This window comes from Halomonas getboli (assembly GCF_023094245.1).
GTDB classification, from domain to species: Bacteria; Pseudomonadota; Gammaproteobacteria; order Pseudomonadales; family Halomonadaceae; genus Halomonas; species Halomonas getboli.
In genome coordinates, this window is sequence record NZ_JALMEW010000004.1 from 285,687 (window position 1) to 340,518 (window position 54,832).

52 protein-coding genes (2 of these 52 only partly in view) are annotated in these 54,832 nt (G+C 70.6%); 18 read left to right on the forward strand and 34 right to left on the reverse strand.

The features are described 5' to 3' along the window. The 7 genes from MYL53_RS10665 to MYL53_RS10695 all read right to left on the reverse strand — a co-directional run. Window positions 1-172 carry the 5' end (the start) of a protein-L-isoaspartate(D-aspartate) O-methyltransferase gene (locus MYL53_RS10665; protein ID WP_247853797.1) on the reverse strand. It extends 521 nt beyond the left edge of the window, so the window shows 172 of its 693 coding nt (coding positions 1-172); the start codon lies at window positions 170-172; its stop codon lies beyond the left edge, outside the window. Continuing rightward, window positions 159-905, reverse strand: a complete 747-nt coding sequence (gene surE / locus MYL53_RS10670; RefSeq protein ID WP_247853798.1) for a 5'/3'-nucleotidase SurE — start codon at window positions 903-905, stop codon at window positions 159-161. The genes MYL53_RS10665 and surE overlap by 14 nt, the downstream gene beginning before the upstream one ends. Continuing rightward, window positions 880-2,040: a tRNA pseudouridine(13) synthase TruD gene (truD, locus tag MYL53_RS10675; RefSeq protein WP_247853800.1), complete on the reverse strand. Its 1,161-nt coding sequence runs from the start codon at window positions 2,038-2,040 to the stop codon at window positions 880-882. Before truD ends, surE begins: the two co-directional genes overlap by 26 nt. Then, complete coding sequence (gene ispF / locus MYL53_RS10680) at window positions 2,033-2,518, reverse strand: 2-C-methyl-D-erythritol 2,4-cyclodiphosphate synthase (RefSeq protein WP_282103507.1); 486 nt, start codon at window positions 2,516-2,518, stop codon at window positions 2,033-2,035. The genes truD and ispF overlap by 8 nt, the downstream gene beginning before the upstream one ends. Beyond that, complete coding sequence (ispD, locus tag MYL53_RS10685) at window positions 2,518-3,246, reverse strand: 2-C-methyl-D-erythritol 4-phosphate cytidylyltransferase (protein WP_247853803.1); 729 nt, start codon at window positions 3,244-3,246, stop codon at window positions 2,518-2,520. Before ispD ends, ispF begins: the two co-directional genes overlap by 1 nt. Then, window positions 3,243-3,539, reverse strand: coding sequence for a cell division protein FtsB (gene ftsB / locus MYL53_RS10690; protein ID WP_247853805.1), 297 nt, complete (start codon window positions 3,537-3,539; stop codon window positions 3,243-3,245). Before ftsB ends, ispD begins: the two co-directional genes overlap by 4 nt. Window positions 3,540-3,630: 91 nt before the next feature. Continuing rightward, a complete protein-coding gene (locus tag MYL53_RS10695; protein WP_247853807.1) occupies window positions 3,631-4,776 on the reverse strand; it encodes a GNAT family N-acetyltransferase in 1,146 nt (381 codons plus the stop codon). A gap of 225 nt (window positions 4,777-5,001) precedes the next feature. On the opposite strand from MYL53_RS10695, the gene edd reads away from it, so the two are divergent. The 5 genes from edd (at window position 5,002) to MYL53_RS10720 (ending at window position 11,190) form a co-directional block, all read left to right on the forward strand. Beyond that, window positions 5,002-6,888: a phosphogluconate dehydratase gene (gene edd, locus MYL53_RS10700; protein ID WP_247853809.1), complete on the forward strand. Its 1,887-nt coding sequence runs from the start codon at window positions 5,002-5,004 to the stop codon at window positions 6,886-6,888. 399 nt (window positions 6,889-7,287) lie between these two features. Then, on the forward strand, window positions 7,288-8,253 hold the full coding sequence (gene glk / locus MYL53_RS10705) for a glucokinase (RefSeq protein ID WP_247853811.1): 966 nt from the start codon (window positions 7,288-7,290) through the stop codon (window positions 8,251-8,253). Between the two features lie 63 nt (window positions 8,254-8,316). Then, window positions 8,317-9,330, forward strand: coding sequence for a D-hexose-6-phosphate mutarotase (locus MYL53_RS10710; RefSeq protein ID WP_247853813.1), 1,014 nt, complete (start codon window positions 8,317-8,319; stop codon window positions 9,328-9,330). Beyond that, window positions 9,327-10,202: an aldo/keto reductase gene (locus MYL53_RS10715; RefSeq protein ID WP_247853814.1), complete on the forward strand. Its 876-nt coding sequence runs from the start codon at window positions 9,327-9,329 to the stop codon at window positions 10,200-10,202. The genes MYL53_RS10710 and MYL53_RS10715 overlap by 4 nt, the downstream gene beginning before the upstream one ends. Before the next feature lie 31 nt (window positions 10,203-10,233). Further along, window positions 10,234-11,190, forward strand: coding sequence for a carbohydrate kinase family protein (locus MYL53_RS10720; protein ID WP_247853815.1), 957 nt, complete (start codon window positions 10,234-10,236; stop codon window positions 11,188-11,190). 81 nt (window positions 11,191-11,271) lie between these two features. Here the strand turns inward: MYL53_RS10720 and xylB are convergent, their stop codons facing one another. The 11 genes from xylB to cra all read right to left on the reverse strand — a co-directional run bounded on the left by xylB (window position 11,272) and on the right by cra (window position 23,229). Then, window positions 11,272-12,774 carry a xylulokinase gene (xylB, locus tag MYL53_RS10725; protein WP_247853816.1) on the reverse strand — a complete coding sequence of 501 codons (1,503 nt, stop codon included), beginning with the start codon at window positions 12,772-12,774 and terminating at the stop codon, window positions 11,272-11,274. A gap of 2 nt (window positions 12,775-12,776) precedes the next feature. Further along, window positions 12,777-14,258: a mannitol dehydrogenase family protein gene (locus tag MYL53_RS10730; protein WP_247853818.1), complete on the reverse strand. Its 1,482-nt coding sequence runs from the start codon at window positions 14,256-14,258 to the stop codon at window positions 12,777-12,779. Between the two features lie 53 nt (window positions 14,259-14,311). After that, window positions 14,312-14,944: a nucleoside triphosphate hydrolase gene (locus MYL53_RS10735; RefSeq protein WP_247853820.1), complete on the reverse strand. Its 633-nt coding sequence runs from the start codon at window positions 14,942-14,944 to the stop codon at window positions 14,312-14,314. 172 nt (window positions 14,945-15,116) lie between these two features. Further along, the gene (locus MYL53_RS10740) at window positions 15,117-15,893 is read right to left on the reverse strand and encodes an L-iditol 2-dehydrogenase (RefSeq protein ID WP_247853822.1); all 777 of its coding nucleotides are present in this window, start codon (window positions 15,891-15,893) and stop codon (window positions 15,117-15,119) included. A gap of 36 nt (window positions 15,894-15,929) precedes the next feature. Further along, complete coding sequence (locus MYL53_RS10745) at window positions 15,930-16,616, reverse strand: HAD family hydrolase (RefSeq protein ID WP_247853824.1); 687 nt, start codon at window positions 16,614-16,616, stop codon at window positions 15,930-15,932. 11 nt (window positions 16,617-16,627) lie between these two features. After that, window positions 16,628-17,773 carry an ABC transporter ATP-binding protein gene (locus MYL53_RS10750; protein WP_247853826.1) on the reverse strand — a complete coding sequence of 382 codons (1,146 nt, stop codon included), beginning with the start codon at window positions 17,771-17,773 and terminating at the stop codon, window positions 16,628-16,630. A 14-nt stretch (window positions 17,774-17,787) separates the two neighbouring features. Further along, window positions 17,788-18,669, reverse strand: a complete 882-nt coding sequence (locus tag MYL53_RS10755) for a carbohydrate ABC transporter permease (protein WP_425591749.1) — start codon at window positions 18,667-18,669, stop codon at window positions 17,788-17,790. 15 nt (window positions 18,670-18,684) lie between these two features. Further along, window positions 18,685-19,575: a carbohydrate ABC transporter permease gene (locus MYL53_RS10760; protein WP_247853827.1), complete on the reverse strand. Its 891-nt coding sequence runs from the start codon at window positions 19,573-19,575 to the stop codon at window positions 18,685-18,687. 71 nt (window positions 19,576-19,646) lie between these two features. Then, window positions 19,647-20,960, reverse strand: coding sequence for an ABC transporter substrate-binding protein (locus MYL53_RS10765; RefSeq protein WP_247853829.1), 1,314 nt, complete (start codon window positions 20,958-20,960; stop codon window positions 19,647-19,649). Between the two features lie 217 nt (window positions 20,961-21,177). Next, entirely contained in the window at window positions 21,178-22,140 is a 963-nt protein-coding gene (locus tag MYL53_RS10770) for a sugar-binding transcriptional regulator (protein ID WP_247853831.1), read from the reverse strand. A gap of 81 nt (window positions 22,141-22,221) precedes the next feature. After that, entirely contained in the window at window positions 22,222-23,229 is a 1,008-nt protein-coding gene (gene cra / locus MYL53_RS10775; RefSeq protein WP_247853833.1) for a catabolite repressor/activator, read from the reverse strand. A 216-nt stretch (window positions 23,230-23,445) separates the two neighbouring features. On the opposite strand from cra, the gene ptsP reads away from it, so the two are divergent. The 3 genes from ptsP to MYL53_RS10790 are packed head-to-tail and all read left to right on the forward strand — an operon-like array spanning window position 23,446 to window position 29,062. Next, entirely contained in the window at window positions 23,446-26,337 is a 2,892-nt protein-coding gene (gene ptsP, locus MYL53_RS10780; RefSeq protein WP_247853834.1) for a phosphoenolpyruvate--protein phosphotransferase, read from the forward strand. Then, complete coding sequence (gene pfkB, locus MYL53_RS10785) at window positions 26,337-27,311, forward strand: 1-phosphofructokinase (protein ID WP_247853836.1); 975 nt, start codon at window positions 26,337-26,339, stop codon at window positions 27,309-27,311. The genes ptsP and pfkB overlap by 1 nt, the downstream gene beginning before the upstream one ends. Next, on the forward strand, window positions 27,308-29,062 hold the full coding sequence (locus MYL53_RS10790; RefSeq protein ID WP_247853838.1) for a PTS fructose-like transporter subunit IIB: 1,755 nt from the start codon (window positions 27,308-27,310) through the stop codon (window positions 29,060-29,062). Before pfkB ends, MYL53_RS10790 begins: the two co-directional genes overlap by 4 nt. A gap of 106 nt (window positions 29,063-29,168) precedes the next feature. Here the strand turns inward: MYL53_RS10790 and MYL53_RS10795 are convergent, their stop codons facing one another. From MYL53_RS10795 to zwf, 4 genes are all read right to left on the reverse strand, one after another. Then, entirely contained in the window at window positions 29,169-29,612 is a 444-nt protein-coding gene (locus MYL53_RS10795; protein WP_247853840.1) for a hypothetical protein, read from the reverse strand. Window positions 29,613-29,900: 288 nt separating this feature from the next. Further along, the gene (locus tag MYL53_RS10800; RefSeq protein WP_247853842.1) at window positions 29,901-30,563 is read right to left on the reverse strand and encodes a bifunctional 4-hydroxy-2-oxoglutarate aldolase/2-dehydro-3-deoxy-phosphogluconate aldolase; all 663 of its coding nucleotides are present in this window, start codon (window positions 30,561-30,563) and stop codon (window positions 29,901-29,903) included. Between the two features lie 29 nt (window positions 30,564-30,592). Then, window positions 30,593-31,258, reverse strand: coding sequence for a 6-phosphogluconolactonase (pgl, locus tag MYL53_RS10805; RefSeq protein WP_247853844.1), 666 nt, complete (start codon window positions 31,256-31,258; stop codon window positions 30,593-30,595). A gap of 26 nt (window positions 31,259-31,284) precedes the next feature. Continuing rightward, window positions 31,285-32,793 carry a glucose-6-phosphate dehydrogenase gene (gene zwf, locus MYL53_RS10810; protein WP_247853846.1) on the reverse strand — a complete coding sequence of 503 codons (1,509 nt, stop codon included), beginning with the start codon at window positions 32,791-32,793 and terminating at the stop codon, window positions 31,285-31,287. 229 nt (window positions 32,794-33,022) lie between these two features. On the opposite strand from zwf, the gene MYL53_RS10815 reads away from it, so the two are divergent. Next, window positions 33,023-33,886: a MurR/RpiR family transcriptional regulator gene (locus tag MYL53_RS10815; protein WP_247853847.1), complete on the forward strand. Its 864-nt coding sequence runs from the start codon at window positions 33,023-33,025 to the stop codon at window positions 33,884-33,886. 161 nt (window positions 33,887-34,047) lie between these two features. On the opposite strand, the gene MYL53_RS10820 is transcribed toward MYL53_RS10815, so the two are convergent. The 5 genes from MYL53_RS10820 to MYL53_RS10840 all read right to left on the reverse strand — a co-directional run bounded on the left by MYL53_RS10820 (window position 34,048) and on the right by MYL53_RS10840 (window position 38,514). Then, window positions 34,048-34,923, reverse strand: coding sequence for an SMP-30/gluconolactonase/LRE family protein (locus tag MYL53_RS10820; protein WP_247853849.1), 876 nt, complete (start codon window positions 34,921-34,923; stop codon window positions 34,048-34,050). Further along, window positions 34,920-35,531 (reverse strand): 2-dehydro-3-deoxy-6-phosphogalactonate aldolase, encoded by a 612-nt coding sequence (locus tag MYL53_RS10825; RefSeq protein ID WP_247853850.1) that lies wholly within the window; start codon window positions 35,529-35,531, stop codon window positions 34,920-34,922. Before MYL53_RS10825 ends, MYL53_RS10820 begins: the two co-directional genes overlap by 4 nt. Before the next feature lie 16 nt (window positions 35,532-35,547). Beyond that, the gene (locus tag MYL53_RS10830; protein ID WP_247853852.1) at window positions 35,548-36,528 is read right to left on the reverse strand and encodes a 2-dehydro-3-deoxygalactonokinase; all 981 of its coding nucleotides are present in this window, start codon (window positions 36,526-36,528) and stop codon (window positions 35,548-35,550) included. Between the two features lie 11 nt (window positions 36,529-36,539). Then, complete coding sequence (gene dgoD / locus MYL53_RS10835; protein ID WP_247853853.1) at window positions 36,540-37,688, reverse strand: galactonate dehydratase; 1,149 nt, start codon at window positions 37,686-37,688, stop codon at window positions 36,540-36,542. Window positions 37,689-37,764: 76 nt separating this feature from the next. Next, window positions 37,765-38,514: a FadR/GntR family transcriptional regulator gene (locus MYL53_RS10840; protein ID WP_247853855.1), complete on the reverse strand. Its 750-nt coding sequence runs from the start codon at window positions 38,512-38,514 to the stop codon at window positions 37,765-37,767. A gap of 183 nt (window positions 38,515-38,697) precedes the next feature. Here MYL53_RS10840 and MYL53_RS10845 point away from each other — a divergent pair, with 183 nt between their 5' ends. Genes MYL53_RS10845 through MYL53_RS10855 form a run of 3 tightly spaced genes read left to right on the forward strand, consistent with a single transcriptional unit; the run spans window position 38,698 to window position 41,815 of the window. Further along, window positions 38,698-39,552 carry a putative selenate ABC transporter substrate-binding protein gene (locus MYL53_RS10845; RefSeq protein WP_247853857.1) on the forward strand — a complete coding sequence of 285 codons (855 nt, stop codon included), beginning with the start codon at window positions 38,698-38,700 and terminating at the stop codon, window positions 39,550-39,552. Next, window positions 39,552-40,307: an ATP-binding cassette domain-containing protein gene (locus tag MYL53_RS10850; protein WP_247853859.1), complete on the forward strand. Its 756-nt coding sequence runs from the start codon at window positions 39,552-39,554 to the stop codon at window positions 40,305-40,307. Before MYL53_RS10845 ends, MYL53_RS10850 begins: the two co-directional genes overlap by 1 nt. Next, window positions 40,304-41,815 carry a PhnE/PtxC family ABC transporter permease gene (locus MYL53_RS10855; RefSeq protein ID WP_247853860.1) on the forward strand — a complete coding sequence of 504 codons (1,512 nt, stop codon included), beginning with the start codon at window positions 40,304-40,306 and terminating at the stop codon, window positions 41,813-41,815. Before MYL53_RS10850 ends, MYL53_RS10855 begins: the two co-directional genes overlap by 4 nt. 97 nt (window positions 41,816-41,912) lie before the next feature. On the opposite strand, the gene MYL53_RS10860 is transcribed toward MYL53_RS10855, so the two are convergent. Beyond that, a complete protein-coding gene (locus tag MYL53_RS10860; protein ID WP_247853862.1) occupies window positions 41,913-42,275 on the reverse strand; it encodes a RidA family protein in 363 nt (120 codons plus the stop codon). Between the two features lie 286 nt (window positions 42,276-42,561). Here MYL53_RS10860 and MYL53_RS10865 point away from each other — a divergent pair, with 286 nt between their 5' ends. Genes MYL53_RS10865 through MYL53_RS10880 form a run of 4 tightly spaced genes read left to right on the forward strand, consistent with a single transcriptional unit; the run spans window position 42,562 to window position 45,028 of the window. Beyond that, entirely contained in the window at window positions 42,562-42,843 is a 282-nt protein-coding gene (locus MYL53_RS10865) for a BufA1 family periplasmic bufferin-type metallophore (RefSeq protein ID WP_247853864.1), read from the forward strand. Window positions 42,844-42,894: 51 nt separating this feature from the next. Further along, on the forward strand, window positions 42,895-43,767 hold the full coding sequence (bufB, locus tag MYL53_RS10870; protein WP_247853866.1) for an MNIO family bufferin maturase: 873 nt from the start codon (window positions 42,895-42,897) through the stop codon (window positions 43,765-43,767). Then, a complete protein-coding gene (locus MYL53_RS10875) occupies window positions 43,764-44,561 on the forward strand; it encodes an HvfC/BufC N-terminal domain-containing protein (RefSeq protein WP_247853867.1) in 798 nt (265 codons plus the stop codon). Before bufB ends, MYL53_RS10875 begins: the two co-directional genes overlap by 4 nt. Next, complete coding sequence (locus MYL53_RS10880) at window positions 44,558-45,028, forward strand: DoxX family protein (protein ID WP_247853868.1); 471 nt, start codon at window positions 44,558-44,560, stop codon at window positions 45,026-45,028. Before MYL53_RS10875 ends, MYL53_RS10880 begins: the two co-directional genes overlap by 4 nt. Here MYL53_RS10880 and MYL53_RS10885 read toward each other — a convergent pair. The 6 genes from MYL53_RS10885 to MYL53_RS10910 all read right to left on the reverse strand — a co-directional run bounded on the left by MYL53_RS10885 (window position 45,010) and on the right by MYL53_RS10910 (window position 52,095). Then, on the reverse strand, window positions 45,010-46,197 hold the full coding sequence (locus MYL53_RS10885) for an MFS transporter (RefSeq protein ID WP_247853870.1): 1,188 nt from the start codon (window positions 46,195-46,197) through the stop codon (window positions 45,010-45,012). The genes MYL53_RS10880 and MYL53_RS10885 overlap by 19 nt on opposite strands. Window positions 46,198-46,266: 69 nt before the next feature. After that, window positions 46,267-47,121: a universal stress protein gene (locus MYL53_RS10890; protein ID WP_247853872.1), complete on the reverse strand. Its 855-nt coding sequence runs from the start codon at window positions 47,119-47,121 to the stop codon at window positions 46,267-46,269. An 89-nt stretch (window positions 47,122-47,210) separates the two neighbouring features. Continuing rightward, entirely contained in the window at window positions 47,211-47,558 is a 348-nt protein-coding gene (locus MYL53_RS10895; RefSeq protein ID WP_247853874.1) for a putative quinol monooxygenase, read from the reverse strand. Window positions 47,559-47,630: 72 nt separating this feature from the next. Then, window positions 47,631-49,121 (reverse strand): SulP family inorganic anion transporter, encoded by a 1,491-nt coding sequence (locus MYL53_RS10900; RefSeq protein WP_247853876.1) that lies wholly within the window; start codon window positions 49,119-49,121, stop codon window positions 47,631-47,633. Window positions 49,122-49,735: 614 nt separating this feature from the next. Further along, a complete protein-coding gene (locus MYL53_RS10905) occupies window positions 49,736-50,506 on the reverse strand; it encodes a slipin family protein (RefSeq protein WP_247853877.1) in 771 nt (256 codons plus the stop codon). 77 nt (window positions 50,507-50,583) lie between these two features. Next, the gene (locus MYL53_RS10910) at window positions 50,584-52,095 is read right to left on the reverse strand and encodes an NfeD family protein (protein WP_425591752.1); all 1,512 of its coding nucleotides are present in this window, start codon (window positions 52,093-52,095) and stop codon (window positions 50,584-50,586) included. A 397-nt stretch (window positions 52,096-52,492) separates the two neighbouring features. Between MYL53_RS10910 and MYL53_RS10915 the strand changes: the two genes are divergently transcribed. Both MYL53_RS10915 and MYL53_RS10920 read left to right on the forward strand, forming a co-directional pair. Continuing rightward, a complete protein-coding gene (locus MYL53_RS10915) occupies window positions 52,493-53,749 on the forward strand; it encodes an ABC transporter substrate-binding protein (protein WP_247853880.1) in 1,257 nt (418 codons plus the stop codon). Window positions 53,750-53,791: 42 nt separating this feature from the next. Further along, on the forward strand, window positions 53,792-54,832 hold the 5' portion of the coding sequence (locus tag MYL53_RS10920) for an ABC transporter permease (protein WP_247853882.1). The gene runs 660 nt beyond the window's last position; only the first 1,041 of its 1,701 coding nucleotides appear in the window; its start codon is at window positions 53,792-53,794; its stop codon lies off the right edge, out of view.

Consider the following 54,832-nt stretch of genomic DNA (forward strand, 5'->3'; position numbering starts at 1 on the left):
CGTCGAGGAACAGGTGGCGCGGCTCCTCGGCCATGGTTTCCAGCACCCGCCGGTCGGCGATGCCCTGCCGGGCCAGGCGCTCGACCATGCGGTCGCGGGTGCGCTGGGAGGTCATGCCGACGCCCTTCAGCAGCTCCGGTCGCAGCCGGCGGCGGGAATCAGGTGAGTGCATCCAGCCATTCCTGAACGTCGTCGCGCGCCGCATGCCGGGTCAGATCGAGCTGCAGCGGCGTGATGGACACGAAGCCGGCCTCCACGGCGGCGAAATCGGTATCCTCGCCGTCGTCGGCGCTCTCGCCCACGGCGGCGATCCAGTAACGCTTGCGCCCGCGCGGGTCGAGCACCTCCAGCGGCTCGGCCGCCGGGCCGCGATAGCCCAGGCGCGTCACCCGGAGGCCGCGGATCTCCTCCCAGGGCAGATCCGGCACGTTGACGTTGAGCAGGCTGCGCGGCGGCAGCGAGAGCCGATCGGCGGCGCCGACCAGGCTCGCCGCCACCCGTCCGGCGGTCTCGAAGTAGCGATGGCCGACCAGCGACATGGCGATCGCCGACATGCCCAGGTTGCGGCCTTCCATGGCGGCGGCCACGGTGCCCGAATAGAGCACGTCGTCGCCCAGGTTGCCGCCGTGGTTGATGCCCGAGATCACCAGGTCCGGGCGCTCCTCCCAGACGCCGTTGACGCCCAGGTAGACGCAATCCGCCGGGGTCCCGTCGACGCTGTAGAAGCCGTTGTCCAGGGTCGACAGCGCCAGGGGACGGGTCAGGGTCAGGGAGTTGCTGGCACCGCTCTTGTCGCGGTCGGGGGCCACCACGCGCAGCCGCGCGTGGGGGGCCAGGGCGTCATGCAGGGCGCGCAGGCCCGGAGCATGCACCCCGTCATCATTGGACAGCAGCAGTCGACGCATCCGCGGCTCCTTGCTCGGGCCCCGGCCGGGGCGTATGGAAACTCAGGGTCGGGTGGGCGATCAGCTCGCGCAGCACGGCGGTGGCGAAGGCGCCGCGGGGCAGCGTGAAGGAGAACCAGGCCTCGCCCTCGCCGGGCGCCAGCCGCGGGGCGGCCAGTCGCAGGCGCAGCGGCCGGCGAGCGGTCTTGACCCCGGCGCGCACGAGGCCGTCGCACAGCGCGGGATGCGCCTCGGCCAGCGCCTGCTCGCGGGCACGGGCATCGTCCTGGGCCACCGAGTCGCCCTGCCCCCAGAGCACGCCGCTGGGGTGCAGGTCGAGCCGTTCGGCGCGCTCGATCAGCGAGTCGTCGACGGTCTCGGCCACGAACTGGCTCGACGAGCCGTCGAGGATCACCGCCTCGCCGGGCAGCGGCGTGGCCCAGCTGCCGTCGGCGATTCGCGCGGCCAGCAGCTCGTTGAACAGGTAGCTGCGCGCCGCGGAGAGCAGCATGCCCTCGCGGTCGTCACGCTTGCGCCAGCCCCGGGCCAGCACGCCGGCCGCGCGGTGGATATTGCGCCCGTCGGCGCCGAAGCGCTGCGGCCCGAAGTAGTTGGCGGCGCCGTGGTGGCACAGCCAGGCCCAGCGCTCGGCGAGGTGCGGGTCCTCCAGCGCCTCGCCGGTAACGCGCAGGCGGAAGCGGTTGGCGGCGTGCACGCCACGCTTGAGCTTGCGCGGATGCCGGGTGGCCTCGAGCAGCGTCAGCGGCAGATCGGCCAGCCGCGCCTCGAGGTCGTCGGGCGCGTCGCGGCCGGGCAGATGCACCGAGAACCACTGGCGGGTCACCGCGTGGCGGTCCTTCATGCCGGCGTAGCCGACGTCGCGTTGGGTGACCTCGCAGGCCCTGGCCAGGCGGCGGGCGACCATGGCAGTGGTCAGGTCACGCTTCTCGAGCCACAGCCACAGGTGCTCGCCCTGCCCTTCCGGCTCGAAGCCGAGCTGCTCCTCGACCTGAAAGTCCTCCGGCGTGGCCCGATAGCCGCCGGGGCGCGGCGCGCCGAAACGCGCGTCCAGCACCCGCGGCCAGCTCGGCGGCCAGACGATCGCCGCGGCCTGTTGTTTGTCCTGCCGTGCCTTGTCCTGCGGCGCCTCAGACATCGCCGCGCTCCCGCATCAGCAGCACCACCGCCTCGGCGGCGATGCCTTCGCCGCGGCCGGTGAAGCCCAGCCGCTCGGTGGTCGTCGCCTTGACGTTGACCGCCCCGCGCGCCACCGCCAGATCGGCGGCGATGGCCTCGGCCATGGCCTCGACGTGGGGCGAGAGCTTGGGCGCCTGGGCCATCACCGTGGCGTCCAGGTTGCCGACCCGATAGCCCGCCGCGTGCACCTGCGCGACCACCCGGCGCAGCAGCTCGCGGCTGTCGGCGCCGGCCCAGGCCGGATCGGTATCGGGGAAGTGGCGGCCGATGTCGCCCAGCGCGCAGGCGCCGAGCAGGGCATCGCAGATCGCATGCAGCAGCACGTCGCCGTCGGAGTGGGCGACGAAGCCGCGATCGAAGGGAATGGCGACGCCGCCGATCCGCAGGTGGTCGCCCTCGCCGAAGCGGTGGACGTCGAAGCCGTGGCCGATTCGCATCATGCGGTGTCGTTCCTGTCGGCGGAGGAATCAGGTGCTTCCTGGGCGGCGAGAATCGCCTCGGCCAGCGCCAGATCCTCCGGATGGGTGATCTTGAGATTGTCGCGGCGCCCGCTCACCAGCCGCGGCGAGAGGCCCAGCGCCTCCACCGCCGAGGCCTCGTCGGTGACGGCGACGCCGCGTGAGGCGGCCTCGGCGAGCGCCCGGCGCAGCAGCCCGTAGCCGAAACCCTGGGGCGTCAGCGCATGCCACAGGCCGTCCCGGGGCTCGGTGCCGCCGACCCGGCCGTCGCCGTCGTCGCGCTTCATGGTGTCGGCCACCGGCGCGGCCAGCAGCCCGCCCACGGCATCTGAGGCCACCGCCGCCGCCAGCCGCCGCAGGTCGTCGACTCGCACGCAGGGCCGGGCCACGTCGTGGACCAGCACCGGATCGCCCGCCTCGGCCTCGTCGGCGATGGCGGCCAGGGCGTGGGTCACCGAATCGACGCGTTCGGCGCCGCCGGGCATCCGGCGCCAGTCGGCGAAGGGCACCGCCGCCGGGTCGAAGTGGGCATCGTCGGGGTCCAGGCACAGGCACAGCCGCGCCTCGGGGAAGGCCTCGTGAAGCCGCGCCAGGGTCCGGGCCAGCACCGTGCGCCCGGCCAGCGGCAGGTACTGCTTGGGCAGCGCGGCGCCCATGCGCCGGCCGCGGCCCGCGGCGGGCACCACCAGCCACAGTCGCTCGCTCACGGCGCCTCCTCGGCCGGGTCGGCGTCGGGCACCCAGAAGAACTGCTCGTCGCGGCGCACCATGCCGATGTCGCTGCGCGCGCGCTCCTCGATGGCGTCGAGGCCGTTCTTGAGGTCGACCACCTCGGCGGCGAGCCGCTCGTTGCGCGCCCGCAGCGGCGCATTCTCGGCTTCCAGGCGGTCCACCCGCTGGCGCACCTCGGCCAGCTCGCGCAGTCCGCCCTCGCCGAGCCACAGGCGATACTGCAACAGCGCCTGGAGGGCGATGAGCACGATGGCCAGCCACTTGAGCATGAAGAGGGTCCGTCACCAGGGAATTCAGGGCGCTAGTATGCCATCTTCCCCGGGCCGCCTCATCCATCAAAACCCCGCCATCTGACGGGCGTCAGGCACCGTCCTCGAGGCGAAACGGCAGCGCCCGCTCGGCGGCCGCGACGTAGGCCGCCACGTGCTCGGCCTCCTCGGCGCAGAAGCGCGCCACCCCGGCGCGCAGGCGCGGATCGGCGATATGGTGCAGCGAGGTCAGCCGCCGCGGCGCAAAGCCGCGGGCCAGCTTGTGCTCGCCCTGGGTGCCGGGATCGAAGCGAGTCAGCCCCCGGGCCAGGCAGTGTTCCAGGCCCTGGTAGTAGCAGGCCTCGAAGTGCAGGCCGTCGGCCTCGATCTCGCTGCCCCAGTAGCGGCCGTAGAGCGTGCGCCGGCCCTGCAGGCACAGCGCCGCGGCCACCGGCCGTCCCTCGAGACGCGCCTGGACCAGCACCAGCGCCTCGGGCATCTCGCGGCGCAGCCGGGCGAAGAAGTCGCGGTTGAGATAGCCCTGCTGGCCGCGCTCGAGATAGGTGATCTGATAGCAGCGATAGAAGTGTGCCAGATCGGCCTCGCCGATCGCCTCGCCCTCCAGCCGGCGCAGGGTCAGCCCCTGCTCGGCGACCCGGCGCCGCTCGCGGCGAATGGCCTTGCGCCGCTTGGAGGTCAGGGCGGCGAGGAAGCCGTCGAAGTCGCCGTAGCCGCGGTCCTGCCACTGGAACTGCACCCCGGCCCGGGCGATCAGCTCGGGCCGGGCCTCGCGCCAGGCGGCGACCTCGCCCTCCTCGGCGAACAGCAGGTGCCAGCTCGACAGCGTCGAGTCCTCCCAGCGCTCGGCCAGCAGGCGACGCGCCTCGAGCGGGTCGACGTCAGCGGCCAGCGCCAGCCGTGGCCCCGGGGCCGGAGTGAAGGGAATGGCGCTGAGCCCCTTAGGATAATAGCGTCCGCCGGCCCGCTCCCAGGCGTCGGCCCAGGCCCAGTCGAAGACATACTCGCCGTAGGAATGCTGCTTGTGATAGTACGGCAGCAGCCCGACCAGCGCCTCGCCGCGCCACAGCGTCAGGTGGCGAGGCGTCCAGCCGCTGTCGGCGCTCGCCGCGCCGCTGGCCTCAAGCGCGTGCAGGAACTCGTGGCGCAGGAAGGGGTGATCGTCGCCCACCAGGGCGTTCCAGGCCGCCGCCGGCACGTCGGCCACGGCGGACTGCTCGACGAGACGCAGTCGCTTCATGATTTCTCCCGGCCGGGCCGGCTGACGACGGCCGGCGCAACACCTACCCTTGATGACATCGCGAGGGGACACACTCTTGTACAGAGACAGGGGCGCCTCGACGCCCCTTGCATGGTAAGTTAATTACAACTATAGCCGTATACCCCGGTTCGCCCCCGACTTCTGGGCGATACTTTTGTTAAACTTACGAAAACGTTTCCTTCCCTTTCCTTGCCGAGGTGCCCCATGGCTCAAGCTTCCACGCCACTCAACGCCACCGTCCAGCAGGTCACCCAGCGCATCCGCGAGCGCAGCGCCGAGCGCCGCGCGCTCTACGAGCAGCGCATGGCCGACCAGCATCGTCGCGGCGTCCACCGCGGCGAGCTCTCCTGCGGCAACCTGGCCCACGGCTTCGCCGCCTGCGGCAGCCAGGACAAGGATTCGCTGAAGCTGATGAACGCGGCGAACCTGGGCATCATCTCCGCCTACAACGACATGCTCTCGGCCCACCAGCCGTTCGAGACCTTCCCCGAGACGATCAAGGCCGCGGCTCGCGACATGGGCTCCACCGCCCAGTTCGCCGGCGGCGTGCCGGCCATGTGCGACGGCGTCACCCAGGGCCAGCCGGGCATGGAACTGTCGCTGTTCTCCCGCGACGTGATCGCCATGGCCACCGCCGTGGGGCTGTCCCACAACATGTTCGACGCCGCGCTCTACCTCGGCGTGTGCGACAAGATCGTGCCGGGGCTGTTCATCGCTGCGGCGCGCTTCGGCCACCTGCCGGCCATGTTCGTGCCCGCCGGGCCGATGCCGAGCGGCCTGCCCAACAAGGAGAAGGCCCGCGTGCGCCAGCTGTTCGCCGAGGGCAAGGCCAGCCGCGACGACCTGCTGCAGGCGGAGTCCGAGTCCTACCACAGCCCGGGCACCTGCACCTTCTACGGCACCGCCAACTCCAACCAGCTGATGATGGAGATGATGGGCCTGCACCTGCCGGGCACCTCCTTCGTCAACCCGGGCACCGAGATGCGCGAGGCGCTGACCCGCTTCGCCACCGAGCAGGCGATCCGCAACACCGAACCCGGCGGCACCTATCGCCCCTTCTACCAGCAGATCGACGAGCGCGCCATCGTCAACGCCGTGGTCGGCCTGCTGGCCTCGGGCGGCTCCACCAACCACACCATGCACCTGGTGGCCATGGCGGCGGCAGCGGGCATCACCCTGACCTGGGACGACTTCACCGACCTCTCCGCAGTGACCCCAAGCCTGATGAAGGTCTACCCGAACGGCCAGGCGGACATCAACCACTTCCAGGCCGCCGGCGGCATGAGCTACCTGTTCCGCGAGCTGATCGGCGCCGGCCTGATCCACAGCGACATTCCCACCGCCTTCGGCACCGACATGACCGCCTACACCCAGGAGCCGTTCCTGGAAGACGGCAAGCTGGTGTGGCGCGAGGGCCCCGAGACCAGCCTCGACACCGAGGTGCTGCGCGGCGTGAATGAGCCCTTCGCCCCCACCGGCGGTCTCACCGTGCTCGACGGCAACCTGGGCCGCGGCGTGATAAAGGTCTCCGCGGTGGAGCAGGAGCATCGCGTGGTCGAGGCCCCGGCGCGCATCTTCGAGGACCAGAACGAGCTCAAGGCGGCCTTCGATGCCGGCGAGCTGGACCGCGACGTGGTCGCCGTGGTGCGTTTCCAGGGCCCCAAGGCCAACGGCATGCCCGAGCTGCATAAGCTGACGCCCTTCCTCGGCGTGCTGCAGGACCGCGGCCACAAGGTGGCGCTGGTCACCGACGGCCGCATGTCCGGCGCCTCCGGCAAGGTCCCGGCGGCGATCCACATCAGCCCCGAGGCGCTGGACGGCGGACCGCTGTCGAAACTGCGCGATGGTGATATCGTGCGCCTCGACGCCAACGCCGGCACCCTCGAAGCCAAGGTGGACGCCGCGACCTGGGCCGACCGCGAGCAGCGGGTGGCCGAGCTGGACCACTACCACGTCGGCCTCGGCCGCGAGCTGTTCGGCGGCTTCCGCCACCTGGCCATGCGCGGCGAGGAAGGCGCCGGGGTGTTCGGCGGCTTCGAGGCCGACGACCTGGCCCGCCAGGCCGGCCAGATCCACGACGAAGACGCCTGAGGCACCACCGGCGCCATCGGTGCGCACCGTTGTGACGCAGCGAGAAGCGCCGGGGACAGGTCGTAGAGGGGTTTTTGCCATGGGTGAGGCGAGTTTCGCCGAACGGGCTGGCCATGGATGGCCAGCACCGGCCCTGCAAGCGGAGCAGGATGCGAGAGCGCCGCAGGGCAAAAATAGCGCCCAGGGATGGGTTCACAGCGCCCCTCGCAGACCTGTCGACGGAACCGCTTCGAGCGTTACATGATCGGCCCCATTATCGGGAGTGGGGAACCAGGCCCCGCTCCCGCGACTGTTTGCAAGAGACGAATTAACGATGACCCGACCCGCACTGATCGGTGTGGCTATCGAGAGCGTGGCACCCGGCCCGGCTGGCGTGACTGATTGAGAGACGAATTAACGATGACCCGACCCGCACTGATCGGCGATATCGGTGGCACCAACGCCCGCTTCGCCCTGGTGACCCCGGGGGCCTTCGCGCCCCACGACATCCTGAGCCTGCCCTGCGCCGACTATCCCGGCCTGGTCGAGGCCATCCGCGACTACCTGGAACGGGTCGGCGCCACGGGCGATGCCGCCCCGCGCGAGGCCTGCCTGGCCTTCGCCTGCCCGACCCACGGCGAGCGGATCAAGATGACCAACAACCCCTGGTCGTTCACCCGCGCCGAGGTGAAGGACGCCCTGGGGCTCGAGCTGTTCAAGCCGATCAACGACTTCACCGCCCAGGCCCTGGGCGTGCCCCACGTGGCCGATGACGAACTGGTCGAGATCCAGCCCGGAGTCACGATGCCCCACGCCGCCCGGCTGGTGATCGGTCCCGGCACCGGGCTCGGCGTGGCCGGCGTCTTCCCCGGCCGCCACGCCTGGATTCCACTGCCCGCCGAGGGCGGCCACGTGACCTTCGCCCCCACCGACGAGCGCGAACACAACCTGCTGCGCCACTTCCGCAACCGCTACGGCCGCATCTCCGTGGAGCGGCTGCTGTGCGGCCAGGGGCTGCTCGATCTCTACCTGGCGCACTGCTCGCTGAAGGGCGCCAACCCGCGCTACGCCACCCCCGCCGACGTCACCGAGGCGGCCGGCGAAGACCCCATCGCCCGTGATACCCTGCTGCGCTTTCTGAAGATCCTCGGCGACGTCAGCGGCGATGCCGCGCTCACTCTCGGCGCCCGGGGCGGGGTCTACCTGTGCGGCGGCATCCTGCCGCGGCTGCTCGACTGGCTGCCGCGGAGCCGCTTCCGCGAGGCCTTCGCCGACAAGGGCCGCATGCACGGCTACAACGCCGACATTCCGGTCAAGGTGGTCACCGCCCCCTGGACGGGGCTGCTGGGCGCCGCCGAGGCCCTGCACAACGAAGAGGTCGAGTAACTCGACGGAAGAGGCCGAACACGTCGACGCCGAGGCGTCGATCGGCCCGATGGAGGAGATCGCATGATTCCCGCATCCCTGCGCGCCCTGCTGGACGCCACCGATGGACAGCGCCGCGCCGAATGGGCCGGCCGCGAGGTGTGGCTGGCCAACGAAGCCTGGGGTGAGCTCGTGGTGTCGCTTCAGGGCGCCCAGGTGCTTCACTTTTTACCAGTGTCGCCCGAAGACGCGACCGCTGAAGGCTCTGCTTCCGCGCCCGATGCCGCGCGAGCCACGGGCGCTTCTGTGTCGCCCGAGGACGCGACAGCCGCAGGCGCGGACGCTACGAGCGGCGAAGGCGAGGAAGCGCTGGTGGCCGGCGGCTGGCTTTGGGTCACGCCCACGCCCCAGGCGCTGCCCGGCGCCATCCGCGGTGGCATTCCGCTGTGCTGGCCGTGGTTCGCCGACGAGAACACCGCCGACGAGTCCGAGGACCGTTCCGGTCCGATGCACGGCCCGGCGCGCAAGGCCGACTGGCGCCTCGACGCCGTGGACGAGCACGAGGAAGGCATCGAGCTGCACCTATCGCCGCTGGAGCGCCTGCACTCCCAGCTGGTGCCGCGGGCGGTGATCCAGGCCAACGCCAACCGCCTGCACGTGGAGCTGATCACCGAGCACCGCGGCGAGACCCCGGTGAAGATCACCGGCGCCCTGCACAGCTACCTGGCGGTGAATGACGCCCGGGCCTGCCGCGTCGAGGGGCTGGCCGGCGCCCGCTACCTGGACAAGCTCGCCGACTTCGCCGAGCGCGAGCAGCAGGGCGAGCTGGGCGTGCGCGGCGGCCTCGACCGCATCTACCACACCAACGCCGAGCTCACGCTCGACGACGGCCAGCGCCGGCTGCGCATCGCCCGCCAGGGCAGCGACTCCGCCGTGGTCTGGCACCCCGGCGACGAACGCCCGGCCGACACCTCCGAGGCCGCCGGCCGGCGATTCCTGTGCGTCGAGTCCGCCAACACCCGGCTCGATCCGGTGTGGCTGGTGCCCGGTGCCCAGCACCTGCTGGGCACGACCCTCTCGCTCGAGACAGACGCATGAGCCCCACTTCGATCTTCGACGTGCCCTTCGCGCTGGGCATGATGAACCTGCACCAGGCGCCGGCCCTGCACGCCCCCGACGCCCTCGCCGACTGGATCGAGGCGCGCCTCGACCAGGGCCTGCACTGGTTCGACCATGCCGACATCTACGGCAACCGCGCCGGCGAGCGGCTGTTCGGCGACGCGCTGCGCGCCCGCCCCGGGCTCGCCCGCCGGGTGCGGGTGGTGACCAAGACCGATATCGTCACGCCCGAGCGCGACGCCTCGCCATTCGCCGTCAAGCACTACGACAGCTCGCCGGCCTACGTGACCCGAGCCATCGACGCCTCCCTCGAACGGCTGGGCGTGGAGCGCCTGGACCACTTCCTGCTGCATCGCCCCGACCCGCTGATGGACGCCGAGGCCACCGGCCGCGCCCTGGACGACGCCATCGCCGCCGGCAAGATCGGCGCCGCCGGTGTCTCCAATTTCCTGCCGGAGGCCTGGCGCCGGCTGCAGGCCGGCATGCATGAGCGCCTGTCGGCCCACCAGCTGCAGCTGTCGCTCGACCATAGCGCGCCGCTGTTCGACGGCCTCTACGATGCCGTGATCGGCGACGGCCAGGCCCCCATGGCCTGGTCGCCGCTGGGCGGCGGCCGAGCGCTGGATGGCCCCGCGGCCCCGCTGCTGCGCGCCCAGGCCGAGGCCCACGGCGTCAGCCCCGCCGGACTGGCCCTGGCCTGGCTGCGCGCCCTGCCCGGGCGGCCACTGCCGGTGATCGGCAGCCTCAAGCCCGAGCGCATCGAGACGCTGTACCGGGACGCCTCGCTCGAGCTGTCGCGTCCGGCCTGGTTCGCCCTGCTCGAGGCCGCTCGCGGCCACGAGGTGGCCTGAGCCCGCCCCCTTCATCACAAGGACCCCCACCATGCTGCCCGTTATCGCCTTCGGTGAAGCCCTCGTCGACATGCTCTCCAGCCGCCTGGGCGACGCCGACGACCGCGCGCCTGAGACCTTCACGCCCTATGCCGGCGGGGCCCCGGCCAACGTCGCCGTGGCCTGCGCACGCCTCGGCGTGCCCAGCCGCTTCCTCGGCATGCTCGGCGACGACCACTTCGGCGACTTCCTGGCCGCCGAGCTCTCGGCGCAGGGCGTCGACGTCTCCGGCGTGACGCGCACCCGCGAGGCACGCACCGCGCTGGCCTTCGTCTCCCGCGACGCCGACGGCGAGCGCACCTTCGACTTCTACCGGCCGCCCGCCGCCGACCTGCTCTATCGCCTGGAGCACCTGCCGGCCGGGGTGTTCGCCGAACCGGCGATCCTGCACCTGTGCAGCAACAGCCTGACCGACCCGGAGATCGCCGAGACCACCCTGGCGATGGCCGAGATGGCGGCCCGGGCCGGCTGCCTGGTCAGCGTCGACGCCAACCTGCGCCACAACCTCTGGGCCGAGGGCCGCGCCGACAGCGCCCTGGTCACCCGGCTGCTCGACTGCGCCGACCTGCTCAAGCTGTCCCGCGAGGAAGTGGACGACCTGCGCGGCGATCATCCCGAAGACGACTGGCTGGCCGAACGCCTGGCGGCCGGCGTCAAGCTGGCGGTGATCACCGACGGCGGCGGCCCGGTGCGCGCCCTCGGCGCCGGACTGTCGCTGGCGGTCGCCCCGCCGAAGGTCGCTCCCGTCGATACCACGGCGGGAGGAGACGCCTTTATCGGCGGGCTGCTGGCCGGCCTGTCCGAACGGGGCTTCGCCGAAGGCTGGCACCAGGACGCCGAACGCCTGGAAGATGCCCTGGCCTTCGCCTGCCGCTGCGGCGCCCACGCCGTGACCCGCCCAGGCAGCTACGTCGCCCTGCCCACCCGGGACGATCTCGCCTCGGTCTGAGCGCCCCCGGACGCGACGACGCCCGATGACGGTTTTCGTCATCGGGCGTCGTTCGTTGGGGAGCCGAGGCAATGCGCGGGATCAGGCCATCACGCCGTGATGGTCGGCCAGCGCCCGGCGATAGCGCGCATAGACCGCTTCGTAGGCCGCGACGCGCTCGGCGTCGGGCGACGCCCGGGAGCTCTCGTCGAGATGCACCAGCCGGACGCAGAGCGCCTCCAGCGAGGCCTCGGGCGTCTTGTCGTCGCGGCCGCCCTCACACCAGGCCGCCTGGACCGCCGCGCCCAGGGCGGCGGCATCGGTGACCGCGGGGCAAATCACCGGGGTGCCGAGGATGTCGGCGACCATCTGCCGCCACACCGCACTCTTCGCCCCGCCGCCGATCAGGCGAATCTCGCTGGCCTGTCGAGCCAGCCCGCCGAGCCGCTCGAGGCCGTACCGCAGGCCGAAGGTCGCGCCCTCGACCACCGCCCGACACAGGTTGGCCTGGGTAGCGTTGACGCCGGTCAGCCCCAGGAAGCTGCCGGTGGCCAGCGGCAGCGGCGGGACCCGCTCGCCATTGAAGAACGGCAGCACCGTAACGCCCTCGGCGCCGATCGGCGCGGCGGCGAGCCGCTCGCCGAAGGCCGCCAGGTCGAGGCCAAACAGCTCGCGTACCCGGGTGGTGGCGGAGGTCACGTTCATGGTGCAGATCAGCGGCAGCCAGCCGCCGTGGCTGGCGCAGAAGTTGGCCACCTGGGCGTCGTCGGGCAGCACCGGCTCGGGCGAGTAGGCGCACACCGTGCCCGAGGTGCCGAGGCTCAGGGTCACCAGCCCCGGGCGAATATTGCCGGTGCCGATGGCGCCCAGCATGTTGTCGCCGCCCCCGCTTGCGACCACGACACCCTCGGCCAGCCCCAGCTCACGGGCCAGCGCGGGCCTCACCGTGCCGGCCGGCTCGCGGGACTCGATCAGCCGCGGCAGCACCCGCTGCGGGTCGAGCTCGGGGGCGATCTCGGCCAGCACGTCCTCACGCCAGCGCCGCGCACGGGTATCGAAGTAGCCGGTGCCCGAGGCGTCGCCGGCCTCGGCGACCCGCTCGCCGGTGAGCCAGAAGTTGAGATAGTCGTGGGGCAGCAGCAGGGTGGAGATGCGCCGATAGGCCTCGGGATGCCGCTCGCGCAGCCAGGCCAGCTTGGAGGCGGTATAGCCGGTCTGCAGCACCAGCCCCAGTCGGTCAAGGCAGCCGGCCTCACCGCCCAGGCGATCGACCAGGGAGGCGTTGTGCTCGGCGGTCTCGGTGTCGCACCACAGCTTGGCCGGATAGACCGGCTCGCCCGCGGCGTCCAGGGCCACCAGCCCGTGCTGCTGGCCGGAGACGCCGATGGCGCGAATCGCGCCGGCATCGATGCCGGCGCCGGCCACTGCGTCATGGAAGGCGCCGCGAAAGGCCTCGATCCAGTCGGCGGGGTCCTGCTCCCGGCGCCCGCCCTCCCCGGCGTCCAGCCGATGGGGGCGGCTCGCCTCGCCGAGGATTCGCCCGCCGTCGATATCGACCACCACCACCTTGGTGCTCTGGGTGCCACAGTCCACGCCGATGTACATCGTCAGCCCTCTCGCTCTGCCAGGGCCTCGAGGGTGGCGCGTGCGCCGTGGCGATGCAAGCGCTCCAGCGCCCACAGGTAGGCCTCGCGGAAGCGTGCCTGCTCGGCCAGGTCGCCGAACAGCTCGCGGTTGTCGATAAAGGCAGTCGGGGCATCATGCTGCCGGCCGGCAATGGACATCAGCTCGTCCTTGAGGCGGTCGACCACCTCGATCGGCTCGCCGGCCTCGTCGACGCCCTCGGCGTAGCGCGCCCAGCTGGCCACCACGGCCGCGGCACGATGCAGCTCGCCGCCGCGGGCGAGCTGCTCGCGAATCACCGGCAGCAGCCACTTGGGGATGCGGTCCGAGCTCTCGGCGCAGAGGCGGGCCAGGGTGTCCTTGACCTCGGGATTGGCGAAGCGCTCGATCAGTGTGCGGCGATAGGCGTCCAGGTCAACGCCGGGCAGCGGCGCCAGGGTCGGCGTCGCCTCGTGCGTCATGTAGCCGAGCAGGAAGTCGACGAACAGCGGATCGGCGCAGGCCTCGTGGGCATAGCGGTAGCCGGCCAGATAGCCGAAATAGCACAGCGCCTGGTGGCTGGCGTTGAGCAGCCGCAGCTTCATCAGCTCATAGGGCTCGACGTCCTCGACCACCTGCACGCCGACCGCCTCGAAGGCCGGGCGGCCCGCGGCGAAGCGATCCTCGAGCACCCACTGGGTGAAGGGCTCGCAGACCACCGGCCAGGCGTCCTCGACCCCGAAGCGCACGGCCAGCTCATCGATGTCGTCGGCGGTGGTCACCGGGGTGATGCGATCGACCATGGAGTTGGGGAACGGCACCTCGGCCTCGATCCAGGCGGCGAGCTCGGCGTCCCGGGCCCGGGCGAAGGCGGTGAACATGCGATGCGCCACCTCCCCGTTGCCCTGGATGTTGTCGCAGGACATCACCGTGAAGGGGCCGAGACCGCGCTGGCGGCGCCGCGCCAGCGCCTCGGTGATCAGCCCGAAGCTGGTGCGCGACGCGGCCGGCTCGGCCAGGTCGTGGCGCACGTCGGGGTTGTCGAGATCGAACTCGCCCGTCACCGGATGGAAGTTGTAGCCGCCCTCGGTGACCGTCAGCGAGACGATGCGGATCGCCGGGTCGGCCATCAGTTCGATCACCGCCTCGGGGTCGTCCGAGGCATAGCGATAGTCGATCATCGAGCCGATCACCCGCGGTGCGTACCGGCCATCGGGGTGCTTGACCACCAGGGTATAGAGATGGTTCTGGGAGGCCAGCGCCTGCTGCATGCGCCGGTCGCCGGGCATCACCCCGACGCCGACGATGCCCCAGTCCAGCGCCTGACCGCGGCTCATCAGCTCGTCGAGGTACATGGCCTGGTGAGCGCGATGGAAGCCGCCCACCCCGAAGTGGACGATACCGGCGCTCACGGCGGCACGGTCATAGGCCGGCGTGGCTACCCGGTCATCCAGCCGGTCGAGATGATCAGTGGCGAGTCGTGTCATGAAGGAGGCTCCTGCCGCGTGGTGCGGTCGAATCAGAGTAGAGTGAGCGACGGTCAATCGCCGGCGGACCAGTGCAGATCGGCGGTCACCGACGCGGTCTTGATCAGCCGGGCATTGAGCATGTCCTTGTGGCGAGTGCGTTCGAGGGCGCCGGCCGGGTCCTGGCCCATCTCCCGCCAGCGCTGGATCAGACGCGCCTCGAGCAGCTCGTCGGGCACCTCGAGGAACAGCGTCATGTCGAACAGCTCGCGCAGTGCGGGCCAGGGGCCCTGGTCGAGCAGCAGGTAGTTGCCCTCGACGATCACCAGGCGATGCTCGGGGGCGATCAGCCGGCCGCCGGCCCGCGCCAGGTCCAGCGGCCGGTCGAACACCGGCACCGCGACGGGGCGGTCGGCGCAGCGGATGCGCTCGAGGTCGTGGCGCAGCCCGTCGCAGTCGAAGGTCTCCGGCGCGCCCTTGACGGGCACCAGCCCCCGGGGCTCGAGCACGGCGTTGTCGTAGTGGTAGCCGTCCATCGGCACCACCGCGGCGCTGCCGGGCCGGCGGGCATTGAGCTCGCGGCACAGCCAGCCCGAGAGGAACGACTTGCCGGCGGCCGGCGGCCCGGCCAGAGCGACGATGAAGCGCCGACTCTCCCCCGCCGCCGCCAGCACCCGCTCGGCTACCTCATGGATATTCGGATTCATTTGCTGTTTCCCGACTTCAAGACGCAGGCATCAGGCGAGTTCGAAAAGGCAGCGAGCGAAGACCAGACAAGGCAAAAATCGACGAAAAAGCGGAGTTTACGGTTCTGTAAATGAGCAATTTGAGTCGATTTTTAACGCCGTATGGTCGAGCGCAGCCAGTTTTCGAATACGCCTAGCTCATCCAGTTGCCACCGTCGACATTGAGCGTCTGCGCCACCACGTAATCGCTGTCGTCGCTGGCCAGGAACACCGCGGCGCCGGCATGATCCTCCGGCCGGCCCATGCGGCCGTAGGGCACCGCCTCGCCGACGAGGCGCTTCTTCTCGCCCAGCGGACGCTGCTCGTAGCGGGCGAACAGCGCATCGACCTCGTCCCACATCGGGGTGTCGACCACGCCCGGGGCGATGCCGTTGACATTGATGCTGTGCTCGATCAGCGCCAGGCCGCAGGACTGGGTCAGGCTGATCATCGCCGACTTGGAGGCGCAGTACATGCTGACCAGCGGCTCGCCTCGGCGGCCGGCCTGGGAGGCCATGTTGATGATCTTGCCGCCCCGGCCGCGGTCGACCATCGCCTGGGCCACCGCCTGCAGAGTGAAGAAGGCGCCCTTGACGTTGACCGCGAACTGCCGGTCGTAGCTGGCCTCGGTAACCTCGAGCACCGGCGCCATGTCGAACACCGCGGCGTTGTTGACCAGGATGTCGATGCCGCCGAAGTGGCCGACGACCTCCTCGACCATGGCGTCGATGGAGGCTCGGTCGCAGACGTCCAGGCGGATGCCGCGCACCCGCTCGCCGCCGTCCAGGGCGGCCACGGCGGCGTCGATGGCCGCCGCGTCGATGTCGGCCACCACCACCCGGGCACCCTCGGCGAGATAGCGTTCGGCGATGGCCAGGCCGATCCCCCTTGCGCCGCCGGTGATCACGGCGACCCTGTCGTTGAGTTTCATGTGTGCTCCTCGATGAAAATGCCCGGAGGCGACGCCTCAGCCGCCCGCGGCCGGCCGGCGCGCCTCGCGCCAGTACCGGACCTGGGCGACCAGCTCGTCCATGTGCGCGATGATGTGCCAGGCCCCGGCCTCGCTCAGGCGCCCGGCCTGGCCCGGCGAGACGTGGCTGGCGCCGACGAAACCGATCACCGTCATGCCGGCGCGGTGAGCGGCGATGACGCCGGAGACGCTGTCCTCGACCGCCAGGCAGTCTTCCGGAGCCCGTCCGAGTCGCGCGGCAGCGTGGCGATAGACCGCCGGGTCCGGCTTGGGCCTTTCCACCTGGTCGGCGGTGAAGATCGGCACCTCGCCCAGCCGCGCCGCGAGCCCGGTGGTCTCGAGCGACGCCAACACCCGCTGGCGACGACTGTTGGAGACCACCGCCAGCGGCAGGTCCAGCGCGGCGATGGCCTCGGCGACTCCGTCGATGGCGCGCAGTTCGTCGGCCAGGCGCGCCTCGATCTCGTCGTCGAGGCGGCCCAGGGCGCCGACCGGCAGGCGATGGGCACTCAGCCCTTCGAGGTGGGCGAGGATATCGGCCGTGGTCATGCCCAGCGCCTGGGCCAGCACCGCCTCCACCTCGACGTCCGGCAGCCAGGCACCGAGCCGCTGGATCAGCGTAGCCTCGGCGATGGTCTCGCTGTCGACCAGCACGCCATCGCAGTCGAAGATCAGGGTCTCCATCGACATGCTCCTCACTCGCTGCCGGCGTCCGAGGCCAGGCGGTTGTCCTGGCGCTTCAGCCCGGCCAGCGGATGCGCCTCGAGGCTCGGCAGGGCCAGGCCATCGGCGGCGAACAGATGGGCGCGGCCGGGTTCGAAACCGAAGCGCACCTCGTCGCGCACCCGGTGGGCGACGTCACCGTCGGCCATGATCGTCACCGTCTGCTCGCCCATCGCCACGTAGAGCGAGGTCTGGCCGCCCAGGCGTTCGAGCACCTGGATCTCGCCGCGCAGCGGCCCCTGGTCGTCGAGCACCAGGTGCTCGGGGCGGATGCCGAGCTCCAGGGCGGTGCCCGGCGAGACGCCCTCCCCGGCCACCGGCACCCGGGCGACATCGCCACCGGGCAGACGCACGCTGACGCCCTCGGCACCGGCCTCGGTGGCTTCCACGGGCAGGAAGTTCATCTTGGGCGAACCGATGAAGCCGGCCACGAAGCGGTTGCGGGGATGGTGATAGAGCTCCATCGGCGAGCCCACCTGCTCGACCACGCCGCCCTGCAGCACCACGATCTTGTCGGCCATGGTCATGGCCTCGATCTGGTCGTGGGTGACGTAGATCATGGTGGCGTCGAGCTCTTCATGGAGTCGCGCCAGCTCGATGCGCATCTGCACCCGCAGCGCCGCATCGAGGTTGGAAAGCGGCTCGTCGAACAGGAAGATGCTCGGGTTGCGCACGATGGCGCGGCCGATCGCCACGCGCTGGCGCTGGCCGCCCGAGAGCGCCTTGGGCTTGCGGTCCAGCAGCGGCTCGAGCTGCAGGATGCGGGCCGCCTCCAGCACCTTCTGGCGGCGCTCGGCCTTGGGCACGCCGGCCAGGCGCAGGCTGAAGCCCATGTTGTCCTCGACGGTCATGTGCGGATAGAGCGCGTAGCTCTGGAACACCATGGCCAGGCCGCGATCGGCGGGGCCCACCTCGTTGACGCGCTGGCCGTCGATGACGATGTCGCCGGAGGTGGCGTTCTCGAGCCCGGCGATCATCCGCATCAGGGTCGACTTGCCGCAGCCCGAGGGGCCGACGAAGACCACGAACTCGCGGTCGTTGACCTCGAGGTCGACGCCCTTGATGACGTCGGTCTCGCCGAAGCTCTTAGTGATCTGCTTGAGTTGGAGCGTGGACATCAGGGGAATCCTCGTTATTTGACGGCGCCGAAGGTCAGGCCGCGAACCATCTGTTTCTGGGTGAGCCATCCAAAGACCAAGATCGGCGCGATAGCCATGGTCGAGGCGGCGGAGAGCTTGGCCCAGAACAGGCCCTCGGGGCTCGAGAAGGAGGCGATGTAGGCGGTCAGCGGTGCCGCCTGGGAGGAGGTCAGGTTGAGGCTCCAGAAGGCCTCGTTCCAGCTCAGGATCACCGCCAGCAGCCCGGTGGAGGCGATGCCCGGCAGGGTCAGCGGCAGCAGCAGATACCACACCTCCTGCAGGGTGCCGGCGCCGTCCATGCGACCGGCCTCGAGGATGTCCCTGGGCAGGTCCTTGAAGAAGGTGTAGAGCATCCACACCACGATCGGCAGGTTCATCAGGGTATAGACGATGACCAGCCCGGTACGGGTATCGAGCAGGCCGAAGTCGCGGAACAGCAGGTAGATCGGCACCAGCACCCCCACCGGCGGCAGCATCTTGGTCGACAGCATCCACAGCAGGGTGCCCTTGGTGCGCTTGGTCGGCAGAAAGGCCATGGCGTAGGCCGAGGGAATGGCGATCACGAGCGCCAGCAGGGTCGAGCCGAAGGACACCACCACGCTGTTCAGCGCGAAGTGGAGATAGTCGGCGCGGCTCTGCACCTCGGCATAGCTGTCCAGGGTCGGCGAGAAGATCAGGCTGGGATCGGCGATCGCCTCGGCCTCGGTCTTGAAGCCGGTCAGCACCATCCAGAAGATCGGGAAGAAGATTACTCCGGCGACCGTCCAGCCGAGCACGGTCAGCCACAGGCGGCGGCTGCTCAGGGCCCCGAAGCGCGGGCCGTTCGCTGCCCGGGTCGCGCCGGCGGCGCTCATCGATTGGGTTTTCGTCGTCATGTGGGCGCTCCCGCGTCAGTTGTCCAGGTTCCTGGCCACCATGCGGACCAGGAAGACGGCGACGATGTTGGCCAGCACGATCGCCACCACGCCGCCGGCGGAGGCCATGCCGACGTCGAAGTCGAGCAGCGCGCGAATGTAGATCAGGTAGGCCAGGTTGGTGGTGGCCAGCCCCGGGCCGCCCGAGGTGGTGACGAATATCTCGGCGAAGATGGTCAGCAGGAAGATCATCTCGATCATGATCACCACGCTGATCGCCCGCTTGAGGTGCGGCAGGGTGATGAAGAAGAAGATCGCGATCGGTCCGGCGCCGTCCATGCGCGCCGCCTCGACCTGGTCATCGTCCAGCGACTGCATGGCGGTAAGCAGGATCAGCAGCGCGAAGGGCAGCCACTGCCAGCCGACGATGATCACGATCGAGGTCAGCGGCAGCGACGAGAACCAGTCCACCGCCGGCAGGCCCAGCGACTCGGCCAGCCAGGCCAGCACGCCGTTGGCCGGGTGCATCATCATGTTCTTCCAGATCAGGGCGCTGACCGTGGGCATGACGAAGAACGGCGAGATGGCCAGCACCCGGGCGATGCCGCGGCCCAGGAACTCCTGCTGGAACAGCACCGCCAGCAGGGTGCCGCCGACTACGGTGATCGCCAGCACCCAGCCGACCAGCAGCAGCGTGGTGCCGATGGCCGACCACAGCGCCGGGTCGGTGAACAGGTATTCGTAGTTCTCGAGGCCGGCGAAGCCGGTCATGCCCGGCATCAGCAGGTTGTAGCGCTGCAGCGAGAACCACACGGTCATCGCCAGCGGCACGATCATCCACAGAAACAGCAGAGACACGGCCGGCGCCTGCAGCAAGAGGGTGCGCAGCCCTCCGACCGTGCGTCCGGAGGCTCGGGTCTTGTTCATGGTCTACCCCAGGGAAAAGCGGAAGGTGGGCAACGAACGGCCGGCGCGTTGCCCCGGCCGGTCCGCACGGCTCAGTCGAAGTAGCCGGCGCGTTCCATGGTGCGACGGGTGGCGCGCTGGGCGGCCTGCAGGGCCTGCTCGATCGTGGTCTCGCCGGTCAGCGCCGAGGCCACCATCTGGCCGACCTGGGTGCCGACCGACTGGAACTCGGGAATGCCCACGAACTGCACGCCGACGTAGGGGTTCGGTTCCAGGCTCGAATCCCGCGGATCGGCGCCCTGAATGGCGTCGAGCACGAAGCCGGCGAACGGCGCGGCCTGTTGATACTCGGGATTCTCGTAGGTGGAAACGCGGGTTCCGGGCGGCACGCTGGTCCAGCCTTCACGCTCGCCGACCAGCTCGACGTAGTCCTGCGACGTCGCCCAGGTGATGAACTCACGGGCAGCGTCCTTGGCATCTGACGAGGCGGGAATCGCCAGCGCCCAGGACCACAGCCAGTGCGAGCCCTTGGGCGTCTCGGCTACCGGCGCCGGGGCGAAGCCCAGCTGGTCGGCCACGGTCGATTCCTCGGGGTTGTAGAGCTTGCCCGCCGCCGAGGTGGCATCGACCCACATGGCGCAGTTGCCGCGCGAGAACAGCGCCAGGTTCTCGTTGAATCCGTTGGAGCTGGCCCCGGGCGGGCCGTAGCTGTCGAGCAGGTCGACGTAGAAGGAGATCGCCTCCTGCCAGGCCGGCGAGTCGATCTGCGGCTCCCAGTCCATGTCGAACCAGCGACCGCCGAAGGTGTTCACCAGGGTCGAGACGAAGGCCATGTTCTCGCCCCAGCCCGGCTTGCCGCGCAAGCAAATGCCGTAGGTCTCGTTGTCCGGGTCGTTGAGTTCGGCGGCCCAGTCATGGACCTGCTGCCAGGTCGGCTGCTCGGGCATCTCGATGCCGGCCTGCTCGAACAGGTCCTTGCGGTAGTAGAGCATCGAGCTCTCGGCATAGAACGGCAGGGCGTTGAGGACGCCGTCGTCGTCGCTCAGCCCGTCGCGCACCGACTTCAGCAGATCGTCGGCCTGATAGGACGCGGGCAGGTCGTCGAGCGGCGTCAGCCAGCCGCGCTCGGCCCAGATCGGTACCTCGTAGGTGCCGATGGTCATCACGTCGAACTGGCCGCCACCGGTGGCGATATCGGTGGTCATGCGCTGGCGCAGCACGTTCTCCTCGAGCACCACCCAGTCCAGGGTGATGTCCGGATGAGACTGCTCGAAGGCATCGCTCAGGCTCTGCATGATCACCATGTCGTTGTTGTTGACGGTGGCCACAGTGATCGTCTCGGCCTGGGCCGCGGTGGCCGCCAGGGCGGCCACGCCGGCAAGGGGAAAGGCGCGTGAAAGGGGCATGGCTGGCTCCTCTGATGAGGGACTTGTGTTGTTATGGACTCGCGATGCCGTTTTGATCATTAAAATCATCGCGTGATCAAATGATCGAATAGTGCCCCGAAAAAAGCAAAGACACGCGGCTTAGACTTTAGGGCAAGGGCGCGCCGAACACCGTCGACGACGTCGAGCGGCGGCGCGGAAACACACGGGAGGGAAGCGCGACGGCGATGCCGTTGCGCTAGCGAGAGGCCATCTCGCTCTCGACGATGTAGCGGGCGGCGTGCTCGTCGGTGACCAGGCCCTTGAGCCAGCCGCCGCGCAGCGCGGCGAGGATCGCGGGCCCCTTGTCGCGCCCGCCGGCCAGCGCCACCAGGGTCTGCTCGCGGAACATCTCCAGCGGCAGGCTGGTGACCCGGCGGCTGGTGGAGCAGTCGACCAGCTCGCCCCGGGCGTTCATCGGCCAGCCGAGCAACTCGCCGACCGCACCGCCGGAGATCAGCTCGTCGAGCTCGGCCTCGCTGATGAAGTGGTCCTGGAACAGGGTCGCGCGACGATCGATGCGCCCCACGCCCACGAAGGCGGCCTCGGCCTGCCGGGCCACCTCGGTGATGGCCTTGAACAGCGTCTGCTCGCGCAGCGCCTCCTTCTCGGACACCGAGCCGGCGACCACCGGCGCGGGTAGCAGGAACCGCTCGCCGCCGGTCTTGTCGGCCAGGATCATCACGCCGTCATAGCGGTTGGCCGAGCCGTCGCGGGCCACGTTGCCGACCAGCGACACGAAGCGATGCTGGGGGCGGTCGATGCGGCTGAGCGCCTCCACCGTGGCACGCACCGAGCGCCCGGTCCCCAGCGACAGGGTCAGCGGCTCGCTGCGGTCGATATAGCGGGCCAGGCGCTCGGCGGCGGCCACCGCCAGGTAGCGCGCTCCGCCGTCGCCCGGCTCGGCGTCGGCGGGCGCCACGTCGCAGAACGCCAGGCCGAAGCGGTCGCGGATCGCCTCGGCCAGGGCCATGCAGTGGGCGATCGGGTGGTCGACATGGACCTTGACCAGCCCCTCCTGACGGGCCAGCGCCAGCAGCCGCTGGACCCCGGGTCGCGAGACCCCCAGCTGGGCGGCGATCTCGTCCTGGGTACGGCCGCCAACATAGGACAGCCAGGCCGCTCGCGCGGCCTGATCCAGCTTTACCTCGAACTTGTCCACCACTCGACACTTCCCGCTCGGCATTGATCAACGGCGATCATCGCAAGCCTGTGCCGCCGGTACAATGGCGCCCGGAGCGCCTCAGCGGGCCGCGCCCTGCCCCCCTGCCCCCGCGCGCCAGCGCATCCGCCGCGGCACCGCCCGCCGCCCCGGGGCACACTCGCCCCGGGCCGCGGCCAGCGCGCTGTCCAGCGTCGCTTCGGCCATGCGGTCGTGATCCTGCTCGGCGGAGTTGACCGCCACCGGCAGGAACTCCAGCAGCCGGCTGTCGCCAAAGGTCGCCAGGCGCAGCGATGCCGGCAGCCCGCCGGCCTCGAGCAGGGTGTCGAGCACGCCGTCGAACAGCGAATAGGACGCCGTGACCAGCGCGTCCGGCAGGCCGTGCTCGTCGATGACCCGACGCATCAGCCGCGCGCCCTCGGCGCGATCGTAGCGCTCGCCGGACAGCACCAGGGCCGCCGCCTCGCGCCCGGCCAGCGCCCGCTGGAAACCGCTGCGCCGCTCCTGAGTGATCGACAGCCAGGGCACCGCATCCAGCCACACCACCCGCGACATCTCGGGCGACAGCACCGAGGCGGCGAGCCGCTCGGCGGCCTCGGCGTCGTTGCTGACCACGCTGGCGAAGCGCTCGGCGTCGAAGCCGCGGTCGACGGCCACCACCGGCAGCCCCTCGGTCTGCAGCTCGGCGTAGAAGGGATCGTCCATGGGCAGGCTGCTGGCGGTGATCAGCACCTCGCAGCGCCGCGCGCGCAGCGCCAGCGCCAGGTCGCGCTCGACCTCCGGCCGGTCGTCGGAGCCGGCGATCAGCAGCTGGTAGCCCGCCTCCCGGGCGCCCCGCTCCAGCCGCTTGGCCAGCCGCGCGTAGGTCACGTTCTCCAGGTCGGGCACGATCAGCCCCAGGGTGCGGCTGGAGCCGCGGCGCAGCGCCGCCGCCTGGGGATCGACCCGATAGCGATGGTGTTCGACCACCGCCATCACCCGGTCGACGGTGTCCTGGCTGATGCGTCGTTTCTCGGCCTGGCCGTTGATGACATAGCTGGCCGTGGTGCGCGATACCCCGGCCAGTCGAGCGATTTCCGCGAGCGTCATGGATCCCCCCTGAACTGGACGTGGCATTCTACGCGGGAGCGCCGCGCCACCATCCCCTGCCAAAGTCGTAGGCGTTAAGACTTGCCAAGCCGGATCAAGCATTCCAGCATTCGTCCTATCGAAGGTGACACGATTCACCTTACCCGCACAAGCCACCGCTACGCCCCGGGAACCATGGAATGGCCCGGCGTCGCCCCCGACGAACCGGAGACATCGATGTTGACCCTACGCCAGGATGACGTCCTGCTCGGCTGCCGGGCCGAGCACTGGCGCGATGCGCTGGATCAGGCCGCCGAATCGCTGCACGCCGCCGGGCTGGTCGCCCCCGAGTATCGCGACGGCCTCCACGCCCGGGAGGCGCAGTCCTCGACCTTCCTCGGCAACGCCATCGCCATCCCCCACGGCACCCCGGAGAGCCGCGAGCACGTGCGCGCCACCGGCGTGCGCGTGCTGCAGTTCCCCGAGGGCATCGAGTGGCACGACGGCCAACGCGTCCACGTGCTGGTGACCATCGCCGCCCAGAGCGACGAGCACCTGGACATCCTGCGCCAGCTGACCCACGTGCTCGACCAGGACGGCATCGCCGAGCGCCTGGCCGGCGCCGAGCGCGCCGCCGAGATCGCCGAGCTGCTGTCGAAGGCGGTGGTCGAGGCCCGGCTGGACGCCGACACCCTGTGCCTCGGCTTCCCCGCCCGCGACCATCACGAGCTGGCGCTGGCCGGCGCCGCCCGGCTGCGCCAGGCCGATTGCGTCGACGCCGCCTTCGTCGCCGCCGTGGCCGAGGCCGCCCCGCGCGCCCTGGGCCGCGGCCTGTGGCTGGTAACCAGCGACCGCGGCGTCGGCGTGCCGGCGCTGGCGCTGGCGACCCCGGCCGAGCCGCTGCAGGCCGATGGCGCCCCGGTGCAGGGCGTGTTCTGCCTGGCGGCCCAGGGCCAGGCCCACCGCGGCCTGCTCGAGCGCATCCTGGCGCTGCTCGAGAGCGACGCCCCCGAGACCCTGCACCGGCTCGACGCCGACGCCCTGCTGGCGCGGCTGGCCGGCGAGTCTGCCGCCGCCAGCCAGCGCCTGGCCACGGTGCTCAACGCCCACGGCCTGCACGCCCGCCCGGCCAAGCAGCTGGTCCAGGTCGCCCGCGCCCAGGGCACCGCGGTCCGCGTCCGCCTGGCCGAGGGCGGCAGCGAGGCCGTCTCGGCCGCCAGCCTGACCAAGGTCATCAACCTCGGCGCCCGCCGCGGCCAGCAGCTGATCTTCACCGCCGAGGGCGACACCGCCGAGGCCGCCCTGGACGCGATCTGCCGGGCCGTGGAGGACGGCCTCGGCGAGCACGTCGAGCCCTTCGACGCCTACCGCGAGCCGGTGGCCACGGAGCCGGAAAACGCCCCGGCGCTGGAGCCGCTGGCCGACGACGTCGCCCACCCGGCGGTGGCCGCCTCGCCGGGCCTGGCCATCGCCCCGGCCTTCGTGCTGACCACGCCGAGCTTCGACTATCCGGCCCGCGCCGCCGACCCGGCCGCCGAGCGTCGCCGCCTGAGTGAGGCCATCCGCGAGGGCGGCGAGCAGCTCGAGGCGCTGATCCAGCACGCCCGCGGCGGCGAGGTCTCGCAGATCCTGTCGATGCACGAGGAGATGCTCGGCGACCCGGAACTCCACCAGGCCGCCCGCGAGGGCATCGACGAGGGCGCCTCCGCCGAGGCCGCCTGGTGGGAGGCCATCGACACCGCCGCCCAGGCCCAGGAGCGCCTGGCCGACAAGCTGCTCGCCGAGCGCGCCGCCGACCTGCGCGACGTCGGCCGCCGGGTGCTGGGCATCCTGTGCCGGGTCGAGCTGCCCGAACCGCCGGATCATCCCTACATCCTGGTCACCGACGACATCGGCCCGTCCGACGTGGCGCGCCTCGACACCAGCCGCGTGCGCGGCCTGCTGACCGCCCGCGGCGGCGCCACCGCCCACAGCGCCATCCTGGCCCGGGCGCTGGGCATCCCCGCCGTGGTCGGCGCCGGCGAGCGCATCCTGCTGCTCGACAATGGCACCGAGCTGATCCTCGACGGCGAGCGCGGCCGGGTGACCCCGGCTCCCGCCGCCGAGCGCCGCCAGGCCGCCGAGCAGCGCCTGGAAGAGCGCCGCCGCCGCGAGGCCGAGGCCTGGGAGGCCCGCTTCGAGCCGGCCCGGACCCGCGACGGCCATCGCGTCGAAGTGGCCTCGAACCTCGGCAACACCGCCCACGCCGCCGATGCCGTGGAGCGCGGCGCCGAGGGCGTCGGCCTGCTGCGCACCGAGTTCGTGTTCATGGCCCACGCCTCGCTGCCGGACCTCGAGACCCAGATCGGCGAATACCGCGAGGCCCTCGACGCCCTCGACGGCCGCCCGCTGGTGGCCCGCACCCTGGACGTGGGCGGCGACAAGCCGCTGCCCTACTGGCCGGTGCCCCAGGAGAGCAACCCCTTCCTCGGCCTGCGCGGCATCCGCCTGGCGCTGACCCGACCCGAGGTGCTCGAGACCCAGCTCCGCGCGCTGCTGATGGCCGCCGCGCCCTCGGCCGAGCCGAAGCGCGACGCCCGGCCGCTGCGCATCATGCTGCCGATGGTCAAGGACGTGGCCGAGTTCCGCGCCGCCCGCGCCATCCTCGACCGGCTGCTCGCGGAGCTGCCGGTCGGCGAGCGCAGCGACGACGTCCAGCTCGGGGTGATGATCGAGGTGCCCTCCAGCGCCCTGCTGGCGCCGACCCTGGCCGCCGAGGTCGACTTCTTCTCGGTCGGCACCAACGACCTGACCCAGTACACCCTGGCCATCGACCGTGACCATCCCGAGCTCTCGGCCCAGGCCGACGGCCTGCACCCGTCGGTGCTGCGACTGATCGAGATGACCGTGGCCGCGGCCCACGCCGAGGGCAAGTGGGTCGGGGTGTGCGGCGAGCTGGCCAGCGACGCCACCGCGGTGCCGGTGCTGGTCGGCCTCGGCGTCGACGAGCTCTCGGTCAGCGCCCGCCAGGTGCCGCTGGTCAAGGCCCGGCTGCGCGAGTTCGACCTCGACGAGGCCCGCGGCCAGGCCGCGCTGGCGCTGGCCCAGGCCACCGGCGAGGCGGTCCGCGACGCCCTGGAGGCCCGCTGATGGCTCGCCTGCTGACCCTGACCCTGAACCCCGCGCTGGACCTCTCGGTGTCGCTGGAGCGCCTGGCCCCCGGCGAGGTCAACCGCACCAGCGCCACCCATCTGGAAGCCGCCGGCAAGGGCGTCAACGTGGCCCGAGTGCTGTCGGCCCTCGGCCACGACGTCTGCGTCTCGGGCTTCCTCGGCGCCGACAACGACGGCCCCTTCCTGCGCGCCTTCGAGGCCGCGGGGCTCGAGGACGCCTTCCTGCGCGTGCCCGGCGAGACCCGCATCAACGCCAAGCTGGCCGAGGCCAACGGCCGGGTCACCGACGTCAACGGCCCGGGGCCGACCATCGACGATGCCGCCTGGCAGGCCCTGCTCGACCGGCTCGAGACGCTGGCCGCCGATGACGCCCGCCGTCCCGAGGCGGTGGTGATCGCCGGCAGCCTGCCGCCCGGCGTCACGCCCGAGGCGCTGGCCGAGCTGATCGCGCGGCTGCGCGGCGCCGGCCTGCCGGTGTGGGTCGATACCAGCGGCCCGGCCCTCGAGGCCGCCATCGCCGCCGGCCCCAGCGCGGTCAAGCCCAACGAGCAGGAGCTCGCCGCCTGGGCCGGCACGTCCCTCGACAGCGAGACCGCACGCCTGGCGGCCGCCCGCCGCCTGCATGCGGCCGGCATCGAGGAGGCCGTGATCTCCGCCGGCGCCGAGGGCGTGCTGTGGGTCAGCCGCCGCGGCGCCTGGCAGGCGCTGCCGCCGGCCATGACGGTGGCCAGCACCGTGTGCGCCGGCGACACCCTGCTGGCCGCGCTGCTGCACGGCGTGCTCGAGGGCCACGCGCCCGACGAGGCGCTGCGCCTGGCCACCGCGCTGTCCGCCGAGGCGGTCCGCCATGTCGGCGTGGGCGATGCCCGCGCCACCGATTTCCCGTCACTCCAACAACAGACGCGCGTCCACCGCCTTGGCGGCGACGACGCCGGGGGAGCCCTCGCATGAACGCCATCCTCATCACCGCCTGCCCCAGCGGCATGGCCACCACCTTCCTCGCCGCCCGGCGCCTCGAGCAGGCCGCCGAGCGGCTGGGCTGGCAGACCACCGTGGAGATGCACGGCGAGCTTGCGCCGGTGCAGCCGGTCTCCGCCGAGGCCATCGACGCCGCCGATCTCGTCATCGTGGCCGCCGACCACGTGCCGGATCCGCAGCGCTTCAAGGGCAAGCCGCTGTTCCGCGCGACCATCGACCAGGCGCTGCCCGACCCGGGCGGCTTCCTCGAGCGCGCCCGGCGCGAGGCCGAGGCCTTCGTGCCCGGCGGCGAGACCCATGCCACACCGGCGCCCGAGACCGGCGCGCCCGGCGCGAGGCCGATCGTCGCCGTCACCGCCTGCCCCACCGGGGTCGCGCATACCTTCATGGCGGCGGAGGCCCTGGCCGAGGCCGGCAAGGCGCTGGGCCATCCCATCCGCGTCGAGACCCAGGGCTCGGTAGGCGCCCAGGACCAGCTGACCGACGCGGAAATCCGCGACGCCGAGGTGGTGATCCTGGCCTGCGACATCGAGGTCGACCCGACCCGCTTCGCCGGCAAGCGGATCTATCGCACCTCCACCGGCAGCGCGCTGAAGCAGCCGAAGCCGACCATCGAGGCGGCGCTGGCCGAGGCCGCGGTGGAGGACGGCAGCGCCCCGGCGACAGGAAGCGGCGAGACCAGGAAGAGCCTCAAGGAGAAGGGCGTCTACAAGCACCTGCTGACCGGGGTGTCCTTCATGCTGCCGATGGTGGTGGCCGGGGGCCTGCTGATCGCGCTGTCGTTCGTGTTCGGCATCGAGGCGTTCAAGGAGGAAGGCACCCTGCCCGCGGCGCTGATGCAGATCGGCGGCGGCACGGCCTTCGCGCTGATGGTGCCGGTGCTGGCCGGCTACATCGCCTACTCCATCGCCGACCGCCCCGGCATCGCCCCGGGCATGATCGGCGGCATGCTGGCCTCCAACATCGGCGCCGGCTTCATCGGCGGCATCCTGGCCGGCTTTCTCGCCGGCTACGTGGCCAAGGCGGTGACCCGCTACGTCAAGCTGCCGGCCAGCGTCGAGTCGCTCAAGCCGATCCTGATCATTCCGCTGGTGGCGAGCCTGGTGACCGGCCTTGTGATGATCTACATCGTCGGCGAGCCGGTGGCGGCGATCCTCTCCGGATTGACCACCTTCCTCGAGAACATGGGCTCCACCAACGCCCTGCTGCTGGGCGGACTGCTGGGCGCCATGATGTGCTTCGACATGGGCGGCCCGGTCAACAAGGCCGCCTATACCTTCGGCGTCGGCCTGCTGGCCTCCGAGACCTATGCGCCCATGGCGGCGATCATGGCCGCGGGCATGGTGCCGGCGATCGGCATGGGCATCTCGAGCTTCGTCGCCAAGTCGAAGTTCTCCGAACCGGAGCGCGAGGCCGGCAAGGCCTCCTTCGTGCTCGGGCTGTGCTTCATCAGCGAGGGGGCGATTCCCTTCGCCGCCAAGGACCCGCTGCGGGTGATCCCGGTCAGCATGGTCGGCGGCGCGGTGACCGGGGCCATGTCGATGCTGTTCGGCGCCAAGCTGATGGCGCCCCACGGCGGCATCTTCGTGCTGCTGATCCCCAACGCCATCACGCCGGTGATCGGCTACCTGATCGCGATCCTGGCCGGCAGCCTGATCACCGGCCTGGGCTATGCGGCGCTCAAGCGTGGCGACCAAGCGGTGGCGGTCGAGGCCGGCGCCTGACGCCCGGCTGATACAACGCCCGCACTTCCACCTTCAGAATGACGGACGCCCCCGACAGGCCGCTGAACGGCCTGTCGGGGGCGTCCTCGTTTGTACCGGGAACAAACTACTTCACATGCACCGCCAGACACTCGCGTAGCTGGCTGCACTCCTGCTGCTTGTGACGGGCGAAAGCCAGCAGGGCCGTCTCGAGCTCCGGCGTGGCGTTGGTGTCCAGCAGCAGACGCGACAGCCGGCTAGCCTCGTCGGCGGCGTCCAGCGCCTCCGTCAGCGCCTGGTCGACGCCCATGGCCTCGACCGGGGGAATCGCGGGCGTTTCGTCGCGGCTGACGCAGGCGCTCAGCTCCATGCGCTCGGCGGCCTGGGTCAGTGCCTCGAGCTGCTGCTCGCATTCGGCGCCGAGATCGGCCACCACGCGGCTGATGTCGGCGTGACGCCTGGCCAGCGCCCGGGCGAGCCGGCGGTAGCGCTGCAGATCCCGACTCTCGAGGCCACTGGCGAGGGTCAGCCGATCCTGGGCAAGCAGGGTAAGCGGGGCGATATCGTTCATGGGTCGCTTCCTCGTGTTGTCGAAAGGACTGGCGCCGCGACGCAGGCGACGTCATCCAGACAAAGCAAGCGGCGGGCCAACTTTTTCCAACCTCTCCATCACGCTGATTTCACGTGACCAAGACGTATGTCGATACCCCGGGAGCACGGGCAGCGCACCGCCGTGGACGCGGCACGTGCTCTCCCGCCTGCCCGTGGTGCACCACAAAAAAGCCCCGGCCGCGAAGGCCGGGGCACAAGGACAGCCAATGGCTGTCGAGAGAGAACCCGATGGGCTCGATAAGGAAACTCAGTGGTGGAAGCGCTCCGCGGCCTCCTGGGCCAGCCGGCGGATGGCATTCCAGTCCTCGGCCTCGACCAGCGACTTCGGCGTCAGCCAGGAGCCGCCCACGCACATCACGTTGGGCTGCGACAGATAGTCGCCGGCGTTGTCGAGGCTGATGCCGCCGGTCGGGCAGAAGCGCGCCTCGGAGATCGGGCCGGCGAAGGCCTTGAGCGCCTTGACGCCGCCGCTGGCCTCGGCGGGGAAGAACTTGAAGCGGCGATAGCCGTACTGCCAGCCGATCATCAGCTCGGAGACGGTGGCCACGCCGGGCAGCATCGGCACCGGGCTTTCCACGCCGTAGCGATAGAGCGCCTCGGTGGTGCCCGGGGTCACCACGAAGTCGGCGCCGACCTGCTCGGCCTGGCGATACTGGGCCGGCGTCAGCACGGTGCCGATGCCGACGCTGGCCTGGGGCAGCGCTTCCTTGATGCGGCGGGTGGCTTCCAGCGCGCAGTCGGTGCGCAGGGTCACCTCGAGCACGCTGAGGCCGCCCTCGACCAGGGCGGTGGCCAGCGGCACGGCATCTTCCACGCGCTGGATGGCGAGCACCGGGATCACCTCGGCCTTGAGGCAGATGCTGTCGATCTCGGTGGTGCGGGTGGAAGGCAGCTGTTTGTCGATGGTCATGGTCATGGCTCCAGAAAGGGGTCCGGGGCTCAGGGCGCCCAGTAGATGCCGAGCGGGCCGGCCAGGAAGGCGCGGATCGGCAGCGCCCGGGTGTCGTCGCCGGCCAGGGCACGGCCCAGCACCGCGCGCTTCTCCTCGCCGGTAATGTGCAGGAAGTGGCGCGGGCAGCGGTGCAGCCGGTCGGCGCTCAGGGTGATACGCGGCTGGGGCTGGCTCGGCGTGCGCACCGCTACCACCGAATCGGCGGTGGACAGCGCCAGGCCGAGCTCCTGGCTGTCGGGGAACAGCGAGGCGGTGTGGCCATCGCCGCCCATGCCCAGAATCACCACGCTGGCCGGCCAGGTCAGGGCCGCGAGGCGCTCGCTGACCTCGGCCACGCCCTCCTCGGGCGTGGCGGCGGCGCTGGTCAGCGGCACGAAGGTGGCCGCGGCGGCCGGCCCCTGAATCAGGTGGGCGCGCACCAGGCGGGCGTTGCTGTCCTCGGCATCCTCGGCGACCCAGCGCTCGTCGGCCAGGGTCACGTCGACGCGGGACCAGGGCAGCTCCATGGCGGCCAGGGCCTCGAAGAACGGCACCGGGGTGGAACCGCCGGACACCACCAGCAGGGCGCGCTCGCGCTCGGCCAGATCGGCCCTCAGGGCCTCGGCCACGGCCTCGGCGAGCTGCCGGGCCAGTTGCTCACGGGATTGGCTCATCTCAATCGTCCTCGTTCCTGCCGGTCTCAGTAGTCTTCATACCAGCTGCGGCCGTCCTGAGTGATCATGGCAATGGAGGCCACCGGCCCCCAGGAGCCGGCCGGGTAGCGGCGCGGCGGCTCGGCGCGGTTGTTCCAGGCCTCGATCAGGCTGTCGCACCACTGCCAGGCGTGCTCGACCTCGTCGCGGCGCACGAACAGGTACTGCTGGCCCTTCATCACCTCGAGCAGCAGGCGCTCGTAGGCGTCCGGGATCCGCGCCTTGGGGAAGGCGCTGTTGAAGTCCAGATGCAGCGGGCCGCGGCGCAGGCGCATGCCCTTGTCCAGGCCGCTGTCCTTGGTCAGCACCTCCAGCGCGATGCCCTCCTCCGGCTGCAGGCGGATCACCAGCTTGTTGGCGGCCAGATCGCGCTGGTCGGGATCGAAGATGTAGTGCGGCTGCTGACGGAAGTGGATGACGATCTGCGACATCTTGCTCGGCATGCGCTTGCCGGTGCGGATGTAGAACGGCACGCCCGCCCAGCGCCAGTTGGCCACCTCGGTCTTCATCGCCACGAAGGTCTCGGTGTGGCTCGAGGTGTTGGCGCCCTCCTCGTCGAGGTAGCCCGGCACGGACTGGCCGTCGATGGTGCCGCCGATGTACTGGCCACGCACCACGTCGCGCCCCAGCATCTCGTCGGAGAACGGCTTGAGCGCCTTGAGCACCTTGACCTTCTCGTCGCGGATGGCGTCGGCGTCGAGGTTGGCCGGCGGATCCATGGCGATCAGGCACACCAGCTGCAGCAGGTGGTTCTGTACCATGTCGCGCAGCTGGCCGGCCTCGTCGAAGTAACCCCAGCGCCCTTCGATGCCGACCTTCTCGGCCACCGTGATCTCCACGTGGGAGATATGGTTCTGGTTCCACTGAGTGCCGAACAGCGGGTTGGCGAAACGCAGCGCGATCAGGTTCTGGACCGTTTCCTTGCCCAGATAGTGGTCGATGCGGTAGATGCTCGACTCGTCGAACACCGCGCCGATGGCGTCGTTGACCTCGGCCGAGGAGGCGAGGTCAAAGCCGATCGGTTTCTCCACCACCACGCGGCTCGTGGCGTCGAGGCTGCCGCTGGCGTCCAGATTGCGACAGATGTCGCCGTAGATCTTGGCACCCACCGACAGATAGACCACCATCGGCTGCTCGGCGCCCTGGCGCCATTCGCGGATGCCGGCATAGCCCTCAGGCTTGGTGAAGTCGAGCTGCAGGAAGTCGAGTCGCGCCATGAAGCGGGCCAGCGCCTCGCGGTCGAGCTCCTCGGCCTTGACGTAGGTCTTGAGGGACTTCTCGACGCGCGCCTTGAAGGCGTCGACGTCCAGCTCCTGACGGGCCAGCCCGAGCAGCCGCGTGGCGGGATCGAGCAGCCCCTCGCGCTCCAGATGGAAGAGCGCCGGGAAGAGCTTGCGCTGGGCCAGATCGCCGAGCGCACCGAACAGGGCCAGATCGATTGCCGTGCCGAAATCGCCGAAGGAGCGTCCTTCCTGGGGCCGCTTGTGTTGGCTCATGACCACCCTCATCTGGTTAAATTAACAAAATACTAGCCTATTGCGCCGACCATCTCCAAAAAATTCTGTAAATTTACTACTAATTATGGAGAGGCCCGAGCGGTCACGGCTGGCCGTTACCCGCCCGCGCGCGCTAGGATAGTGGACATAATGTAGTTAAATCACCACATCATATCGACACACCGGCGGCGACCGACGCCGCTACCGCCTCACGGAGACTCCCTCGCGCATGGTCAGTCACGATCTGCTGGACCGCATTCGCCGTCGCCTCGATGAGCTCAACCGATCCGAACGCAAGGTCGCCGACGTCATCCTCGCCGACCCGACCGCCGCCACCAGCATGAGCATCGCCAGTCTGGCCCATGCGGCTTCGGTCAGCGAGCCCACGGTCAACCGCTTCTGCCGCAGCTTCGACGCCAAGGGCTATCCGGACTTCAAGATCAAGCTGGCACAGAGTCTGGCCGGTGGCACGCCCTATGTCAGCCAGGCGGTGGAGCCCGGCGATGCCGCGGCCGAGTACACCGGCAAGATCTTCGGCGCCACCATCGCGGCGCTGGACATCGCCCGGCGCGAGGTCGACCCGGCACGAGTCGAACGGGTGGTCGACTACCTGACCCAGGCCAAGCAGCTGCATTTCTTCGGCCTGGGCGCCTCGGGCGCCGTGGCCCAGGACGCCCAGCACAAGTTCTTCCGCTTCAATATCCCGGTGTCGGCCTATATCGACGTGCTGATGCAGCGCATGATCGCCGCCGCCTGCCACACCGGCGACGTGGTGGTGATCCTGTCCTACACCGGCCGCACCCGCGAGCTGGTCGACATCGCCCAGCTGGCGCGCAACAACGGCGCCGTGGTGCTGGGCATCACCGCGCCAAACTCGCCGCTGGCCGACGAGTGCACCGAGACCCTGGCGGTCTCGGCGCCGGAGGACACCGATCACTACATGCCGATGACCTCGCGCATGATCCAGCTGGCGCTGATCGACGTGCTGGCCACCGGCGTGACCCTGCGCCGCGGCGAGGATTTCCTGCCCCACCTGAAGAAGATCAAGGACAGCCTGCGCGAGACCCGCTATCCGATGGGCGACGCAGGCTGAGGGCTATCCCTACCACGACACAGCCCATCCGGGGACAAGCTGGCGCGAGGGGTTTTTGACAAGGATGTCAAAAGTAGCGCCCAGGGAAGGGTTCACAGCGCCCTCGCATAAGCTTGTCGCCGGAGAGCTCCTCCCATTCGTCGTTTCCCGGCGCTAAAGCCTCACCCCAGACGCAGCGTCGGCTCGGCGAGCCCCGGCACCGCAAGATCGGCGACGAACAGGTCGCCGGCCCCGGGCTCGCGGGCCCGCTGCGCGGCGCTCATGCCCTCGCGAGCGGTGGTGATGTAGAGCGAGGCCAGCCCCGGGCCACCGAAGGCCGGGCAGGAAGGCTGGGAAGTGGGAAGGGAAATGGCGTCAATCTCGCGGCCCTCGCGGTCCAGGCGCACCACCTTGCCGGCGCCCCACAGCGCCAGCCACATGGCACCTGCCGCGTCGATCACCGCGCCGTCGGGATTGCCCTCACGCCGAGTGAAGTCCACCCAGGGCTCGGGTTCCCCGACCGGCCAGCCCTCGGCGTCCAGCGCCCAGCGATAGACGATGCCGCGCGCCGTGTCGGCGAAGTGGGCGACCTCGCCCCGGGGCGAGAAGCAGATCGCATTGGGAATGGTCAGCCCGCTTCGGAGCCGCGAAAGCTCGCCGCGATGCAGCCGGTAGAGGCTGCCCGCACCGTCCTCGGCGCCCCTGCCCATGCTCGACAGCCACAGGCTGCCGTGACGATCCACCCGCGCGTCGTTGCTGCGGGTGACGGGGTTGTCGGCCTCGAAGCCCATCAGCCGCTCGATGGCGCCGGAGGCGGGATCCAGGCGGCTCAGGCGATCCTCGCCTACCACCAGCATCCCACCGTCGTCCAGCGGCGCGGCCAGCGAGGCCATGTGATCGAGGTCGAACACGCCGCTCTCGCCGCTTGCCACCTCGACCCAGTGCAGCCGCTGGCCGAGGATGTCGCACCACACCAGGCGGCCGGACGCGGCGTGCCACTGGGGCCCCTCGCCCAGTTCGCAGCCGCTGGCCGCCGCCACACGCACCACATCGTTCATACTGCCGGACCCGCGGCCTGCCAGGCCTCGACCAGCTGGCGCGCCCGCTCGCCGACCTCGTCGGCGCCGAGGCCCGGCTTGTAGAGGGCGCTACCGAGGCCGGCGCCGTCGACCCCGGCAGCCCGCCACTGGGCGAAGTTGTCGACGCCGATGCCGCCCACGGCATAGAGCTCGGCGCCCGCCGGCAGCACCGCGCGCACCGCCTTCATGCCCTCGAGGCCGACCTGCACCGCCGGGAACAGCTTGAGCGCCGTGGCGCCGGCGTCCAGGGCGTCGAAGGCCTCGGAGGGCGTGACGATGCCGGGATAGGACGCCATGCCCAGCCGGCGGGTCTCCTCGATCACCGCCGGGCGGCAGTTCGGCGACACGATCAGCCGGCCGCCGACTGAATGCACGTCGCGCACCTGCTCGGGCGTCAGCACGGTGCCGGCGCCCACCGCGGCGCGATCGCCCAGCGCCTCGACCAGGCGCCGGATGCTCTCCAGCGGCTCGGGGGAGTTCAGCGGCACCTCGAGGCGGTCGAGGCCGGCGGCGAGCAGCGCCTCGCCGACGTCGACGGCCTCGTCGGGGGTGATGCCGCGCAGGATACCGATCAGCGGAAGGGACATGGGACGAGACTCCTGTTCAGTCATGGTCAGGGACAGCGGACGCGAGGGCGGTGTGGGCCAGGCCGAGGCCGGCCAGCACCGCGCGCCGGTTGGCGATGATCTCGCTCGAGTAGCCCAGCGCCGAGAGCGCCAGGGCGTAGCGGCGGCATAGCGCCTCGCCGCCGATCAGCCGCACGCTCTGGCCCGCGTCGAGATCACGGCAGGCACCGGCCAGCTCCAGGCCGATGGCGAGCCCGGAGAGCCTGGCCGCCAGCACGGCGCCGCGGGCCTCGCCGGCCGGCAGGGCGTCGTCGAGCAGGTCCATGGCGCGCAGCCCGAACAGCGTCCGGGTGAAGGCCTCCGGCGCGGCGGCCGCCTCGGCCACCGCGGCGCTGAAGGCCTCGCGGCAGGCCGCGTCCTCAAGATCGTCCTCGGAGAGCGAGTGGGCCAGCACGGAGCGTTCGGCCAGCAGGCGATAGAGCTCGCCGGTCAGGTAGGTGTGGAAGCCCTGCACGCGGCCGTCTTCGAGCGTCGCCCACTTGGCGTGGGTGCCGGGCAGGCAAACCAGGCCGGAGACGCCGGGCGCGAGGGCCGCGAGCCCCGCGAGCTGGGTCTCCTCGCCACGCATCACGTCGAAGCCGCCGGCGTCCGCACCCTGGCACAGGCCGGGCAGCAGGCGCACGTCGAGGCGAGCGTCCTCGACGGCCGGGCGCACCGCCCCCTCGGCCAGGGCGTCGAGCGCGGTGGGCACCGGCCGGTACGGCGCCTCGCGCCAGCCCTGACGGGCGCCGGCCATGCCGCAGACCAGTACCGTGACGCGGCCCTGGGTGGGCAGCCAGTCGCCGATGACGGCCAGCAGGGCCGGCTCATAATCGGCCGGGGACAGGCCCAGCATGCCGCGGGCGGCCTCGGCCTCGGCCAGCACCTCGCCGCCCGCGCCCAGGGCCCAGGCGCGCAGGTTGCTGGAGCCCCAGTCGACGGCGACCCAGGCCAGCCGCGTGGAAATCGCTTGCGTCATCTCGGCCTCGCTTACCATTCGGCGATGGAGCCGTCGTCGTGGGTCCACACCGGGTTGCGCCAGCGATGGCCCACCTTGGCGCGCTCCTCGACGAAGGCCTCGTCGATCTCCACGCCCAGCCCCGGCCCCTGGGGAATGGCGCAGAAGCCGTCCTCGATGCCGAGCGCCGACTTGTCGACCAGGTAGTCGAGCACGTCGTTGTCCTTGTTGTAGTGGATGCCCATGCTCTGTTCCTGGATGAAGGCGTTGTGGCTGACCGCATCCACGTGCAGCGAGGTGGCGAGCGTCAGCGGCCCCAGCGGGCAGTGCGGGGCCATGGCCACATCATGGGCGGAGGCCAGGGCGGCGATCTTCAGGCCCTCGCTGATGCCGCCACAGTGCGAGAGATCGGGCTGGACGATGTCGATCATGCCGTCGGCCAGCAGGTCGCGGAACTCGAAGCGGGTATGCAGGCGCTCGCCGGTGGCCAGCGGATAGCCGAGCCCGCCGGCGATGTGCTTGAGGCAGGGCAGATGCTCGGGGGCCACCGGCTCCTCGACGAACATCGGGTGGAAGGGTTCCAGCTCGCGCAGCAGCGCCTTGGCCATGGGCCGATGCACGCGGCCGTGGAAGTCGATGCCGATGCCGACGTCCGGACCCACCGCCTCGCGGGCCTCGGCGACCCGCGCCACGGCCTCGTCGACCTTGCGATGGCTGTCGACGATCTGCAGCTCCGGGGTGCCGTTCATCTTGAAGGCGGTGAAGCCCTGGTCGACCAGCGCCCTGGCGCCCTCGCCCACGTCGCTCGGCCGGTCACCGCCGGTCCAGGCATACATGCGCATCTTGTCCCTCACGGCGCCGCCCAGCAGCTGGTGCACGGGCACGCCCAGGTCGCGGCCCTTGAGGTCCCACAGCGCCTGGTCGATGCCGGCGATGGCGCTCATCAGGATCGGCCCGCCGCGGTAGAAGCCGGCGCGGTACAGGGTGTTCCACAGGTGCTCGATGCGGTGCGGGTCCTGGCCGATCAGGTAGTCGGACAGCTCGTGGACCGCAGCCTCGACGGTGGCGGCACGCCCCTCGATGACCGGCTCGCCCCAGCCGTAGACGCCCTCGTCGGTCTCGATCTTGAGAAACAGCCAGCGCGGCGGCACCTGCCAGGTCTTGAGTCGGGTGATCTTCATGGAAAACTCCTTTCTGAAAGCATGAACGGTCAAGCGGGAACGGCCGCCGCAGGGCGACCGCGGATAATCCGTCGACTCAGTCGGCGCGGGCGCCGGTCTCGGTGTCGACGCCCAGGTCGCGGGCGGTGCGGCCCAGCACCTCGCGGGCGGCCCGAGCGGCGCGCGGCCCGTCGCCGCCCTTGATCGCCTCGAGCACCGCGCCGTGGCGCTCAAGGCTGTCGCCGAGGCCGTCGTCGCCGCGGGCGGGACGCTGGGAGTGCTGCACCAGGGCCAGGATCGACGGCCGCAGCAGGTGGCCCATCTGGCGCCAGATCAGGTTATGGCTGGCCTCGTAGATGGCCTCGTGGAAGGCCACGTCGTACTCCACGTGCTGACCGGCCTGCTCCGAGGCGTCGGCGGTCGCCGCCATGCCGCGAAAGGCCGCTTCGAGGCGGGCCAGGTCGTCGGGACCGGCGGCGCGGGCGGCCAGCTCCGCCACCACCGGCTCCGCGGAGTAGCGAAAGGCCAGCAGTTCGCGCACCAGCTGCGGCTGGGGATGCGCCAGGCCGACCAGCCAGTCGCTCATCTGCGGGTCGAGCAGATGCCAGTCGCCGACCTCGCGCACCCGGGTGCCGCGCCCGGCAGTGCGCTCGAGCAGGCCGGCGGCGGTCAGGCTGGCCAGGGCATTGCGCACCAGGTTGCGGCTGACGGCGCAGCGGGCGGCGATGTCCAGCTCCTTGGGGAAGACGTCGCCGGGCTGCCAGTCGCCGCCCAGCAGCGCCCGGGCCAGTCGCCGCGCCAGCGCATCGGCATCGCCCTGATGCGGGCCCAGTGCCTCGAGACTCATCGATCGCTCCCCATGGCTGAGTGACGCCAGCGCAAAATGTCTGACATTTATCGCCAGAGTGTAAGCCCAACCATACCCCCGCGTCATGCGCCTTTGGTCCAATGGCTCCCGGTCGACGGACTTGCCATGCCCGCCACCAGCCACAACAATAGCCCCCTTCCGATTCCTTCCAGGAGACCGCCCATGCGCTGGATCGCCGCTTCCGCCGCCGCCCTCGCCCTGTTCACTCAGGGTGCGGCCGCCGACACCTTCCGCTTCACCGCCATTCCCGACGAAGACCAGTCGCGGCTGGTCGAGCGCTTCTCCAAGGTCGCCGACTACCTCGAGGAGAAGCTGGACGTGGACGTGGAATACGTGCCGGTGAAGTCCTACGGCGCGGCGGTCACCGCCTTCCGCAACGACCAGGTGCAGCTGGCCTGGTTCGGCGGCCTGTCCGGCGTGCAGGCGCGCCGTCTGGTGCCGGGCTCCCAGGCCATCGCCCAGGGCGCCGAGGACGCGGCGTTCAAGACCTACTTCATCGCCCATGAGTCGACGGGGCTGAATGCAGGGGACGAATTGCCCGACGCGGTCGAGGACATGAGCTTCACCTTCGGCTCGCGCACCTCCACCTCCGGGCGCCTGATGCCTGACTACTATCTGCGTCAGCGCTTCGACGAGGCGCCGGATGAGGTTTTCTCACGGGTCGGCTTCTCCGGCGACCACACCCGTACCATCTCGCTGGTCGAGGCCGGCACCTACCAGCTGGGCGCGGTCAACTACGCGGTGTGGGACGCCGCGGTGGAGGACGGCCGCGTCGACACCGACAAGGTCAAGGTGATCTGGTCCACGCCGACCTATCCGGACTACCAGTGGACCATTCGCGGCGACGCCGACGAGCGCTTCGGCGACGGCTTCTCCGACAAGGTGCGCGAGGCGCTGCTGGAAATGGACGAGCCCGAGCTGCTCGACAGCTTCCCGCGCTCGGCCTTCATCCCCGCCGATAACGCCATGTACGCGCCGATCGAGGACGTGGCGGAAGCGCTCGGCCTGCTGCGCTGATGAGCCAACCGAGCGAGACCCTGGTAACGCTCGACGGCGTCGACCTCGGCCATGGCGACCGGGTGGTGCTGCCGCAGGTATGCCTGCGGCTGGCCCGCGGCGAGCGCGTCGCCCTGCTCGGCCCCAGCGGCGCCGGCAAGTCCACCCTGCTGGCGGCGTTGCGCGCCCAGCTCGGCGGCGTGGTCGCCTGGTGTCCGCAGCATCACGGCCTGGTGCCGGGGCTCGCGGTCTATCACAACATCTACATGGGCCGGCTGGCCGAGCATTCGGCGCTGGCCAACCTGTGGAACCTGGTGCGACCGCTGCGCGGCCCCTGGGGCGAAGTGGCCGAGCTGTGCGAGCTGCTCGGCCTGGCCGAGCTGATGCGACGCCCCGTGGGGCAGCTGTCCGGCGGACAGCGTCAGCGCACCGCCATCGCCCGCGCGCTCTACCAGGCGCGTGAGGTGTTCCTCGGCGACGAGCCGGTGGCCAGCGTCGACCCGCACCAGGCGCGGCGCCTGCTGGGGCTGATCGACGAGCGCCACACCACCAGCGTGATCGCCCTGCACCAGCGCGAGCTGGCGCTGACTCACTTCGACCGGGTATGGGGCGTGCGCGACGGCCGCATCGTCATCGACGCGCCGTCCGACACCCTGACCCTGGCCGATCTCGACGCCCTCTATCCCGATGCCGAACCCCATGCGGCGAGCGACGCGGCGGCCGAGCCTGCGCTCCCCTCGCCGGAGACCCTGCCCTGCTCGCGGGGGCGCGCATGACCGCCACCACCCTGCCGCGCCGGCCCGGCTGGCTGGCCGGCCGCGCCACCGGCCCGCGCCTGGCCCGCCACACCCTGACACTGATCGCCCTGGCGGTGCTGGTGCTGCCGCTGGCCGATCTGTCGGTGGTGACCCGCGACCCCTGGGCGACGCTCGGTCGGATGATCCAGGGCCTCGCCTGGCCGGATGTCACCGCCATCGAGTCGCCCTTCCACGCCCTGGGGCTGACGGTCTCGGTGGCGCTGTGGGGCACTCTGGCCGGGGTGGTCCTGGGTTTCCCGCTGGCGCTGCTGTTCGCCCGTTCGCGGCTGGTGCGCGCCGGCTGCGCCTTCGTGCGCGCCATCCACGAGCTGTTCTGGGCGCTGCTGTTCCTGCAGGTGTTCGGGCTCTCGGCACTGACCGCCCTGGCGGCGCTGGCGATTCCCTACGCCGGTATCTTCGCCAAGGTATTCGCCGAGATCCTCGAGCAGACCCCGCGCGCGCCGAGCGACGCCCTGCCACCCGGCGTCGGGCGGCTGTCGCGCTTCCTCTACGCCGAGCTGCCGCTGGCCTGGGCCCAGCTCGCCGCCTACACCCGCTACCGCTTCGAGTGCGGCCTGCGCGCCAGCGTGCTGCTGGGCTTCGTCGGCCTGCCGACGCTGGGCTTCCAGCTCGAGACCGCCTTCCGCGAGGCCCGCTATCCGGAGGCCGGCGCCCTGCTGTGGTGCTTCTACCTGCTGATCGCCACCCTGCCCTGGTGGAGCCACCGGCGGCTGGTGCCGCTGCTGCTGGTCGGCGGCGCCTTCCTGCTCGGCCCCTGGCCGGCGGTGGACGGCGGGCTGCTGTGGCGCTTCGTCAGCCAGGACCTGTGGCCTGCGCCGCTGCTCGCCGGCGACTGGGCGGGTCTGGCCGACTGGTTCGCCAGCGTGCCCGACCTCGGCCCGGCGATCGGCCACACCCTGCTGCTGGCGCTGCTCGGCACCGTCGGCGCGCTGCTGGTGGCGCTGGCGCTGTGGCCGCTGGCCAGCCGCCACTTCGGCCACCCGGCCAGCCGGCTGGCGGGCCGCGGGCTGCTGGTGTTCCTGCGCTCGACGCCGGAGCTGCTGCTGGCCTTCGTCTTCCTGCTGCTGCTCGGGCCCTCGATGCTGCCCGCCTGGCTGGCGCTGGCGCTGCACAACGGCGCCCTGATCGCCTTCCTCGCCGCCCGCCACGCCGACGCCCTGGAGCCCGGCATGCCGGGGCTGCCCGCCTCGGGCCGGCTGGCCTACGAGCTGCTGCCACGGGTCTATCCGAGCCTGCTGGCGCTGCTCTACTACCGCGCCGAGGTGATCCTGCGCGAGACGGCGATCCTCGGCATGCTGGGCGTGTCCACCCTGGGCTACTACATCGACGAGAACTTCCAGTACCTGATGTTCGATACGGCGGCCTTCCTGCTGCTGGTCACCGCCGGGCTCAATATCGCCGTGGATGCCCTCTCGCGCCGCCTGCGGCCGCGCGAGGTGCCATTGGAAGACCCTTGCCTGCGCTGATCCGTTCGCCACGCAGTCCCGCCAACGCAAAAGGCCGACGCATCATGCGTCGACCTTTTGCGTTTCATCGCTCATGGACGCCGGGTCGAAGACCGGCTCAGGCGTCCTTCACCACCGCAGTGACGGTAATCTCGACCTTGAGCTCGTCCGCCGGCATAGGCGCACAGACGCAGGTCCGCGCCGGGGCATGGCCTTCCGGCACCCAGGCGTCCCACACGGCGTTCATGGCGGCGAAGTCCCCGCCGTCCTTGAGATAGATGGTGGCGGTCAGCAGGTGCTCGCGATCGGAGCCGATCTCGGCCAGCAGGCCGTCGACGCGGGCCAGCATGCTCTCGGTCTGCGCGGTGATATCGCCCTGGCGAGCCTCGGGGCCGGCCACCTGGCCGCACAGGTAGGCCACGCCGCGGTGGATCACGGCCCGGCTCATGCGGGCCTTGGTGTCATGGCGCTGGATGGTCATGGCATCGCTCCTGAAGTCGATAAAAAAGGCCCACGATCTTAACGCAGCACGCCGCCAAGCGGGGCGTCATGCCAACCAAAGTCTTCCGTATATAAAGTTATATAAACCAACTTTTCATCATATTGCAGAAATATCTACCACTTGGCTGGCTGCTCATCTTTTCTTTCCCTTCTTTCGATGGTGTCACGCCCGATCGCGCTGTAAGCCTTTCCCCGATGGCACGACAAAGAGGGGCGCATCGGTGCTTCGTCGCGAGGCGCATCCGACATCTCAGAGGAGAGACCCCATGAAGCGTTCCACCATGCTGGCCGCCGTGTTCACCACCGCCATCGCCCAGGCGGGTGCCATGAGCGCCGCCCAGGCCCAGGACGGAGAGGCCATGGAGAAGTGCTACGGCGTGGCCCTCGCCGGCCAGAACGACTGCAAGGCGGGCCCGGGCACCACATGCGCCGGCACCTCCACCGTGGACTACCAGGGCAACGCCTGGACGCTGGTGCCGGAGGGCACCTGCACCAGTATCGAGACGCCCCACGGCATGGGCAGCCTGAGCGAGATCGAGCGTCCCTGATGGCCATGCCGGCCCGCCATGCGGCGGGCCGGCGCTGACGAGGAGATCGCCATGTCACCGTCCCTGACGCCCCCGCTGGCGCCGACTGCCGTGGGCATCGGCTTCAAGCCACAGCATGCACAGGCGCTGCTCGCCGCCTCCCGGGCGGCGGATTTCCTGGAGCTGCACGCCGAGAACCACATGGCCGCGGGTGGTCCCGCCCGCGAGGAGCTCCTTGAACTGGCCAAGCGCTATCCGCTCTCGGTACACGGCGTGGGGCTGTCGCTGGGCGGCGCCGAGCGCCCCGACCCGGCGCACCTCGCCCGGCTGGTCGAGCTGGTGAATCGGCTATCGCCGGCGCTGGTCTCGGAGCACCTGGCCTGGAGCCGGCTCGACGGCCACTGCTACAACGACCTGCTGCCGGTGCCGCTGACCGAGGAGAGCCTGGCGCTGCTCGTCCGCAACATCGACATCGTCCAGCAGGCCCTGGGGCGCCGGCTGCTGATCGAGAACCCCAGCCTCTACGTGACGATCCCGATCAACACCCTCGACGAGGCCGACTTCCTGACCGAGCTGGTAACCCGCACCGGCTGCGGGCTGCTGCTGGATCTCAACAACGCCTATATCAGCGCCCACAACCTGGGGCGCGACCTCGACACCTACCTGGCCGCCCTGCCCTGGCACGCCGTGGGAGAGATGCATCTGGCCGGCCATAGCCTCGACACCGCCGTCGAGCCGCCGCTGCGCATCGACGATCACGGCAGCCCGGTCACCGAGGCCGTCTGGTCGCTGTATCGCCGCTGGGCATCCGCCGCCCCCGAGGCGCCGACCCTGATCGAGTGGGACACCAAGGTGCCGACCCTCGAGCGCTGGCTGGCGGAGGCCGAGCTGGCCCGCACCCATCGTGCCCGCGCCTCTCGGGAACCGACAAGGATGCCCGCATGAGCGCCCTGGCCGAGTGGCAGCGACGCTTCGCCGCCGCCCTACGCGCCCTCGATGCCGCGCCCGGCAACGACAGGGCCGCCGAGCTGGGCCGGCCCGCCGGGCTCGACGTCTATCGCAACAACGTCCGCCAAAGCCTGATCGAGGCGCTGGCCAGCGCCTTTCCCCATACCCGGACGCTGCTCGGCCCGCGCTACTTCGCCGCCGCGGCCGGCGACTTCGCCCGCGATCATCTGCCCGAGGAGCCGAGGTTGTCTCGCTACGGCGCCGGCTTCGCCGACTTCCTCGACGATCTTCCGCCGCTGGCCGGCCATCGCTACGTGAGCGACGTCTGCCGGCTGGAGCGCGCCCGGCTGGACGTCGGCCATGCCGTCGAGGCGTCGGCCCTGGACGCCGCCCGACTGGCCGAGCCTCCCGACCCGGCACGCCTGTGCGTGACGCCGCGGCCGGCCACGCGGCGAGTGCGCTGTCGCTTCGCGGTGGGTGCGCTGTGGCAGCGGCTGGAGCGGGGCGAGGCGCCGGTCGAATCCGTCGTCGCCGGCGAGGAGGACTGGCTGGCGGTACGCCGCGGCGAGCGCGTGTTGCTGACGCCCGTCGACGCCGTCACCGCCTCGCTGTATCGCAGGCTTCGGGAGCATCCGGGCGCGCACCTGGGCGACGCGCTGGCGGCAGTCGCCGAGCCCCACGGCGAGACGGCGGCCGGCGAGGCACTGGGCACCCTGCTCGGCCTCGGCGCGCTTTGCGAGCGCCATGCCGCGCCCAGTGATGACGAGCCGGATGAGGAGACCGCCCCATGAACGTCCTGCTGATGCCGCTGCGCCTCTACTATCGTCGCCTCGAGCCGGCCCTCGACCGACTGCCCGTCGATCTCGTGGCCCTGCTGGCGCGCATCGTGCTCGGTAGCGTCTTCTTCCGTTCGGCGCTGACCAAGGTCGACGGCTTCTCGATCGCCCAGAGCACCTTCTTCCTCTTCGAGCACGAGTACGCCCTGCCGCTGATCTCGCCGGTGCTCGCCGCCTGGCTGGCGACGCTGGCCGAGTTCGGGCTGTCGCTGCTGCTGTGGGCGGGCCTGGCGACGCGCCTGGCCGCCCTGGGCCTGCTGATCATGACGCTGATGATCCAGACCTTCGTCTATCCCGAGGCCTGGGTGACCCACGGCCTCTGGGCGACGGGACTGCTGACCCTGCTGCTGCGCGGCCCCGGCGCGCTGTCGCTGGACCGGCTGCTGGGCCGGTTGATGGCCCGTCAGGCGTCGGCGGCCTGACGCAGCACGCCCTGGGCCAGGCACCAGCCGCCGACCAGCAGCGTCAGCATGCCGGCCAGCACCAGCGAGAAGGAGGCCCCCAGATCCAGGGCCACGCCGAGCGCCGCCGGGGCGATGCCGGTGGAGAAGACCATGGCCGCGCTCAGGGTGGCGCGCACCCGCCCCAGGTGCTCGGCGCCCCACAGGCGCACCAGCAGGCTGGTGGCGATGGACTCCTGGGCCCCCATGGCGAGACCGCCGCCGACCATCAGCGCCCAGATCGCCAGGTGGCCACCCTGGGTGAGCGCCAGCACCAGCCCCAGCGCGAAGGGCAACAGATAGAGCCGGGCCAGGCGCACCGCCCCCAGCCGATCCACCCAGTGGCCGCCGAGCAGCGCCCCGGGCAGCTTGGACAGTCCCATGCCGGTCAGCGCCAGGGAATAGACCGCCAGCGAGCTGCCCATCGAGGCGGTCAGCTGCGCCTGGTAGATGAACAGCCCGGTCATGGCCACCGGCAGAGTCATCAGCAGCGGCAGCAGGCGCCAGAAGCGAGCGTCGCGAAACGGCCTCGGCCCCTGCGCCGCCGCGGCCCGGTCCGGCCGCGCCCCCGGCGCCTCGGGCCAGGGCGCCCGCACCAGCGTGAGCGTCCACAGCGCCGCCAGCCCCGCGGCCAGCGTCCACCACAGCTCGCGCCAGCCGAGCCACACCAGCAGCCCCGCCACCAGCGGCGGCAGCAGGGTCTCGCCGAGCATCAGCCCCATGCCGGCGAGCCCCAGGGCACGGCCGCGCAGCCCCTCGAACTCGCGCCCGGCCAGGGTGTTGCCGAGATGGCTCATCATGCCCTGGCCGCATAGCCGCACCAGCCCCAGGCCGAGCAGCCCCAGCGGCCACCAGGGCGAGGCGGTCAGCAGCAGGATGCCGATGCCCAGCGCCGCCAGGATGGCCAGCGCGAAGCGGCGCGGCGCCACCCAGTCGATGGCGGGCCCCAGGCGCAGCACGGCGAAGCCGGCGGCCAGGGTGACCAGCGAATAGGCGGTGCCGAACTCGCCGGCGGAGAAGCCCAGCCGTTCGGCGATGGGCGCCTGGAACAGGCCGACGAAGAAGCTCTGACCCAGGCTCGACGAGAACATCGCCAGCAAGGCGATGCCCAGCAGCCCCCGATGGTCCCTCAGCAGAGTGCGATAGCTCATGCATGACTCCTTGTCGCGGTGGCATAAAAAGGCCCCGCCATGGCGGGGCCCGAACGAGCGAGACGCGGCTCAGCGCAGCAGCAGCACCGGCACGCTGGCGTGGCGCAGCATCTCGGTGGTGGTGCTGCCCACCAGCAGGTGGCGGATGCGGGAATGGCCGTAGGCGCCCATCACCACCAGGTCGATGTCGTGCTCCTGCTTGTAGGCACGCAGGGTCTCCTCGACCTCGCCGGCGCGAATCGCGCCCTCGGCCTCGTGGCCGGCCTCGCGCAGGGTGGCAAGCGCCCAGTCGAGCTGGGAGCGGTTGTCGCCGGTCTCGGCGCCGACGATCACCACGTGGCAGGCGATGCCGGAAAACAGCGGGCTACTGGCCAGCAGCTCGACGCCCTTGCGCGTGGTGTTGCTGCCGTCGAAGGCGATCATCACCTTCTCGGGGCGCTTGAAGGCCTGAGGCACCATCAGGATCGGCCGATGCAGGCCGCGCACCACCCGTTCGAGGTTGGAGCCCAGGTGCTCGCTGTCCTGACCAGCTCCCCCGCCACGCTTGCCCACCACCAGCAGACGGATCTCGTCTTCCAGCTCGGCGAGGGTCTCGACCAGGGTGCCGTTGCGCTGGCGGCCAGCGGGCTCCGCGACGCCGTCCTCGACGGCTCGCTCTTTGGCCGCCTTGAGCATCAGCCGGCCCTGCTCCTGGGCGACCTTGGCGCGCTGCTCGTCGAGCTGCGAGAGCTCCTCGAGCAGGTGCTCGCGGGAGCCCAGCCCGATGTTGCCGGAGAGATCGGCCTCGGCGGTCTGCGGGTGGTTGTCGACCACGTACAGGAAGGTCAGCGGCGCCTCGAGCGCCTGACTGGCCCAGGCGGCGTAGTCGCAGACGCCCTCGGAAAACTGCGAGCCGTCGATGGCGGCCATCACCTGTTCTGTCATCTGTGTGTCCTGAAGCCGGCGTGTGTCGTTGTCGCGTCTCTGAGTTCTACCCCATCCGGCGGGCCCTGCCTAGGGCCCGCCCGTCGGGCTCAGAACCGCGGCGCGTCGAAGTCCTGGGGCTCGTCGGTGTAGACGCAGACGTTGGCGTCGGCCACGTCGCCGTCCTCGGCCTCGACCTGGGCGGAGAAAAAGGCCTGGATCTCACGGCGGTTGCAGTGCGCCTCGAAGGCCTCGCGGCTGGCCCAGATCTCGTGGAAGACGATCGGGTAGCTCTCGCCCGGGGCGTTGGGGTGATCGACGTGGCGCGTCACGGTGTACTGGAGGCAGCCGTCCTCGCGATGGGCGTTGGGCTCCAGCGCCTGCAGCGCGGCGAACACCGCGGCCTCGCGGCCGGGCTTGGGCTGGAACTGGGCGATGCAGTAGACCTTCTGTGACATGTCGTCATTCCTTGTCGCGATGTGCGGGGCCGGCACGCTCGCCGGCCCGTGCTGGTGAATGTCGGGTGCGGCTCAGTGGCCGCCCATCAGCTTCTCGACGGCTTCCGGGTCGTCGTGGATGGCGTAGCGGTCGACGATGGTGGCGCTGGCCTCGTTGAGGCCGACCAGCTCGACCTCGGTGCCCTCGCGGCGGAACTTGATCACCGCCATGTCCAGCGCCTGCACGGCGGTGATATCCCAGAAGTGCGCCCGGGACAGGTCGATGGTGACCTTCTCCACGCTCTCCTTGAAGTCGAAGGCGCGGCCGAAACGCTCGGAGGAGGCGAAGAACACCTGGCCCACCACCCGATAGACGCGGCGGCTGCCGGCATCGGCCTCCTCGACGCCGATGTAGAGGATGTTGCCGACCTTGTTGGCGAAGAACAGCGAGGCCAGCAGCACGCCGACGAACACGCCCATGGCCAGGTTGTGGGTGCTGACCGTGACCGCCACGGTGGCCAGCATCACGATGTTGGTGGACAGAGGATGCTTCTTCAGGTCGCGGATCGAGGTCCAGCTGAAGGTGCCGATGGAGACCATGATCATCACCGCCACCAGGGCCGCCATGGGAATCTGCGACACCCAGTCGGACAGGAACACCACCATGATCAGCAGCATCACGCCGGCGAACAGGGTGGACAGGCGCCCGCGACCGCCGGATTTGATGTTGATCACCGACTGCCCGATCATCGCGCAGCCTGCCATGCCGCCGAGCAGGCCGGTGCCGATGTTGGCGATGCCCTGGCCCTTGCACTCGCGGTTCTTGTCGCTCTCGGTGTCGGTCAGCTCATCGACGATGGTGGAGGTCATCATCGACTCCAGCAGGCCCACCACGGTGAGCATGATGGCGTAGGGGAAGATGATGGTCAGGGTCTCGAGGTTGAGCGGCACGTCCGGCCACAGGAACACCGGCAGGGTGTCGGGCAGCTCGCCCATGTCGCCCACGGTGTTGATGTTCAGCCCGGTCGCCATGGCCACGGCGGTCAGCACCAGGATGCACACCAGCGGCGACGGCAGCGCCTTGCCGATCACCGGCACGTAGGGGAACAGATAGATGATGCCGAGGCCCGCCGCGGTCATGGCATACACATGCCATGTCACCCCTGTTAATTCAGGAAGTTGTGCCATAAAGATCAGGATCGCCAGGGCGTTGACGAAGCCCGTCACCACCGAGCGCGAGACGAAGCGCATCAGGTCGGCCAGGCGCAGGTAGCCGGCGACGATCTGCAGCACGCCGGTGAGCAGCGTGGTGGCGAACAGGTACTGGAGTCCGTGCTCCTTGACCAGCGTCACCATCAACAGCGCCATGGCGCCGGTGGCCGCCGATATCATGCCCGGCCGGCCGCCGGCGAAGGCGATGATCACCGCCATGGAGAAGGAGGCATAGAGGCCGACCTTGGGGTCGACGCCGGCGATGATCGAGAAGGCGATGGCCTCGGGGATCAGCGCCAGGGCGACGACGATCCCCGACAGGAGATCGCCCTTGATGTTGGAGAACCATTCTTGCTTGAGGGATCGAGTCATGCTGCGGTCCAGTCGAGGGTGGTGGTTGGGCCGTAGAGGCGTCGGGGTCGTGTCGTGCGCAGCCCTTCCCGGCATCGCGAGGAGGCCGACGCCGTGGCGTCTCGAACGCGCGGTGGCGCCATGGTAAAGAGGCTGACGGTACTAGACGGGCGCGGGGCGCCCAGGACATCGGGACGATGCCCGGCCGCGATGACATCATGACGACGTCATCGCGGCCCGAATTCGGGAGGGAAATACTAGGGCGGCGTGGCCAGCCCGGAACGAGAGGGCATCACGGTATATCGGTTCCCTTGCGTTGGATCGGCGGCACCCGTCTCGGGCCGCCCGTCGGAAGCGCGCAAGTCTACCAGACACGCCGGATCGCTGCATCCGGCGAGACCCGAAGATCAACGAGGGGCGCCGGGGACAGGTCGTAGAGGAGGTGTTTGCCATGGGTGAGGCGATTCTCGCCGAACGGGTTGGCCAAGGATGGCCTGCACCGGTCCTGCAAGCGAAGCAGGATGCGAGAGCGCCGCAGGGCAAAAGTAGCGCCCACGGATGGGTTCACAGCGCCCCTCTCAGACCTGTCGACGGATCAGCCCCGAGGACACGATGGCTGTCCATGCCGCCTGCCATCACTGATTGCCCTTGTCACCGACGGCGCCGGTCATCGACTTGAAGGCGTCCAACAGGTCGATGGGCAGCGGCACCACGATGGTCGAGGCGTTCTTGTTGCTCATGTCGCTCATGGTCTGCAGATAGCGCAGCTGCAGCGCCATCGGATTCCCGGACATGACGTTGGCGGCCTCGAGCAGCTTCTTCGAGGCCTGCAGCTCGCCCTCGGCGTGGATCACCTTGGCGCGCCGCTCGCGCTCCGCCTCGGCCTGGCGGGCGATGGCGCGGATCATGCTGTCGTCCAGGTCGACGTGCTTGATCTCGACGTTGGCCACCTTGATGCCCCAGCTCTCCGCCGAGGCGTCGATGATCTCCTGGATGTCGTCGTTGAGCCGGTCGCGCTCGGAGAGCATCTCGTCGAGGTCGTGCTTGCCGAGCACCGAGCGCAGCGTGGTCTGGGCCAGCTGGCTGGTGGCGTTGACGTAGTGCTCGACCTGGATGATCGCCCGCTCCGGGTCCACCACCCGGAAGTAGAGCACCGCGTTCACCTTCACCGTGACGTTGTCCTGGGAGATCACGTCCTGCTCCGGCACGTCCATGGTGATCACCCTGAGATCGACCACCTGCATCTTCTGGATGCCCGGGATGATGATGAACAGCCCCGGCCCCTTCACCGCCTGGAAGCGTCCCAGGAAGAACACCACGCCGCGCTTGTACTCCGGCAGGATACGGATCGAGGCCGCGATCAGCATCAATACCAGCACCACCGGCACGAGATAGGAAATCAGCATGTCGTGTCTCCTTTCGGTTTCAGGAACGTATCGGTTCCCAGGGCGTATCGATCTCGGGGTCGAGACATCACGCGATATCAGGCCTCACCGACGGACGCCTCCAGCGGCTCCACCTCCACGGTGAGACCCTCGATGGCGACCACCCGCACCGTCTGGCCGCGATGCAGCGAGGCCCCGCTGCGGGCATTCCAGCGCTCTCCCCGCAGCCGTACGTGGCCCTCCCCCTGGAAGTCTTCCAGCGCCACCGCCTCGTTACCGATCAGCTCCTCCTGGCCGGTGCGCGGCGTGCGCCGGCGCAGGCCCAGGAAGCGGGTCATCACCCACAGCATCAGGCCCGCCGCCACCAGAGCCACGCCGCCGATCAGCGGCAGCGAGATATTCAGGGTATCCGCGTCCATGAGCATCACCGATCCGATCACGAAGGCCACGATGCCGCCGATGCCCAGGATGCCGAAGCTGGGCATCAGCGCCTCGCCGACGATCAGCGCCAGCCCCACCAGGATCAGCGCCAGGCCGGCATAGTTGACGGGCAACACCTGGAAGGCGAACAGCGCCAGCAGCAGGCAGATGATCCCGATGGTGCCCGGCACCAGGCTGCCGGGGTTGGCGAGTTCGAAGATCAGGCCGTAGAAGCCGATGATCATCAGGAAGTAGGCCACGTTGGGGGTGGTGATCACCTCCAGCAGCCGGGTGCGCCAGTCGGGATCGAAGCGCTCGACGACGAGATCCGCGGTCTGCAGGGTGAGGGTGCCGTTCTCCATCACCACCTCGCGGCCGTCGAGCTGGGCGAACAGGTCGTCGAGGTCCGTGGCCAGCACGTCGATGACGTTCCGCTCCAGCGCCTCCCGGGCGGTGAGGTTGACCGCCTCGCGTACCGCGTCCTCGGCCCAGTCGGCGTTGCGGCCGTGGCGATCGGCCAGCGAGCGGATATAGGCCACGGCGTCCTCCAGCACCTTGCGCTCCATGGCGGTCTCGCCGCGGCGCTTGGGCGCCTCCGTTTCGGTCGCCTGCCCGTCCTCGCTGGGCTCGACGCCGTCGCGCGTCGCCTGGGCCTCGTCGCCCTCGGTCGACGCCGGCGCGGCGGCCGACTTGTCCTTGCCACCGGACGCCGCCGGATCCTGTGCGCTCGGCTCGTCAGGCTCGCCGATGCCGGGCAGCCCGCCCCCGCCGCCGATCTGCACCGGCGTGGCAGACCCCAGATGGGTGGCCGGCGCCATGGCCGCCACGTGGCTGGCATAGAGCAGGTAGGTGCCGGCGCTGGCCGCCCGGGCGCCGCCGGGCGAAACGTAGAACACCACGGGAATCTCCGAGGACAGCATCGCCGAGATCATGTCGCGCATGGAGGCGTCGAGCCCCCCGGGCGTATCCAGCTGCACCACCACCAGACGCGCCTCGCGCTCGGCGGCGATATCCAGGCCGCGCAGGAAATAGTCGCCGGTGGCCGGACCGATGGCGCCGTCGAGGGTCATCACCAGCGCCGTGTCGCGCTGCTGCTGCGCCGCGGCATGCCAGGCGGCGATCCCGCCCAGCAGCAGGCAGGCCAGGCTGAACCAGAACAGCACGCGATGCGGCAGGGACGACCGGGACATCATGGCAACCTCGCCTCGATCTCGGAATGGGGACAGGCCATAGCGACGGAACGCATTAGGTTTTGTGCGAAAAGTCGGCGAGCGATGCACAGACAAGGCAAAAATCGGTGAAAAGACGGAGTTTGCGTGGTGTAAATGAGTACTTTGAGCCGATTTTTAACGCCGTATGGGCGAGCGCAGACAGTTTTCGTACAGAACCTAGGGCCTGCCGATCAGTGTAGACGCCGTCACCGCACATAAGGGGCCTGCGTTTACCATCGCCCCGAGAGGGCAACGCCTCGCCGCGCTATGCTGGTGGCGCCGTAAGGAAGACGGCGCGGCCACGACAGACCTGGGCCGCCTCACGTCGCTCTCGACGTCTCTCTTATCGCCTCTCTATATCGACAAGGAAGCCCCGATGCCCTCACGCCGCTCGCCGACACGCTGGCCCCCTTTTCTGCCGCTGCTGCTGGGCGCGGCGCTGTCGCTCGCCGGTGCGCTGACCGCGCCCCAGGCCAGCGCTCAGCCGGCGCCGGGGACCGCATCCTGGGACGACGTCGAGGCGGAGGCCCAGGGCCAGACCGTGTACTGGAACGCCTGGGGCGGCGACGCCACCATCAATCGCTACATCGACTGGGTCGCCAAGCAGATGGGCGAGCGCTTCGACCTGGAGGTCGTGCACGTCAAGCTCGATGACGCCGCCGCCGCGGTGTCGCGGGTGATCGCCGAGAAGTCGGCCGGCAACGTCGATGATGGCGCCATCGACCTGGTGTGGATCAACGGCGAGAACTTCGCCGCCATGAAGCGCCACGAGCTGCTCTACGGCCCCTTCGCCTCGCGCCTGCCGAACTTCGCCCTGACCGCCCCGGAGGCCAATCCCGAGGTCATCACCGACTTCACCCTGCCCACCGAGGGCTTCGAGGCGCCCTGGGGCAAGGCCCAGCTGACCTTCTACTTCGATGCCGAGCGCGTCGAGGCGCCGCCGGGCAGCATGGCCGCGCTGCTCGACTGGGCCCGCGCCCACCCCGGGCGCTTCACCTATCCGCTGGTGCCGGACTTCCTGGGCAGCACCTTCCTCAAGCAGGCGCTGATCGAGCTGACCGAGGACCCGAGCGTGCTGGCCGAGCCGGCCTCGGCCCACGACGTGGCGGCGGTGACCGCCCCGCTGTGGGACTTCCTCGACGCTTTGCACCCGCACCTGTGGCGCGAAGGCCGCGACTTCCCCAGCGGCGGCCCCGAGCTCAAGCGGCTGATGGGCGACGGCGAGCTGTCGCTGGCCTTCACCTTCAACCCGTCCGAGCCCGCCGCCGCGGTGGCCGTCCATCGGCTGCCGCCGAGCACCCGCAGCTACGTGCTCGACGACGGCACGCTGGGCAACGTGCACTTCGTGGCGATTCCTTTCAACGCCGCTCACAAGGCCGGAGCCATGGTGCTGGCCAACTTCCTGCTCTCGCCCGAGGCTCAGGCCCGCAAGCAGGACATCGACGTCTGGGGCGATCCCACGGTGCTCGACATGGAGGCCCTCACGCCCGAGCAGCGCGCGGCCTTCGAGGTCGACGACGCCTCCTCCGCCCGGCTGCCGCCCGAGGCGCTGGGACGGCTGCTGCCCGAGCCGCACCCCAGCTGGACGGAGGCCCTGGAGGCGGGCTGGCAGGCGCGCTATGGCGACGGCTGAGCCGGCAGACGCCTCCCGGATCTCGAGCTGGGGCTGGAGCCGATGACGCCGTTCGAGCGGGCGATCCGCCCCTTCCCGGGCCTGACCCTGGCGCTGCTGAGCCTGCCGGTGGCGGCGGGGCTCGTCGGCGTGGTGGCGCCGGCCTTCGGCTGGCTGCCTGCGTTGGGCGGCGAGACCCTGACGCTCTCCCCCTGGCGCGCCCTCCTGCAGGCTCCGGGCCTGGCCGACATGCTGTGCCTGAGCCTGGTCACCGGGCTCGCCAGCAGCGTGATCGCGCTCGCCATCGTGACGCTGTTTCTCGGCGCCTTCCTCGGCACCCGCCCCTTGCGCTGGGTGCAGCGCCTGCTGGCGCCGCTGCTGGCGGTGCCCCATGCCGCCGCGGCCATCGGCCTGGCCTTCCTGCTCGCCCCCTCGGGGCTCGCCAGCCGACTGGTCTCGCCCTGGGCGAGCGGCTGGGAGCAGCCGCCAGACTACCTGTTTCCCGGCGACCCGGCAGGGCTAGCGCTGATCGCCGGGCTGGTGCTCAAGGAGGTGCCCTTCCTGCTGCTGATGAGCCTCGCCGCCCTGCCCCAGTGCCGCGCCGAGGAGCGCCTCCGAGTCGCGCGATCACTGGGCTACGGGCGGCTCAACGCCTTCCTGCGCGCGGTGCTGCCGGGGCTCTATCCGCTGATCCGCCTGCCGGTCTATGCGGTGATCGCCTTCGCCGGCTCGACGGTGGACGTGGCGATCATCCTCGGCCCCTCGACGCCGCCGACGCTGGCCGTGGCGGTGGTGCGCTGGCTGAACGATCCCGACCTGGCGCTGCGCTTCCAGGCCTCGGCCGCGGCCCTGCTGCAGCTCGGCGTCACCGCCCTGTCGCTGCTGGCCTGGTGGCTGGCCGAGCGGCTGGTGGCTAGGCTCGCCGCCGGCTGGCTGATCGGCGGCGTACGCGCCCGCGGCGAGCGGCTCGGGCGCACGCTGGCCGCCGGGCTCACCGCGCTCTCGATCCTGATGCTGGGCGCCAGCCTCCTGGGACTGTTGCTGTGGTCGCTGGCCGGCTGGTGGCCCTTTCCCGCCGCCTGGCCCTCGCCGATGACACTCGAC

Excerpts from the sequence above, each read along its gene's own strand:
- surE (WP_247853798.1), bottom strand. The coding sequence starts at position 905 with ATGCGTCGACTGCTGCTGTCCAATGATGACGGGGTGCATGCTCCGGGC.
- truD (WP_247853800.1), bottom strand. The coding sequence starts at position 2,040 with ATGTCTGAGGCGCCGCAGGACAAGGCACGGCAGGACAAACAACAGGCC.
- ispF (WP_282103507.1), bottom strand. The coding sequence starts at position 2,518 with ATGCGAATCGGCCACGGCTTCGACGTCCACCGCTTCGGCGAGGGCGAC.
- ftsB (WP_247853805.1), bottom strand. The coding sequence starts at position 3,539 with ATGCTCAAGTGGCTGGCCATCGTGCTCATCGCCCTCCAGGCGCTGTTG.
- MYL53_RS10695 (WP_247853807.1), bottom strand. The coding sequence starts at position 4,776 with ATGAAGCGACTGCGTCTCGTCGAGCAGTCCGCCGTGGCCGACGTGCCG.
- edd (WP_247853809.1), top strand. The coding sequence starts at position 5,002 with ATGGCTCAAGCTTCCACGCCACTCAACGCCACCGTCCAGCAGGTCACC.
- glk (WP_247853811.1), top strand. The coding sequence starts at position 7,288 with ATGACCCGACCCGCACTGATCGGCGATATCGGTGGCACCAACGCCCGC.
- MYL53_RS10710 (WP_247853813.1), top strand. The coding sequence starts at position 8,317 with ATGATTCCCGCATCCCTGCGCGCCCTGCTGGACGCCACCGATGGACAG.
- MYL53_RS10715 (WP_247853814.1), top strand. The coding sequence starts at position 9,327 with ATGAGCCCCACTTCGATCTTCGACGTGCCCTTCGCGCTGGGCATGATG.
- MYL53_RS10720 (WP_247853815.1), top strand. The coding sequence starts at position 10,234 with ATGCTGCCCGTTATCGCCTTCGGTGAAGCCCTCGTCGACATGCTCTCC.
- xylB (WP_247853816.1), bottom strand. The coding sequence starts at position 12,774 with ATGTACATCGGCGTGGACTGTGGCACCCAGAGCACCAAGGTGGTGGTG.
- MYL53_RS10730 (WP_247853818.1), bottom strand. The coding sequence starts at position 14,258 with ATGACACGACTCGCCACTGATCATCTCGACCGGCTGGATGACCGGGTA.
- MYL53_RS10735 (WP_247853820.1), bottom strand. The coding sequence starts at position 14,944 with ATGAATCCGAATATCCATGAGGTAGCCGAGCGGGTGCTGGCGGCGGCG.
- MYL53_RS10740 (WP_247853822.1), bottom strand. The coding sequence starts at position 15,893 with ATGAAACTCAACGACAGGGTCGCCGTGATCACCGGCGGCGCAAGGGGG.
- MYL53_RS10745 (WP_247853824.1), bottom strand. The coding sequence starts at position 16,616 with ATGGAGACCCTGATCTTCGACTGCGATGGCGTGCTGGTCGACAGCGAG.
- MYL53_RS10750 (WP_247853826.1), bottom strand. The coding sequence starts at position 17,773 with ATGTCCACGCTCCAACTCAAGCAGATCACTAAGAGCTTCGGCGAGACC.
- MYL53_RS10755 (WP_425591749.1), bottom strand. The coding sequence starts at position 18,669 with ATGACGACGAAAACCCAATCGATGAGCGCCGCCGGCGCGACCCGGGCA.
- MYL53_RS10760 (WP_247853827.1), bottom strand. The coding sequence starts at position 19,575 with ATGAACAAGACCCGAGCCTCCGGACGCACGGTCGGAGGGCTGCGCACC.
- MYL53_RS10765 (WP_247853829.1), bottom strand. The coding sequence starts at position 20,960 with ATGCCCCTTTCACGCGCCTTTCCCCTTGCCGGCGTGGCCGCCCTGGCG.
- cra (WP_247853833.1), bottom strand. The coding sequence starts at position 23,229 with ATGACGCTCGCGGAAATCGCTCGACTGGCCGGGGTATCGCGCACCACG.
- ptsP (WP_247853834.1), top strand. The coding sequence starts at position 23,446 with ATGTTGACCCTACGCCAGGATGACGTCCTGCTCGGCTGCCGGGCCGAG.
- pfkB (WP_247853836.1), top strand. The coding sequence starts at position 26,337 with ATGGCTCGCCTGCTGACCCTGACCCTGAACCCCGCGCTGGACCTCTCG.
- MYL53_RS10790 (WP_247853838.1), top strand. The coding sequence starts at position 27,308 with ATGAACGCCATCCTCATCACCGCCTGCCCCAGCGGCATGGCCACCACC.
- MYL53_RS10795 (WP_247853840.1), bottom strand. The coding sequence starts at position 29,612 with ATGAACGATATCGCCCCGCTTACCCTGCTTGCCCAGGATCGGCTGACC.
- MYL53_RS10800 (WP_247853842.1), bottom strand. The coding sequence starts at position 30,563 with ATGACCATCGACAAACAGCTGCCTTCCACCCGCACCACCGAGATCGAC.
- pgl (WP_247853844.1), bottom strand. The coding sequence starts at position 31,258 with ATGAGCCAATCCCGTGAGCAACTGGCCCGGCAGCTCGCCGAGGCCGTG.
- zwf (WP_247853846.1), bottom strand. The coding sequence starts at position 32,793 with ATGAGCCAACACAAGCGGCCCCAGGAAGGACGCTCCTTCGGCGATTTC.
- MYL53_RS10815 (WP_247853847.1), top strand. The coding sequence starts at position 33,023 with ATGGTCAGTCACGATCTGCTGGACCGCATTCGCCGTCGCCTCGATGAG.
- MYL53_RS10820 (WP_247853849.1), bottom strand. The coding sequence starts at position 34,923 with ATGAACGATGTGGTGCGTGTGGCGGCGGCCAGCGGCTGCGAACTGGGC.
- MYL53_RS10825 (WP_247853850.1), bottom strand. The coding sequence starts at position 35,531 with ATGTCCCTTCCGCTGATCGGTATCCTGCGCGGCATCACCCCCGACGAG.
- MYL53_RS10830 (WP_247853852.1), bottom strand. The coding sequence starts at position 36,528 with ATGACGCAAGCGATTTCCACGCGGCTGGCCTGGGTCGCCGTCGACTGG.
- dgoD (WP_247853853.1), bottom strand. The coding sequence starts at position 37,688 with ATGAAGATCACCCGACTCAAGACCTGGCAGGTGCCGCCGCGCTGGCTG.
- MYL53_RS10840 (WP_247853855.1), bottom strand. The coding sequence starts at position 38,514 with ATGAGTCTCGAGGCACTGGGCCCGCATCAGGGCGATGCCGATGCGCTG.
- MYL53_RS10845 (WP_247853857.1), top strand. The coding sequence starts at position 38,698 with ATGCGCTGGATCGCCGCTTCCGCCGCCGCCCTCGCCCTGTTCACTCAG.
- MYL53_RS10850 (WP_247853859.1), top strand. The coding sequence starts at position 39,552 with ATGAGCCAACCGAGCGAGACCCTGGTAACGCTCGACGGCGTCGACCTC.
- MYL53_RS10855 (WP_247853860.1), top strand. The coding sequence starts at position 40,304 with ATGACCGCCACCACCCTGCCGCGCCGGCCCGGCTGGCTGGCCGGCCGC.
- MYL53_RS10860 (WP_247853862.1), bottom strand. The coding sequence starts at position 42,275 with ATGACCATCCAGCGCCATGACACCAAGGCCCGCATGAGCCGGGCCGTG.
- MYL53_RS10865 (WP_247853864.1), top strand. The coding sequence starts at position 42,562 with ATGAAGCGTTCCACCATGCTGGCCGCCGTGTTCACCACCGCCATCGCC.
- bufB (WP_247853866.1), top strand. The coding sequence starts at position 42,895 with ATGTCACCGTCCCTGACGCCCCCGCTGGCGCCGACTGCCGTGGGCATC.
- MYL53_RS10875 (WP_247853867.1), top strand. The coding sequence starts at position 43,764 with ATGAGCGCCCTGGCCGAGTGGCAGCGACGCTTCGCCGCCGCCCTACGC.
- MYL53_RS10880 (WP_247853868.1), top strand. The coding sequence starts at position 44,558 with ATGAACGTCCTGCTGATGCCGCTGCGCCTCTACTATCGTCGCCTCGAG.
- MYL53_RS10885 (WP_247853870.1), bottom strand. The coding sequence starts at position 46,197 with ATGAGCTATCGCACTCTGCTGAGGGACCATCGGGGGCTGCTGGGCATC.
- MYL53_RS10890 (WP_247853872.1), bottom strand. The coding sequence starts at position 47,121 with ATGACAGAACAGGTGATGGCCGCCATCGACGGCTCGCAGTTTTCCGAG.
- MYL53_RS10895 (WP_247853874.1), bottom strand. The coding sequence starts at position 47,558 with ATGTCACAGAAGGTCTACTGCATCGCCCAGTTCCAGCCCAAGCCCGGC.
- MYL53_RS10900 (WP_247853876.1), bottom strand. The coding sequence starts at position 49,121 with ATGACTCGATCCCTCAAGCAAGAATGGTTCTCCAACATCAAGGGCGAT.
- MYL53_RS10905 (WP_247853877.1), bottom strand. The coding sequence starts at position 50,506 with ATGCTGATTTCCTATCTCGTGCCGGTGGTGCTGGTATTGATGCTGATC.
- MYL53_RS10910 (WP_425591752.1), bottom strand. The coding sequence starts at position 52,095 with ATGTCCCGGTCGTCCCTGCCGCATCGCGTGCTGTTCTGGTTCAGCCTG.
- MYL53_RS10915 (WP_247853880.1), top strand. The coding sequence starts at position 52,493 with ATGCCCTCACGCCGCTCGCCGACACGCTGGCCCCCTTTTCTGCCGCTG.